49 protein-coding genes and 2 tRNA genes are annotated in these 54,792 nt (G+C 30.9%); 34 read left to right on the top strand and 17 right to left on the bottom strand.

Translation table 11 applies throughout. The annotated features are described in order from the left end of the window. The first annotated feature begins 567 nt into the window (after window positions 1-567). The 5 genes from thrS (at window position 568) to ACQY1Q_RS12520 (ending at window position 4,454) form a co-directional block, all read left to right on the top strand. A complete protein-coding gene (thrS, locus tag ACQY1Q_RS12500) occupies window positions 568-2,508 on the top strand; it encodes a threonine--tRNA ligase (protein ID WP_431005658.1) in 1,941 nt (646 codons plus the stop codon). Between the two features lie 73 nt (window positions 2,509-2,581). Further along, the gene (gene infC, locus ACQY1Q_RS12505; protein WP_431005705.1) at window positions 2,582-3,100 is read left to right on the top strand and encodes a translation initiation factor IF-3; all 519 of its coding nucleotides are present in this window, start codon (window positions 2,582-2,584) and stop codon (window positions 3,098-3,100) included. Window positions 3,101-3,135: 35 nt separating this feature from the next. Further along, window positions 3,136-3,333 (top strand): 50S ribosomal protein L35, encoded by a 198-nt coding sequence (gene rpmI / locus ACQY1Q_RS12510; RefSeq protein WP_028891165.1) that lies wholly within the window; start codon window positions 3,136-3,138, stop codon window positions 3,331-3,333. A 100-nt stretch (window positions 3,334-3,433) separates the two neighbouring features. Next, on the top strand, window positions 3,434-3,778 hold the full coding sequence (rplT, locus tag ACQY1Q_RS12515) for a 50S ribosomal protein L20 (protein ID WP_431005659.1): 345 nt from the start codon (window positions 3,434-3,436) through the stop codon (window positions 3,776-3,778). Between the two features lie 91 nt (window positions 3,779-3,869). Continuing rightward, window positions 3,870-4,454, top strand: coding sequence for a hypothetical protein (locus tag ACQY1Q_RS12520; protein ID WP_431005660.1), 585 nt, complete (start codon window positions 3,870-3,872; stop codon window positions 4,452-4,454). 106 nt (window positions 4,455-4,560) lie between these two features. On the opposite strand, the gene ACQY1Q_RS12525 is transcribed toward ACQY1Q_RS12520, so the two are convergent. Beyond that, window positions 4,561-5,682 (bottom strand): histidine decarboxylase, encoded by a 1,122-nt coding sequence (locus ACQY1Q_RS12525; protein WP_431005661.1) that lies wholly within the window; start codon window positions 5,680-5,682, stop codon window positions 4,561-4,563. A gap of 163 nt (window positions 5,683-5,845) precedes the next feature. On the opposite strand from ACQY1Q_RS12525, the gene ACQY1Q_RS12530 reads away from it, so the two are divergent. Next, window positions 5,846-6,310, top strand: coding sequence for an Lrp/AsnC family transcriptional regulator (locus ACQY1Q_RS12530; protein ID WP_431005662.1), 465 nt, complete (start codon window positions 5,846-5,848; stop codon window positions 6,308-6,310). Window positions 6,311-6,331: 21 nt separating this feature from the next. On the opposite strand, the gene ACQY1Q_RS12535 is transcribed toward ACQY1Q_RS12530, so the two are convergent. Continuing rightward, the gene (locus ACQY1Q_RS12535) at window positions 6,332-7,126 is read right to left on the bottom strand and encodes an energy transducer TonB (protein WP_431005663.1); all 795 of its coding nucleotides are present in this window, start codon (window positions 7,124-7,126) and stop codon (window positions 6,332-6,334) included. A gap of 235 nt (window positions 7,127-7,361) precedes the next feature. Here ACQY1Q_RS12535 and ACQY1Q_RS12540 point away from each other — a divergent pair, with 235 nt between their 5' ends. From ACQY1Q_RS12540 to ACQY1Q_RS12550, 3 genes are read left to right on the top strand one after another with little or no spacing between them, the layout of a single operon-like run. After that, the gene (locus ACQY1Q_RS12540; RefSeq protein ID WP_431005664.1) at window positions 7,362-8,618 is read left to right on the top strand and encodes a sensor histidine kinase; all 1,257 of its coding nucleotides are present in this window, start codon (window positions 7,362-7,364) and stop codon (window positions 8,616-8,618) included. A gap of 4 nt (window positions 8,619-8,622) precedes the next feature. Continuing rightward, entirely contained in the window at window positions 8,623-9,315 is a 693-nt protein-coding gene (locus ACQY1Q_RS12545; protein WP_431005665.1) for a response regulator transcription factor, read from the top strand. A gap of 41 nt (window positions 9,316-9,356) precedes the next feature. Next, window positions 9,357-11,381 carry a ComEC/Rec2 family competence protein gene (locus ACQY1Q_RS12550; RefSeq protein WP_431005666.1) on the top strand — a complete coding sequence of 675 codons (2,025 nt, stop codon included), beginning with the start codon at window positions 9,357-9,359 and terminating at the stop codon, window positions 11,379-11,381. 5 nt (window positions 11,382-11,386) lie between these two features. On the opposite strand, the gene ACQY1Q_RS12555 is transcribed toward ACQY1Q_RS12550, so the two are convergent. The 4 genes from ACQY1Q_RS12555 to ACQY1Q_RS12570 form a co-directional block, all read right to left on the bottom strand. Next, entirely contained in the window at window positions 11,387-11,902 is a 516-nt protein-coding gene (locus tag ACQY1Q_RS12555) for a thioredoxin family protein (RefSeq protein ID WP_431005667.1), read from the bottom strand. Window positions 11,903-12,001: 99 nt separating this feature from the next. Continuing rightward, window positions 12,002-13,585, bottom strand: a complete 1,584-nt coding sequence (locus tag ACQY1Q_RS12560) for a peptide MFS transporter (RefSeq protein ID WP_431005668.1) — start codon at window positions 13,583-13,585, stop codon at window positions 12,002-12,004. 65 nt (window positions 13,586-13,650) lie between these two features. Continuing rightward, window positions 13,651-15,183: a peptide MFS transporter gene (locus ACQY1Q_RS12565; RefSeq protein ID WP_431005669.1), complete on the bottom strand. Its 1,533-nt coding sequence runs from the start codon at window positions 15,181-15,183 to the stop codon at window positions 13,651-13,653. Between the two features lie 2 nt (window positions 15,184-15,185). Then, a complete protein-coding gene (locus ACQY1Q_RS12570; protein ID WP_431005670.1) occupies window positions 15,186-17,333 on the bottom strand; it encodes a S9 family peptidase in 2,148 nt (715 codons plus the stop codon). Window positions 17,334-17,479: 146 nt separating this feature from the next. Here ACQY1Q_RS12570 and ACQY1Q_RS12575 point away from each other — a divergent pair, with 146 nt between their 5' ends. From ACQY1Q_RS12575 to ACQY1Q_RS12585, 3 genes are read left to right on the top strand one after another with little or no spacing between them, the layout of a single operon-like run. Continuing rightward, window positions 17,480-19,216 carry a hydroxymethylglutaryl-CoA reductase, degradative gene (locus tag ACQY1Q_RS12575; RefSeq protein WP_431005671.1) on the top strand — a complete coding sequence of 579 codons (1,737 nt, stop codon included), beginning with the start codon at window positions 17,480-17,482 and terminating at the stop codon, window positions 19,214-19,216. After that, complete coding sequence (locus tag ACQY1Q_RS12580; protein WP_431005672.1) at window positions 19,216-20,142, top strand: GYDIA family GHMP kinase; 927 nt, start codon at window positions 19,216-19,218, stop codon at window positions 20,140-20,142. The genes ACQY1Q_RS12575 and ACQY1Q_RS12580 overlap by 1 nt, the downstream gene beginning before the upstream one ends. 34 nt (window positions 20,143-20,176) lie before the next feature. Next, complete coding sequence (locus ACQY1Q_RS12585; RefSeq protein WP_431005673.1) at window positions 20,177-21,385, top strand: NAD(P)/FAD-dependent oxidoreductase; 1,209 nt, start codon at window positions 20,177-20,179, stop codon at window positions 21,383-21,385. A 199-nt stretch (window positions 21,386-21,584) separates the two neighbouring features. On the opposite strand, the gene ACQY1Q_RS12590 is transcribed toward ACQY1Q_RS12585, so the two are convergent. The 3 genes from ACQY1Q_RS12590 to ACQY1Q_RS12600 form a co-directional block, all read right to left on the bottom strand. Continuing rightward, the gene (locus tag ACQY1Q_RS12590; RefSeq protein WP_431005674.1) at window positions 21,585-21,884 is read right to left on the bottom strand and encodes a hypothetical protein; all 300 of its coding nucleotides are present in this window, start codon (window positions 21,882-21,884) and stop codon (window positions 21,585-21,587) included. A 21-nt stretch (window positions 21,885-21,905) separates the two neighbouring features. Next, window positions 21,906-22,139: a hypothetical protein gene (locus ACQY1Q_RS12595; RefSeq protein ID WP_431005675.1), complete on the bottom strand. Its 234-nt coding sequence runs from the start codon at window positions 22,137-22,139 to the stop codon at window positions 21,906-21,908. Between the two features lie 111 nt (window positions 22,140-22,250). Next, window positions 22,251-22,589 (bottom strand): MotA/TolQ/ExbB proton channel family protein, encoded by a 339-nt coding sequence (locus tag ACQY1Q_RS12600; protein ID WP_431005676.1) that lies wholly within the window; start codon window positions 22,587-22,589, stop codon window positions 22,251-22,253. Between the two features lie 247 nt (window positions 22,590-22,836). Here ACQY1Q_RS12600 and ACQY1Q_RS12605 point away from each other — a divergent pair, with 247 nt between their 5' ends. Genes ACQY1Q_RS12605 through ACQY1Q_RS12630 form a run of 6 tightly spaced genes read left to right on the top strand, consistent with a single transcriptional unit; the run spans window position 22,837 to window position 28,123 of the window. After that, window positions 22,837-23,856, top strand: coding sequence for a sensor histidine kinase (locus ACQY1Q_RS12605; RefSeq protein ID WP_431005677.1), 1,020 nt, complete (start codon window positions 22,837-22,839; stop codon window positions 23,854-23,856). Beyond that, window positions 23,849-24,571, top strand: coding sequence for a LytR/AlgR family response regulator transcription factor (locus tag ACQY1Q_RS12610; RefSeq protein ID WP_431005678.1), 723 nt, complete (start codon window positions 23,849-23,851; stop codon window positions 24,569-24,571). The genes ACQY1Q_RS12605 and ACQY1Q_RS12610 overlap by 8 nt, the downstream gene beginning before the upstream one ends. 36 nt (window positions 24,572-24,607) lie before the next feature. Continuing rightward, window positions 24,608-25,690 carry a diphosphomevalonate/mevalonate 3,5-bisphosphate decarboxylase family protein gene (locus ACQY1Q_RS12615; protein ID WP_431005679.1) on the top strand — a complete coding sequence of 361 codons (1,083 nt, stop codon included), beginning with the start codon at window positions 24,608-24,610 and terminating at the stop codon, window positions 25,688-25,690. A gap of 19 nt (window positions 25,691-25,709) precedes the next feature. Beyond that, entirely contained in the window at window positions 25,710-26,207 is a 498-nt protein-coding gene (locus ACQY1Q_RS12620; RefSeq protein ID WP_431005680.1) for a toxin-antitoxin system YwqK family antitoxin, read from the top strand. A gap of 57 nt (window positions 26,208-26,264) precedes the next feature. Next, window positions 26,265-27,191: a mevalonate kinase family protein gene (locus ACQY1Q_RS12625; RefSeq protein ID WP_431005681.1), complete on the top strand. Its 927-nt coding sequence runs from the start codon at window positions 26,265-26,267 to the stop codon at window positions 27,189-27,191. Window positions 27,192-27,205: 14 nt separating this feature from the next. Then, window positions 27,206-28,123: a geranylgeranylglycerol-phosphate geranylgeranyltransferase gene (locus ACQY1Q_RS12630; protein WP_431005682.1), complete on the top strand. Its 918-nt coding sequence runs from the start codon at window positions 27,206-27,208 to the stop codon at window positions 28,121-28,123. Between the two features lie 88 nt (window positions 28,124-28,211). On the opposite strand, the gene ACQY1Q_RS12635 is transcribed toward ACQY1Q_RS12630, so the two are convergent. From ACQY1Q_RS12635 to ACQY1Q_RS12650, 4 genes are all read right to left on the bottom strand, one after another. Further along, complete coding sequence (locus ACQY1Q_RS12635; protein ID WP_431005683.1) at window positions 28,212-28,388, bottom strand: hypothetical protein; 177 nt, start codon at window positions 28,386-28,388, stop codon at window positions 28,212-28,214. A 4-nt stretch (window positions 28,389-28,392) separates the two neighbouring features. Further along, window positions 28,393-31,725 (bottom strand): leucine-rich repeat domain-containing protein, encoded by a 3,333-nt coding sequence (locus ACQY1Q_RS12640; RefSeq protein WP_431005684.1) that lies wholly within the window; start codon window positions 31,723-31,725, stop codon window positions 28,393-28,395. 76 nt (window positions 31,726-31,801) lie between these two features. After that, the gene (locus tag ACQY1Q_RS12645) at window positions 31,802-33,022 is read right to left on the bottom strand and encodes a hypothetical protein (RefSeq protein ID WP_431005685.1); all 1,221 of its coding nucleotides are present in this window, start codon (window positions 33,020-33,022) and stop codon (window positions 31,802-31,804) included. Window positions 33,023-33,189: 167 nt separating this feature from the next. After that, window positions 33,190-34,248, bottom strand: coding sequence for a hypothetical protein (locus ACQY1Q_RS12650; protein WP_431005686.1), 1,059 nt, complete (start codon window positions 34,246-34,248; stop codon window positions 33,190-33,192). A 130-nt stretch (window positions 34,249-34,378) separates the two neighbouring features. Between ACQY1Q_RS12650 and ACQY1Q_RS12655 the strand changes: the two genes are divergently transcribed. From ACQY1Q_RS12655 to rodA, 11 genes are all read left to right on the top strand, one after another. Further along, on the top strand, window positions 34,379-37,276 hold the full coding sequence (locus tag ACQY1Q_RS12655; protein WP_431005687.1) for a ligand-binding sensor domain-containing protein: 2,898 nt from the start codon (window positions 34,379-34,381) through the stop codon (window positions 37,274-37,276). Next, window positions 37,269-37,892 carry a response regulator transcription factor gene (locus ACQY1Q_RS12660; protein WP_431005688.1) on the top strand — a complete coding sequence of 208 codons (624 nt, stop codon included), beginning with the start codon at window positions 37,269-37,271 and terminating at the stop codon, window positions 37,890-37,892. The genes ACQY1Q_RS12655 and ACQY1Q_RS12660 overlap by 8 nt, the downstream gene beginning before the upstream one ends. A 147-nt stretch (window positions 37,893-38,039) precedes the next feature. Then, window positions 38,040-38,894 carry a pseudouridine synthase gene (locus ACQY1Q_RS12665; RefSeq protein WP_431005689.1) on the top strand — a complete coding sequence of 285 codons (855 nt, stop codon included), beginning with the start codon at window positions 38,040-38,042 and terminating at the stop codon, window positions 38,892-38,894. Window positions 38,895-39,150: 256 nt separating this feature from the next. Beyond that, on the top strand, window positions 39,151-39,606 hold the full coding sequence (locus ACQY1Q_RS12670; protein WP_431005690.1) for a GAF domain-containing protein: 456 nt from the start codon (window positions 39,151-39,153) through the stop codon (window positions 39,604-39,606). A gap of 95 nt (window positions 39,607-39,701) precedes the next feature. Then, window positions 39,702-39,824, top strand: a complete 123-nt coding sequence (locus ACQY1Q_RS12675; RefSeq protein ID WP_431005691.1) for a hypothetical protein — start codon at window positions 39,702-39,704, stop codon at window positions 39,822-39,824. Window positions 39,825-39,958: 134 nt separating this feature from the next. Then, window positions 39,959-41,485, top strand: coding sequence for a bifunctional phosphoribosylaminoimidazolecarboxamide formyltransferase/IMP cyclohydrolase (gene purH, locus ACQY1Q_RS12680; RefSeq protein WP_431005692.1), 1,527 nt, complete (start codon window positions 39,959-39,961; stop codon window positions 41,483-41,485). A gap of 82 nt (window positions 41,486-41,567) precedes the next feature. After that, window positions 41,568-42,596 carry a rod shape-determining protein gene (locus tag ACQY1Q_RS12685; protein ID WP_431005693.1) on the top strand — a complete coding sequence of 343 codons (1,029 nt, stop codon included), beginning with the start codon at window positions 41,568-41,570 and terminating at the stop codon, window positions 42,594-42,596. Between the two features lie 15 nt (window positions 42,597-42,611). After that, window positions 42,612-43,439, top strand: a complete 828-nt coding sequence (gene mreC / locus ACQY1Q_RS12690; protein WP_431005694.1) for a rod shape-determining protein MreC — start codon at window positions 42,612-42,614, stop codon at window positions 43,437-43,439. Further along, window positions 43,432-43,938 (top strand): rod shape-determining protein MreD, encoded by a 507-nt coding sequence (gene mreD, locus ACQY1Q_RS12695; RefSeq protein ID WP_431005695.1) that lies wholly within the window; start codon window positions 43,432-43,434, stop codon window positions 43,936-43,938. The genes mreC and mreD overlap by 8 nt, the downstream gene beginning before the upstream one ends. Next, a complete protein-coding gene (gene mrdA, locus ACQY1Q_RS12700; protein WP_431005696.1) occupies window positions 43,935-45,815 on the top strand; it encodes a penicillin-binding protein 2 in 1,881 nt (626 codons plus the stop codon). The genes mreD and mrdA overlap by 4 nt, the downstream gene beginning before the upstream one ends. Next, entirely contained in the window at window positions 45,796-47,073 is a 1,278-nt protein-coding gene (gene rodA / locus ACQY1Q_RS12705) for a rod shape-determining protein RodA (RefSeq protein ID WP_431005697.1), read from the top strand. The genes mrdA and rodA overlap by 20 nt, the downstream gene beginning before the upstream one ends. Before the next feature lie 235 nt (window positions 47,074-47,308). On the opposite strand, the gene rpsT is transcribed toward rodA, so the two are convergent. The 4 genes from rpsT to proS form a co-directional block, all read right to left on the bottom strand. Then, window positions 47,309-47,560, bottom strand: coding sequence for a 30S ribosomal protein S20 (gene rpsT, locus ACQY1Q_RS12710; RefSeq protein WP_431005698.1), 252 nt, complete (start codon window positions 47,558-47,560; stop codon window positions 47,309-47,311). Between the two features lie 35 nt (window positions 47,561-47,595). Next, window positions 47,596-47,667 (bottom strand) — tRNA-Glu (locus ACQY1Q_RS12715). A 128-nt stretch (window positions 47,668-47,795) separates the two neighbouring features. Further along, window positions 47,796-47,867, bottom strand: a tRNA-Glu gene (locus ACQY1Q_RS12720). A 76-nt stretch (window positions 47,868-47,943) separates the two neighbouring features. Continuing rightward, window positions 47,944-49,422: a proline--tRNA ligase gene (gene proS, locus ACQY1Q_RS12725; protein ID WP_431005699.1), complete on the bottom strand. Its 1,479-nt coding sequence runs from the start codon at window positions 49,420-49,422 to the stop codon at window positions 47,944-47,946. Window positions 49,423-49,542: 120 nt separating this feature from the next. On the opposite strand from proS, the gene ACQY1Q_RS12730 reads away from it, so the two are divergent. From ACQY1Q_RS12730 to ACQY1Q_RS12750, 5 genes are all read left to right on the top strand, one after another. Continuing rightward, complete coding sequence (locus ACQY1Q_RS12730) at window positions 49,543-50,712, top strand: hypothetical protein (RefSeq protein ID WP_431005700.1); 1,170 nt, start codon at window positions 49,543-49,545, stop codon at window positions 50,710-50,712. 30 nt (window positions 50,713-50,742) lie between these two features. Beyond that, complete coding sequence (locus tag ACQY1Q_RS12735; RefSeq protein WP_431005701.1) at window positions 50,743-52,101, top strand: OmpP1/FadL family transporter; 1,359 nt, start codon at window positions 50,743-50,745, stop codon at window positions 52,099-52,101. Window positions 52,102-52,209: 108 nt separating this feature from the next. Beyond that, window positions 52,210-53,103, top strand: coding sequence for a NifU family protein (locus ACQY1Q_RS12740; protein WP_431005702.1), 894 nt, complete (start codon window positions 52,210-52,212; stop codon window positions 53,101-53,103). Window positions 53,104-53,115: 12 nt separating this feature from the next. Continuing rightward, window positions 53,116-53,844, top strand: a complete 729-nt coding sequence (gene ubiE / locus ACQY1Q_RS12745) for a bifunctional demethylmenaquinone methyltransferase/2-methoxy-6-polyprenyl-1,4-benzoquinol methylase UbiE (RefSeq protein ID WP_431005703.1) — start codon at window positions 53,116-53,118, stop codon at window positions 53,842-53,844. Between the two features lie 2 nt (window positions 53,845-53,846). Continuing rightward, a complete protein-coding gene (locus tag ACQY1Q_RS12750) occupies window positions 53,847-54,551 on the top strand; it encodes a porin family protein (protein WP_431005704.1) in 705 nt (234 codons plus the stop codon). Window positions 54,552-54,792: the final 241 nt, after the last annotated feature.

Here is a 54,792-nt window from a genome sequence, read left to right on the forward strand (position 1 = left end):
AAAACTTTATTTGATTCTGACAAAACTTTTTTTAAGTTTTTTTCGTCTCTGTTTTTACAACCCTAACCTCAATGAACCCCCGTAAAATCGGACCGCAAAGATACTCACTTTTTTTCTTATCAAACAAACTTTTTTTAAAGTTTTTTTTACCCCTCTCACCGTATCTTATAACCCTATTTTAATGAACGTTGCTAACCTCTTTTCGCCGTTGCTATTTCCGTTAGCGGGTGCAAATATACAACCCTTTTTAAACCCCACAACTTTTTTTTAACCTTTTTTTTAAAGTATTTTTAAATATTAAATCAAACCAATGAATAACAATAACTTACAAATCAAAAAAAATATAACTAGTTTTTACATTAATCAGAAACTAAGGAAATACTTACTCTATATATAATATAGGTGCTCCTTTTATCTACCTCTACTACTCTACTTATTATCTATTATTAACTCAAGGTAATTTAAAATACATATAATACTATTGTACAAAAAATGCTTTTGCAATATCTTTGCCTCTTGAAAATTTCCACTTGTAGGGAAATTAAAGTATAATTTTATATAGATATAATGATTAAGATTACATTACCAGACGGAAACGTTAAAGAATTTGAAAGCAATAGTACTCCTATTGATGTAGCTAAAAGTATTAGCGAAGGATTAGCCAGAAATATTATTTCTGCCAGTTTTAATGGTCAAACCATTGAAACTACCACTCCTTTAACAACCGATGGTTCTTTAGTTTTATATACTTTTAATGATAAAGAAGGTAAAAAAGCGTTTTGGCATTCTTCTGCACACGTTTTAGCTCAAGCTATTTTAGAATTTTATCCTAATGCTAAATTAACCATTGGTCCAGCTATTGAAAATGGTTTTTATTATGATTTGGATTTAGGTGATGATATAATTTCAGAAAAAGACTTTCCTGAGATCGAGAAAAAATTCTTAGAGTTAGCTCGTGAAAAAGCTGAGTTTAAAATACGAGAAGTATCAAAAGTAGATGCTTTGAATTATTATAAGGAAAGAAACAACCAATATAAAGTTGAATTAATAGAAGGATTAGAAGACGGAGATATTACGTTTTGTGACCACAGTAATTTTACTGATTTGTGTCGTGGAGGTCACATTCCTAATACCGGACTTATAAAAGCGGTTAAAATTATGAATGTTGCCGGAGCTTACTGGCGCGGTGATGAAAAGAACAATCAATTAACTAGAGTTTATGGTATTTCTTTTCCTAAACAAAAAGAGCTAACGGAGTATCTTGATTTATTAGAAGAAGCTAAAAAACGTGATCATAGAAGACTAGGTAAAGAATTAGAATTATTTACTTTCTCACAAAAAGTTGGTCAAGGATTACCTTTATGGCTTCCTAAAGGGGCAGCTTTAAGAAATCGTTTAGAAGATTTTTTAAAGAAAGCCCAAAAGAAAGCAGGATATGAAATGGTAATGACTCCTCATATAGGGCAGAAAGAGCTTTACGTTACTTCTGGTCATTACGCTAAATATGGTGAAGATAGTTTTCAACCTATAACAACTCCAAAACAAGATGAGGAGTTTTTATTGAAACCTATGAACTGTCCACATCATTGTGAAATATATGGTCATAAACCTTATTCCTATAAAGATTTACCAAAACGCTTTGCTGAGTTTGGTACTGTTTATCGTTACGAACAAAGTGGAGAGCTTCATGGATTAACACGTGTAAGAGGATTTACTCAAGATGATGCACACATTTTCTGTACTCCGGAACAATTAGATTCTGAGTTTAAAAATGTAATTGATTTAGTTCTGTATGTATTCGGTTCTTTAGGTTTTGAAAACTTTACCGCTCAGGTTTCTATACGAGATATGCAAAACCTTGATAAATATATAGGTGATGCCGAAACTTGGGAAATAGCAGAAAATGCCATTATTAGTGCCGCTAAAGATAAAGGCTTAAATTTTGTAATTGAAGAAGGCGAAGCAGCATTTTACGGACCTAAATTAGATTTTATGGTTAAAGATGCTTTAGGTAGAAGTTGGCAATTAGGTACTATTCAAGTAGATTACAACTTACCTAAACGTTTTGATCTTACTTATAAAGGACCTGACAATCAGTTGCACAGACCGGTTATGATTCATAGAGCTCCTTTTGGTTCAATGGAACGTTTTATTGCAGTTTTATTAGAGCACACGGGTGGAAACTTTCCGTTATGGCTAACTCCTGATCAAGTTATTATACTGCCAATCAGTGAGAAATATCAAAATTATGCCGAAAAAGTTTTACATTTGTTAGAAAATTCCGAAATTCGCGCCCTCATTGACGACCGTAATGAAAAAACGGGTAGAAAAATTAGAGATGCGGAAGTAAGCAAAATACCTTTTATGGTGATTGTTGGTGAAAAAGAGCAAGAAGATGGTACTGTTTCTGTTAGGAAACATGGTGAAGGAGACATAGGAACTCTTAGTATTGAAGAGTTTGCTTCTTTAATTCAAAAGGAAGTAAATAAAACCTTAGTTTCTTTTTAAAAGTAATTAGATAGTAATTTTAAATTTATAAGTCATAGCAATTAGAAAAAGAGGTGATCGTAACACCAGAGTAATTAAAGAGGATCAACATAGAATTAATGAAAAAATTAGACATGTTGATGAAGTACGTCTTGTAGGCGATAACGTTGAAATTGGCGTTTATCCTTTAGCTAAAGCTAAAGAAATTGCTCAAGAACTGGAATTGGATTTAGTTGAAATCTCACCTAAAGCTGTTCCTCCTGTTTGTAAAATTATTGACTACAAAAAGTTCTTATATGAGCAAAAGAAACGTGACAAGGCTTTAAAAGCTAAAGCCACAAAAGTTGTAGTCAAAGAAATTCGTTTTGGTCCGCAAACAGACGATCACGACTATGAGTTTAAAAAGAAACATGCTGTTAAGTTTTTACAGGATGGAGCTAAATTAAAAGCTTTTGTTTTTTTCAAAGGTCGTTCTATTATATTTAAAGAACAAGGTCAGATTTTATTATTAAAATTGGCTCAAGATCTTGAAGATTACGGAAAAGTTGAACAAATGCCAAAACTTGAAGGTAAGCGTATGATAATGTTCATTGCTCCTAAAAAAACAAAATAGAAAAATATATAAGCAAGATAAAAACGTAAAACAAAATGCCTAAAATTAAAACTAAATCTAGTGCCAAGAAACGTTTCAAGTTAACTGGTTCTGGAAAAATCAAAAGAAAGCATGCGTTTAAGAGTCACATCTTAACAAAGAAGTCTAAAAAACGTAAGCTTGCCTTAACACACGCTACATTAGTACACAAGTCTGATGAAGCTAACATTAAGCAACAATTAGTATTAAAATAATTGTTAGCTAGGTAGTAAATTAATTATTAACCATGGAGTTAGGCCCACTAAGAATTATTTATAAAGTAAATAATCGCCTACTACAAAAACAATTTGAATTATGCCAAGATCAGTAAATTCAGTAGCTTCAAGAAATAGAAGAAAGAAAATCTTGAAGCAAGCAAAAGGTTACTTTGGACGTAGAAAGAACGTTTTCACTGTAGCAAAAAACGCGGTAGAAAAAGGAATGCTTTATGCATATCGTGACCGCAAAAACAATAAGAGAAACTTCCGTTCGTTATGGATTCAGCGTATTAACGCTGGGGTTCGTTTATACGGAATGTCTTATTCTCAGTTTATGGGTAAAATTAAAGCTAATGAAATTGAGTTAAACCGTAAGGTATTAGCTGATTTAGCTGTAAATAATCCAGAAGCTTTTAAGGCCATTGTAGAGAAAGTAAAATAAGTTTCATAACCTTGCTTATACTAAAAACCCAAACTTAAACGTTTGGGTTTTTTTAAACTAATACATTAAATTCTATATTAAAAAACTTTTTATGAAATTTTTAAAAGTCGCATTATTTTTTTTCCTCACCAATATAGCTGTTAGCCAAACTTCAACCCAAGAAACAGATGATACTTCTGTTAAAGGTCAGTTTGAAAGCCTTTATAAAAAATCAGGCTCCTATCAAAAATACAAAGTGATTGAAAAAAGTGCTTATAGCCTTTTACAAAAAAGTATTCTTGATTCTGTAAAAAATTTAAAACAGACTATTGATACTAAACAACACTTAATTAATGAGCATGAAAATAAATTAGCCTCTTTACAAAAAGAAATTAATACTCTTAATAATCAATTGGAAGAATCTTCTAAAATAGAAAATCAGATTTCTTTTTTAGGTATTGGTTTAACCAAAGCTAACTACAATATATTTGTTTGGGTAATTATATTTACACTTTTAAGTTTACTGATTTATTTTGTATACAGATTTAAAAACAGTAATTTGGTTACAAAAGAAACTCGAACTTTATACGAAGAAATTGAACAAGAGTTTGAACAACACAAAAAGAAGTCTCTAGAAAAAGAGCAACAACTTCGTAGAAGGCTGCAAGATGAAATAAACAGACAAAGAGGTATATAAATATATTCAAAAAAGAGCCTTTTACAAGAGGCTCTTTTAATCTATAACTTTTCGAATAACTCAGTTATTTCTGTCGATTTTTTACTTTGATAATTTAAAACAACAATTAAACTAAGGCTAAACTTTCTTCTTTAACCATACTCTCTATTTCAATTTCCTTTAACAGCAGATCTATTTGCTCTTTTTGTAATCCAGGTACACATATAATATGAGCAATGTTTTCTTCTGATGCTAATTGATATTTTTTACATATTTTTTCTGATGGTTTATTAAAAACTACCGTTAAGGCATCATTATTTCTCCAAGCATTCAACCCTAAATCATTTAGTTTTTCTTCAGTGTACTTAGCCAATTGTTGTGCTTCCACTACTCTTTGTTTTAAGCCTTCTTTTCCGTTTTTCTCTAAAAATGACCATAAGAACAATGGTGTTAAACCATTTCTTGATCCAGTAATGGTCGTATCTAAAGTACCTACATATGATATAGAATTAGCCACTCTGTTTCTGTGTGCTCTTTTACACATAACAATTCCACAAGGAATAGGACCGCCTATAAATTTATGCCCAGATATAGCTATACTATCTACTCCTTCAGAAAAATCAAATTTTGGTTTTGGTTCAACAAAAGGTGCTATAGCTCCTAAAAATGCTGCATCACAATGGATATAATAATTTTTAATAGCATATTTTTTTATAATACTTTTTATTTTACTTAAATCATCAACCGCTTCAGTCATTGTTGTTCCAATATTTAAAAAGAAAACAGCCGGTTTATCTCTATGAATAGTTAAAACCTGTTCTAAATCTTCATAATCAATCTCTCCATTTTCCTGGCTTCTTACTACTACATTACGCATATTAAGTAAGTGTAAGTTTTTCTTTACACTATAATGAGTAGACTCGCTGTAATACACAATTGCATTAGGGTAGCATTCTCTTGCTAAATAAAGTCCATATAAATTACCTTCTGTTCCTCCGTTAGTAACATATCCCCAAACATCATTTATTGATGCTGATAAAATATCTGCAAAAAATGAGATACATTTTCTTTCGATTTCTTTTGTATCAATTGTTAGGGTAGATTCAGCCTCCGGATCACCAACATTATTTATGCATATATCTAAAAACGGTGCAAACTCACTAAAAGAAAAGTCTTTTGCTAGTGGGTATCCTAAAAAATTATCAGAACTATTTTTTATTCTGGTATATATGTTTTGTAAATCCTTCATGACTCAATTTTATATTAATATTTTCTTACACAAAAGTATATATAAAGAATATATACACTCCACATAAACAATATATAAGTAAATTTTACTTTAAAAAACATATTTAAAAGAAAAATATTATATTTGACGTGAATTATAAAGCTTGGATACAAAAAATAATTCTATGATACTACTTGATTCAATTGATTTAAAAATTATAGAAGAGCTACAAAAAGATGGAAAACAGTCTATCAAACAGCTTTCTCAAAAGATAAATTTATCTATAACTCCAACTCATGAGCGTATAAAAAAGATTGAAGCTAGTGGTGTTATTGAAAAATATGTGGCTATTGTAAATCCGGAATTATTAGGAAAAAATTTAATTGTTTATTGCCAAGTTACCTTGATACAGCATGAAGACAATGCCTTTAAAAAGTTTGAAGATTACGTTAATTCTATTCCTAAAATAGTTGAAGTTTCATACATAGCGGGTAGTTTTGATATTCTTTTAAAAATTGTGTTGAAAGACATGAAAGAGTATCAGAATTTTGTTTTGAAAGAAATATCTCAACTAGAGATTATTTCTAATATTCAAAGTTCTTTTGTTATAAAACAAGTAAAAAGTGACACTTTAATTAGTGTTACTTAATACTTAATTTTAAAAAAGACATTAGCACATACCATTGCCTATTGCAAATTCAAATTCTTGCATTACATTTTCATTATTGCTTTTTGCAGGATTCCATACCGGCATATCTTTTATTAAACGTTCTAATTCTTTATCTACAGTTTCAACTCCGGATGTTTTCTTAATGATAACATTTACAACTTTCCCTTCTTTGTCTACCCAAAAATGTAGTATTGCTTGTTTATCTTTTTCTATAGCCCAATTAAGTACAGATATACCTGTGTTTCCTTTTAAGTGTTGTATCATTTTATAATATCCTCCTTTAAATTCTGCTTGATGCTCAGGAGATACTTTCAGTTCATAATTTAGCTCATTATCCTCCTTTTTTTCTGTTACAGGGTTTTTAGACTTATACTTAATATGTATAGTAATCATATCATTTAAGTTTACCGTGTTTATTAAACTAATCTGCTCAGGTGTTAGCACGTAATTTTTAGATGTTAATTTTGTTTCTACTCCGTTTTTTATAACACCTACTGTAACTGAATCATAGGTTTCAATCCAATTATGAGGGTAATATTCTATTAAATCCGGTAGTTGCTTTGCCTTTATAACTTTATCTTTCATTATGAACTTATTTCCTGTTCTTTTTATTGTATAATTTAGCTCATCTGCCGGTTTTATGGCTTCGTTAAAAGCATATCCCGCTACTCGTTTCTTGTTAACGATAGCTGTATCTTTCTTTTTACAAGTATTACTTTTATGATTTATAAAACCATACATTATGCTAATTGCAGTAACAAAAATAACTCCTATACTTATAATTCTTATTTTCATCTGTTAATGTGTTTTTCAATAATCAGGTGTAATTAGCCAATAATCATCTTTTTAAGTATTAAGACTTGTTATGACTTATTTCATTCTAATTATTCATTTTATCTACTTTCAAAAGTAGATTTATCTTCATAATTTACTTAAAACAAGATGTAAATACTTGTTATTGAAGTGTAAAAAAATGTTATTGAAATGTAAATACTCACTTACACAACAAGTTTTAATGTAATTTTGCTGTATGACTTCAAAAACAATACGTTTAATTTCTATTTTAATGTTAGTAACAATTATAGCTTTATTTGTTACTCAGATGTATTGGTTTAAAAAATCTTTTTCATTAGAAGAAAAACAGTTTGATAATAAAGTTAATATTGCTTTAAGAAGTGTAGCTCATACATTGTTAACGCTTACAAACAATACAAAAGCAACAATTCCACCAATAACCAAAACGGCCTCGAACGAATTTCTTGTAAAAACAAACACTCATTTTTCTATTACAACTTTAGACAGCGTACTTAAAAAAGAGTTTTTACAAAGAGAAATAACTGTTTCATATGATTATTCATTAGTTGAACCGGAAAGTCAACAAACAATATTAGGGAGTACCGTTCCTAATATTTTTGAATCTTATGAAATTATTTGTCAGGACAGAGATATGGATTCTATTCCTTTTGACTTCAAAGTTCGGATAAATAACAAAACCACTTACCTGGTTAATTCTATGGGAATATGGTTATACTCATCTGCAACGTTGCTTATTATTTTTGCCGTGTTTATATTCATAATACTTTCAATTATTAAAGAAAAAAAACTTTCGCTACTTAAGAAGGATTTTGTTAATAATATGACACATGAATTAAAAACTCCTATTACCAATATTTCAGTTGCTTCAGATGCTATTCGAAAAAGAGATGATATGGATTACGAGAAAATGAAGAAATATGCTGAAATTATTTATAAGGAAAACTTACGTTTGCACACACTGGTAGATACCGTTTTACAAATATCAACCATTGAAAAAAGAGGAGAATCCCTCACCTTTAAAGAAATTAACATTCATACAATTATAAAAGATATTATTGAGAGCTTTCAACCTATCATTCAACAAAAAAAAGGCTATTTACACTATAACTTAGACGCTTCTTCATTCTTATTAAAAGCAGATGAAACACATCTTACCAATGTAATTTATAATTTAATTGACAACGCTATTAAATATTCAAAAGTTCATCCTGAAATAACATTGACAACAAAAAATCATAAAAATGGTATTTTAATAGAAGTAAAAGATAATGGCATTGGTATGAGTAAAGAAACTCAACAACGCATTTTTGAAAAATTTTTTAGAGCAGAAACCGGTAACGTTCATAACACAAAAGGATATGGCTTAGGTTTAAGTTATGTTAAAATTATTATTGAAAAGCATTTAGGAAATATTACCTTTAACAGTACACAAAATATTGGCAGCTCATTTCAAATATATTTACCCTCATAATTAGATGATTTTACAAAAACATATTCTTTTAGTTGAAGATGATGAAAGTATGGGCTTTTTATTAAAAGACAGCTTAGAAAACTATCAGTATAAAGTGACGCATTACACTGATGGACATGCCGCTTTAGCCGGTTTTAAAAAAGAAGTTTTTGATATTTGTTTACTAGATGTAATGATGCCTAAAATGGATGGCTTTAGTCTTGCTGCTGAAATTAGACGTTTTAATATTGATATTCCTATTATTTTCTTAACTGCTAAAACAATGAAAGAAGATAAAATTAAAGGGTTTACCATTGGAGCAGATGATTATGTAACTAAACCTTTCAGTATTGAAGAACTTACTTTAAGAATTAAAGCTATTTTAAAACGAGGTAATGTTACTTCGCCAACTAAACAACAAATCCCTTTTAGTGTTTTTATTCTAGATTTAACCAATATTCAACTGGTAACACCTAAAGAAGAAATTCAGTTAACACAAAAAGAAGCCGACATTTTAGCTTTATTTATAAAAAACCCTAATACTTTACTAAGAAGAGAGTTTATTTTAAAATCCATTTGGGAAGATGATAGTTATTTTTTAGGAAGAAGTTTAGATGTTTTTATTTCAAAATTAAGAAAGCATTTTAAAGAATATCCTTTTATTAAAATTAACACCATTCACAGTACAGGTTATAAATTCATAATTAAAGAATCTTAACAAACTCATAATCAAACTTTTTTTCATAAGTTTACAGTGCTATGAAAAAATTGTTTGACTATATTCCTTTTTATTTTCTTATTGCTCTGGCTATTGGTATAAACTTACAATACCGTTTTACTATATGGCATTATGGTTTTAATATACTATTCATAACCATCGGAGTATTAATTACTCTATTATTTTTATTTAAAAGCTTTAAAAAACACTTTTGCTTTTTTACTACTTGTGCAAGTATTTTCATTTTTTTAGGAATTTCCTCTGTATACATTCAAAATCCAAAAAGTTATACTACTTACTTTGAAAAACAAGTAACACCTGATTCTTACAGCATCTTATCTATTCGTCAATCATTAAAACCTAATCAATTTTATTACAGATATATTGCAGAAATTCTTAAAATAAACGACTCTTCTGTTAAAGGCAAGGTATTACTCTATATAAAAAAAGACAGCACTTCTGAAATTTTAAAAGTTGACACCCAAATTTTAACGATTTCTCATTTTAAAGAAATCCCACCTCCGCTGAACCCTCATCAATTTAATTATAAAAGTTATTTAGAAAAACAGTTTATTTATCATCAGACGACTATAAATAGAAACCAATTTTTTATTTTGAAAGATGAGGATACTTCCGTTTTGGGAATTTCAGAAGCTATCAGAACTAACATACAAATATCGTTAAACAGCTATCCTTTTTCAAAAGATGTTTTAACAATTATGAATGCTCTTTTTTTGGGTCAACGTCAAGATATCTCAAAAGAAATAGTAACTCATTACACAAACGCCGGTGCTATACATATTTTAGCTATCTCTGGTTTACATATAGGACTTATTTTGTTGATTTTAAACTATCTTTTAACACCGTTACACTACATAAAAAATGGTAAAATCATCAAAACAGTTAGTATTGTTTGTTTTTTATGGTGCTTTGCTTTTATTGCCGGTTTATCAGCTTCTGTTATCAGAGCGATTACCATGTTTACTTTTATTGCTATCGGAATATCTTTTAAAAGAAAAAATATCATAGAACATTCATTAATCAGTTCTATGTTTTTACAGCTTTTAATGCATCCTCAATTCTTTTTTGATGTTGGCTTTCAATTAAGTTACGCTGCGGTTTTTGGTATTATTTGGATTCAACCTTTATTATTTTCTTTGTGGACTCCTAAGTGGAGATTTCTTATAAAGTTTTGGCAACTTTTTACGGTTTCCATAGCAGCACAAATAGCTATACTTCCTCTTAGCTTATATTATTTTCATCAATTTCCAAGTCTGTTTTTTATATCCAACTTAATTATTATTCCTTTTCTATTCGGAATCCTAGTTATCGGAATTGTTGTTATTGTACTTTCTTTACTCAACTCACTTCCTCCTCTATTGGTTACAATTTACAATGGTATTATTAGTTACATGAATAACTTTGTTGCTTGGATTTCAAATCAGGAAAGTTTTTTATTTACTGAAATTCCAATGACATTTTCTCAAGTTTTGATTTGGTATCTATTTATAAGTATTTGTTCTGCTCTTTTTCAAAAGTTTTCAGTAAAAAGCCTATTTCAAAGTATGATCGTAGTTATTTTAATCCAATTAGTTTATTTAACAGGCAAATACACTACTGAAAAAGAAAATAATTTACTTGTTTTTCATAAAAGCAACCATTCTATTATTGGCTTACGGTACGGAAAACAAACAACTATTTATCACACGTTAGACAGTTCTTTAATTTATAACGAAAAATTATTGGAAATGTACCGTATAGGAGAAAATGTACAAATGACTTATAACCGTAAAATACCTGATGTATTTTATATGAATAATCATCGTGTACTGGTTTTAAGTAATAACAACTCGGCAACTATAACTTGTGTGGATAATTGTATTATTTTATTGAGAGATTCTCCGAAAATAAATTTAGATCGTTTCTTAAAAAACTGCACGCCTACATTAATTATCGCAGACGGCAGCAATTACAAAAGTTATGTGAAACAGTGGGAGCTTACTTGCAAGAAACAAAAAACACCATTTTACAATACTATGCAAAATGGTGCTTATAAGTTATGGTAAGGTTCTTACATAGAACTTTTAAAGTCTTTTTCAAAATCTTGCCAACTAGATTTTTTATAGTTTTCATGATTGAAAAAAGCAATCACCTTTTCAAATTTACTTTCATGCATATATCCCGGTACATTTTGTAACAACTGCTTTTCTTTATTTAAAAAGGCCGTTGAAGGATAACTCAGTTTACCATTCATAATAGCGGCTGCTAACTCATGATATCCTCTTCTTCCATTAGGTTTGTAGGTAAACGTTCTTCCTTGAAATACAATATCTCTTTTTTCTTCTCCGTTTAATTTTACCGGATAATAATGTTCATTTATATACTTAACTATTACCTCATTTTTATAAGTAGTATTATCCATTTTTTTACACCAACCACACCAATCTGTATAGATATCTATTATAATAGGTTTAGGATTTTTAATACTCTTTTCTATAGCTTCTTCAAAAGTTAACCATTTAACTTTACCTTGGGCATTTACTCCCAAAGAAACTACCATTAAAATTGCTATAATTAAATTTTTCATACTCTCTTGGTCTCAATAACTATTCCAAATTTACAAAAAAACCTGTCAATTATTTAAAAATTAACAGGTTCTATTTTTTATTGACTTTTTATAAAAGTGTTATTTAACTCCGTGCATTAATCTTTTCATCAGAGGGTTAATTACCGTAATAATTAAACCTGCAATTACAGGAACAATAGTAAAAATTAAAAAGAAAGTAGAAATTGAATAAGCTTTCTCTATTTCTTCAATATAACTACCAATAGTTCCGGCTAATTTATTACCCATTGCAATAAACAAGTAATACACTCCAAACATAAATCCAATCCACTTAGCAGGAACTAACTTACTAATATATGAAAGACTCACAGGAGAAATACACAGCTCTCCCATTGTGTGAAACAAATAAGCTGCTATTAGCCAAAACATACTAACTTTAATTATTGGTTCTCCGGAAATAATATCCTGAGATCCTAATGCCAAGAAACCAAATCCAACTCCTAATAAAAGAAGTCCTAAACCAAATTTTAATGGTCCTGACATATTATATTTACTTTCCCACCATTTAGAAAAAGCCGGTGCAAGAGTAATAATAAACAGTGAATTTAAAATACCAAACCATGTTGCAGGAACCTCAACAGTTTCTTTAGAAAAATCTCTAAGAACTTTCCAACCAACAATTCCCCAAATAATTATAAAACTAATTGACAACATTATATTTCCAAGAGCATATTTTGAAAAAGTTTTTTTAAATAGTGAATATAACACATATGTAATTATTCCTAAAGGAATTATTGTCAACAACGCATCAATATATTTAAACAAGGTACCAAAGCCTCCCGTTAAATTTCTTTGAGTATATTCTTCTGCAAAAATTGTCATAGACCCTCCTGCTTGCTCAAAAGAAGCCCAGAAAAACACTGTAAATAAAGAGAATATTACTACAGCTATTAATCTATCTATAATTACTTTTTTAGATGTTCCTTCATCATTTGTAGCATTACTATTCTCCACAAAATCTTGATCTCCATCTCCTCCAATTTTTTCTAAATCAATTGCCTTTTCTTTTTGAGGAGGTATTCCAATATCACCAAAAATATTCTGAGTAAAATAAAATTGTAGCATACCAAAAAACATAAATACCCCAGCTAATCCAAAACCTAAAGACCAAGAGTAATTCTCTCCGATATATCCACATAGCATAATTCCTAAAAAAGCACCTGCATTCACTCCCATATAAAATATTGAATATGCTCCATCTTTTTTTTCTGAATGATTTTTATACATATTTGATATTATAGAAGTCATATTAGGTTTAAACAATCCATTACCTACCATTAAACAACCTAAACCCATGTAAAGCATCATTGGAGTTTCAAATGCCATAGCTGCATGTCCCATCGTCATAATCAAAGCCCCCAAAACAACAGCCCATCTATATCCTAAAAGTTTATCTGCAATTAATCCTCCAAAAACTGGTGTTAAATAAACCCCCATTGTATATGTTCCGTATAAAGATAGTGCCTCGGCTTTTTCCCAACCAAAACCACCATCAGTTACTGAACTAATTAAAAAAAGTACCAACAACGCACGCATTCCGTAATAAGAAAAACGCTCCCACATTTCTGTAAAGAACAGTACAAACAGTCCTGCCGGATGCCCTAATACCTTGTCTTTAAATAGATTTTCAATATCTGTATTCATATTTCTTGATTATATAGTTTTTAGTAAAAAAAAGCCTCACAGAAAAATCTGTGAGGTAAGTTATTTTAGTTATTTAATTCTTTATCAACCCCGTGCATTAATTTTTTAATTAATGGAGATATCATTAATAATAATACTCCAAATCCTAAACCTGTATAAAATAAGTATTCAAATAATTTTAAATAACTTTCTTTAGCCAAATTCAAATCAGGAGCCGTACCATTTGTTGTATCAACAGAAGCTATATTAGCTAAAACAGAAGCTATAAACTCTGAACTGGCAGTTGCTAAAAACCAAACTCCCATCATAAATCCTACAATTCTTGCCGGTGATAATTTTGTTACTGCTGAAAGCCCTACAGGTGATAAACACAACTCTCCACAAGTATGTAAAAAATAAGTAAGTACCAACCAAATAATAGCAACTTTTCCTAAACCGGAAAGGTTAATACCTAATACTAAAGAACCAAATCCTAATCCAACTAACATTAAAGCTATAGAAAACTTAACAGCTGTATTAGGGTTGTATTTTCCTAATTTAACCCATAACCAAGCAAATACAGGAGCTAATAAAATAATAAACAGTGCATTTAAACTTAAAAAAGTTCCTGCTTTAATACTTCCTCTATCTAATACTCTATCAGCAAATAAATTTAAAGAGGTATAGGCTTGTTCAAATAAAGCCCAAAATATTACTGTAAAAACAATTAGTATTGTTAATGCTATTAACTGCTCTCTTGCTTTTCCGTCTAACTTAGTAATTGCATAGTATACAATATAAATAAATGAAGCAGCTCCTGCTATCATTAAAGAAGCAGATACCACTTCATGTCTTTGTACCATTTGCCAAAAAATAACTGTTGACAGAACACTTACTATATAGATAAGCCATTCGTTTTTGATACCTATTGTTTTTTTATTTAAAAACTCCGGAACGATTGACTCTCCTTTACCCATTAATAATTTTTTGCCGGATATAAAAGTTAACAATCCAAACAACATTCCTACTCCTGCAGCACCAAAACCATAGCTCCAACCATAACTCTCTCCTAACCAAACACAAATAATAGTAGCTAAAAACGATCCTAAATTAATCCCCATATAAAATATAGTAAATCCAGAATCTCTTCGTTTATCTCCTACCTTGTATAATTCTCCTACCAATGAAGAAATATTAGCTTTTAAAAAGCCTACTCCTAATATGATTAGTGCTAAGGAAAAGTAAAAAACCTGTAATGCTACATTATCTCTAACTATTTCTCCTGTTACCGATTGCGTTGCAGCATTTCCTTCATAGGCCATTCCTAAATGACCTAATACTAGCATAATACCCCCAAAAATAATTGCCTTTCTAAATCCTAAATATTTATCAGCTATGAATCCTCCAATTACAGGAACAGCGTATACCAATGCTGCATAACTACCTACCAACAAGTTTCCAGCACTGTCAGTAAAAAGATGGTATTTAGTTAAATAGAATATTAAAAGTGCTTTCATTCCATAAAATGAAAAACGCTCCCACATTTCTGTAAAAAACAGGATAAATAAACCTCTTGGGTGCCCAAAAAATGTTTTTTCAGTAGTTATTGATTCAGTCATTTTTATAAGTTGTTTTTAATGAAGTTAGTCATTTTTGTATACAAATGCAGACGAGTGTTACCTCCGTAAATTCCGTGATTTTTATCAGGATACATTGCCCACTCAAACTGTTTGTTTGCCTGAACTAAAGCTTCAATCATTCTATACGAGTTTTGCACATGAACGTTATCATCGCCTGTTCCGTGAACTAATAAATAGTTACCTTGTAATAATTCAGGATAATTTAAAGGAGAGTTATCATCATATCCAGTAGGATTTTCCTCCGGAGTTCTCATATAACGTTCTGTATAAATCGTATCATAAAAACGCCAAGTAGTAACCGGTGCAACCGCAATAGCTGCAGCAAAAACATCATTCCCTTTTAATATACAATTAGTACTCATATGCCCTCCGAAAGACCATCCCCAAATACCAATTCTTTTTGCATCAACATAAGGTAACTGTGCTAATTCTTTTGCTACTGCTATTTGATCTTCAGTTTCATATTTTACTAAATTCATATACGTAACTTTTTTAAAGTCACGTCCTTTAAACCCTGTACCTCTACCATCAACGCAAACAATAATATATCCGTCTTGTGCTAACATTTGATGCCAATAATCATTAGCCCCGTTCCAACGATTAGCAACCTGTTGTGATCCCGGACCTGAATATTGATGCATTAAAACAGGATATTTCTTAGTTGCATCAAAATTAGACGGCTTAATCATATACATATTTAAGTCGTTTCCATTAATAGAAATTATTGAAAACTCTTTTTTACTTAAATTATAACCCGCAATAGTTTCTTTTAATGCAGCGTTATCTTTAATCGTTTTTAACACTTTACCATCACTATTTCTCAAGGTATATACAGGTGGTGTATTAACATCAGAGAATGTATTGATAAAATAGTTTAAGTTTTTACTAAATGCGGCATTGTTTGTTCCGGTAGTATTACTTAGTAATTTTTTGTTTCCTCCTGTTAATGAGATACTGTAAACACCTCTGTTGATAGAACCGTTTTCTACCGATTGATAATAGATCGTTTTCTTAGCAGCGTTATATCCATAATATGAAGTTACCTCCCAATTACCTTTAGTTACTTGATTGATTAACTTTCCACTTTTATCATAGTGATAAATATGATTAAATCCATCTTTTTCGCTAGTCCAAATAAAGCTATTATCCTCTAAAAACGTTAAATCGTCATTTACATCTACATACGCTTTATCGGTTTCATTTAAAATTAATGTACTGTCAAAAGTTGACGCGCTTACAAAATACAATTTCAAATCATTTTGATGACGGTTTAGTGTACGAACCGCTAATAAGTCAGCATTTTTTGTCCAATTAATTCTTGGAATATATTCGTATTCACCTACCATAATTTCTGCAGTTTTGTTAGTTACTAAAGAAAATATATGTAACGTAACTTTCGCATTATCTTCTCCGGCTTTCGGGTATTTAAATACCTCTTGAGTTGGGTATTTTCCTTTTCCATATACGTCCATTGAAAATGTTTTTACTTTACTTTCATCAAAACGTAAATAAGCTAAGTTTTTACTATCTGTACTCCATTCAAAAGCTTTTACAAAACCAAATTCCTCTTCATACACCCAATCTGTAATTCCATTAATAATCTCGTTTTTCTTTCCACTGTTTGTTATTTGAAAAACAGTTTCGTCATTTGAAAAATCTTTGATGTATAAATTGTTTTGTTTAGCATAGGCAATTTTTTTGCTATCAGGTGAAAAAGTAGGTTCCTGAATATCTTCTCCAATGAGTGATAACGTTTTCGTAGCAATATCATATACATAAAAAGTACCTAAAAATGAATGACGGAATATCGGTTTAAAATTCGTTCCTAAAATCAATTTAGTTTCATCATTATTAAAACTATAGGATTCTATATATTGTATTCCGTTTAAATCTTTACTGTCAACAATAGTTGCTACTTTTTCTAAAGTTTCGTAGCTATACTTGTCAACCGTAGAGCCTCCTTCATAATAATTCAACAGAGAATAAAAATCTCCGTTCATCGAATTTAAAGAATTCATGTAATCGGCTCTGAATGTGCCTTTTTTCCATATATCTTCTAAAGAAATATCTTTTTTTTGAGCTTGCACTAACGTGGCAAATCCAACAAAAAATATTAACAGTTTTTTCATATTTAGTTGTTGTTTACATAAAAAGTTTGCCAAGTTTACGGAAAATTCATTAAAATGTGGGTTAAAAAGCTTAGAAATATCTATAATAAAAGTGATTTTAACAGGATTCAATTATCTTTGACCCCATCTAAAAACAAGAACTGAGAATGTCTAAAGTTATCAAAGGATTTTCTAAACTTACTAAGAAAGAAAAGATTGACTGGTTAGCTAAAAATTTTTTTAACAACCAAAAAGAAATTAAAGATACGATTAAGCAATATTGGAATGAAGATGATGCTTTACAACAACTTCATGATGATTTTATAGAGAATACCATTACTAACTTTTATATGCCATACGGAGTGGCTCCAAACTTTATTATTAACGGTAAAGAGTTTGTTATTCCTATGGTAGTTGAAGAAAGTTCTGTAGTTGCAGCGGCTTCTTTAGTTGCTAAGTTTTGGAGTACTCGTGGCGGATTTAAAACCACAGTTATTTCAACCACTAAAATTGGACATGTTCATTTTATTTATCAAGGAAACAAAGAGGATTTATATACCTACTTTGAAGAACAAAAACCTAAATTACGTAAGGCTACTGCACCTATTACCAAAAACATGGAAAAAAGAGGGGGTGGTATTTTAGATATTCAATTGGTTGATAAAACCGATAAATTAGACAACTACTATCAACTACACGTAACTTTTGAAACTAAAGATTCTATGGGAGCTAATTTTATTAACTCTTGTTTAGAGGCTATGGCGCAACAGTTTAGACGTGATGATATAGAAATTATTATGAGTATTCTGTCTAATTACGTTCCTGAGTGTTTAGTAAAAGCCGAAGTTTCTTGTAAGGTTACCGATTTAGATGACGAAAACCCTGAAAAGTTTGCCAAAAAATTTGAACAAGCTGTTAAGATTGCTGAAATTGAACCTTACCGAGCTGTTACTCATAACAAAGGTATTATGAATGGTATTGATGCTGTGGTATTAGCTACCGGTAACGATTTTAGAGCTGTTGAAGCAGGAGTTCATGCGTATGCCTCAAAAGAGGGTGTTTATAAAAGTTTAACTCATTGTGAGGTTAAAGAGGGTGTTTTTAAGTTTTGGATTGAGATTCCTTTAGCCTTGGGTACTGTTGGCGGATTAACAGCTTTACATCCTATGGCTAAATTATCGTTAGATATGATGGGCAGACCATCTGCTCCTCAACTTATGGAAATTATGGCTACTGCCGGTTTAGCGCAAAATTTTGCAGCCCTAAGAGCTTTAATAACAAAAGGGATTCAACATGGGCACATGAAAATGCATTTAATGAATATTTTAAATCAATTAGGTGCTTCTGAAAGTGAAAAAAACAGCATTGTTAAACTATTTGAAACTAAAACTGTTTCTCATAGTGCTGTGGTTGATGAATTAACATCACTCAGACAGGCATCAAACATTGCTTGGGTTGATTTTTTAGATGAAGAAAAAATCAGAACCACTCTTTTAAAATTACCTGCCAATGCTAAACCTTTATTTGGTAAAATGAACGGACAACAAATGGTAGAGCATTTAAGTAAAGTTACTCAAATAGCTAACGGAAACTGGAAAGTAAACATTTATGTTTCTGATGAAAAAGCTGCCAGAAGAAAGCCTTTTTTAGACACCAACCAAGAAATACAAGAAGGTTTTAAAGCTCCTTTTTTATCAGAAGAAACTTATCCTCTTACTTTCGATTCTATGGAAGAAGCTATTGATGACTTAATTGCTCAAATTAAACATTTTGTTACGGTTTTCACACATCAAAAAAATCATACAGAAGTACATCCTTTCTTTGGTGAATTGGATTTTGATTACTGGAAAAAGTTTCAGGTAAAACATTTTACACATCACTTTAAACAATTTGGTTTAATTTAATGAGGCATTACAGTAACGGTAAATTATTATTAACAGGAGAATATCTTGTTCTAGATGGCGCTGAAGCTTTAGCTATTCCTACAAAATTTGGTCAGGATTTAGTAGTAAAAACTATTAACGAACCTGAACTTATTTGGGGTAGCTTTACCCATGAAAATACATGTTGGTTTGAAGCTTCATTTAGCCTGCCTAAACTTAGGCTAACATCTGCAACGTTTACTTCTGACAAAGAAGGAAGCTCTGAGTTTATTGCGGAAACATTGCAAACTATTTTACAAGAAGCCAGAAAATTAAATCCTGACTTCTTAAACACAAATAATGGATATGTAGTTAAAACGCAATTAACTTTTCCTCAGGATTGGGGATTAGGAAGTTCTTCAACCTTAATTAACAATATTGCTTCTTGGGCACAAGTTAATCCGTACACCCTGCTATGGAATGCTTTTTCCGGTAGCGGATATGATATTGCCTGTGCTAAACATACCACTCCTATTATTTATCATTTAGAAAATAACCAACCTAGTATTACCCCTGTTAATTACAAACCTATATTTTCTAATCAAATATACTTTGTGCATTTAAATCAAAAGCAAAATAGTAGAGATGGAATTGCTCAGTATAAGAAATACAGAAACGATGCACTTAGCCTTATTCCAGAAATAAATCAATTAACTCAAGAATTTTTATCAGCTAACACTATTGAGTCACTCAATAACGTAATTATTGAGCATGAACAAATTATAGGAACCATCATTAAACAGCAAACAGTTAAAGAGCAATTATTTTCTGATTATTTTGGTGAAATTAAAAGCTTAGGAGCTTGGGGTGGGGATTTTATTTTAGCAACAGGGAATGAAAACACCCCTGATTATTTCAGAAAAAAAGGGTTTACAACCTTATTGCCTTTTAATGAAATGGTCTTGTAAAACAATTTAGAATTGATAATCAAAATTTATTGATGTGAAAAAAGTAGTTATTATAGGAGGCGGAGCTGCCGGTTTTTTTACCGCTATTAATGCAAAAGAACTGAATGCTGATTTAGATATTACTATTTTAGAAAAAGGTAAGGATATTTTACAAAAAGTTAAGATTTCCGGAGGAGGGCGTTGTAACGTAACGAATGCCTGTTTTGAGCCCAAAGAACTTACTAAGTTTTACCCTAGAGGTGAACGGGAATTACTAGGGCCATTTCATCAATTTATGACAGGTGATACTTTTGAATGGTTTGAAAATCATGGGGTTCCTTTAAAAATTGAAGAAGACAATCGCGTTTTTCCTGAAGCAAATACTTCACAGGCAATTATAGATTGTTTTACCACTGCTGTACACAAATTAGGTATTAAAGTACTAACAAACCATGGTGTTACAGCTATTACCAAAGAAAAAGACTCTTGGCTAATACATACTAAAGAGCTACAGTTTACGGCTGATTATTTAGTAATAGCGGCAGGGAGCAGTAAAAAAATATGGGAGTTGTTTACTGAATTAGATCATTCCATCATTCCGCCCGTGCCATCTTTATTTACGTTTAACATAAAAGATTCCAGAATTATTGATTTAGGGGGAATTTCTGTTCCTAATGCAAACGTTAGTATTGTAAAAACAAAACTGGAAAACTCAGGACCTTTATTAATAACACACTGGGGACTTAGTGGCCCTGCTATATTAAAACTATCTGCCTATGGCGCCAGAATTTTGGCAGATAAGAACTACCAATACAATATACTTGTTAATTGGTTAGGAGAAGACACCAATAGTGTATTGGAAAAACTACAACAAATAAAAAAGCAACAATCTAAAAAACAAGTAAGTTTAAAGTCTCCTTTTAATGACATTCCTCGTCGATTATGGGAACGATTGGTTATTGCTTCCGAAATAAAAAACGATCAAAATTGGGCAGATCTAAGCAACAAACAACTTGAAAACTTAGCCAACCAACTAACAAAAGGCCTATTCAATGCTAACGGGCGTACTACTTTTAAAGAAGAATTTGTAACTGCCGGTGGTATTGATTTAAAAGAAATTGATTTTAAGCGCTTTGAAAGTAAGCTCCATAAAAATTTATTTTTTGTTGGGGAAGTATTAAATATTGATGCTGTTACCGGTGGTTTTAACTTTCAAAATGCTTGGACGGGTGGTTATATTTGTGCTAAAGCTATTGCAGAATAAATAGCAAAACAACACCAACGTATTTAAAATAATTAAAACTGACTCTAGTAGGAGTAACACTCAGTACCTAATAGGAGTGTCACTCCCTGCCTAATAGTGATAACACTATACAGCTAATGAAAGTGACACTCAGTGCCTAATGGTAGCAACACCACACAGGCTATACACTATATTAATAACAGCGTACTAGGTTCTCATTCTAATCTTCGTCTTCTTCCTCTTCGTAGCAATTGAAAATAATAGAATACCCATATTCTAAAGCTTCCTCATACAATTCTTTCTGCTCATCTCCTTCTACATCATCAATAGAATCTAATGTAAAATACTCGTCTTCTATTTCTACTACTTTCCAATCTTCATCTTTAATATAGAATTTAGCTAATTCTAAAGCTCCTTCAATATCTTTATAGTTGATATATAAACTCACATAAGCACCTACAACTTCATCATAGTGTTCAGATGTTTTTTTTGGTTTTGCTAAGGCATTGATTAAAAACATAGGTTTATTTTTTTTAGTTAATTACGCTAGTTCACCTCTATGAGGCTTTAAGGCATCTCTAAATGTTTTCATATACTTTTCTTCTACCGTTATATAGGCGATCGTATGAAAATCATTTATCTGATGATAATTTACTTCAATATACGGTAAATTATCTATTTGAGTAAATTCTTTTAGATGAATACAATGATGTTTTGCTGTTTCCAAGCCATCAGGGCCCTTGAAATCCCAAATTAATTTTATTTTTCTATCCACTCTCTTAACTTTACAGATACAAAAATACCTATTTCAAAAATAAGAAATAGGTATTTGACGAATCAAATAAATCGAATACTACTCATTAAAAAAACATAACAACGTATCTTTTTAATTTCTTTTCCATCTAAGAATAATATCTGCTAATCTTCCCACAACAAAAATCACCAATCCAAATGTGGGCGAAAACATTGCAACTTTAATCCCTGATGCCAATATTTGAGGAGAAACTCCTTGACTACTCATTGAAATAAAATCTAAGGCAACTAACATACCTAAAATAAAACCTAACACACCAAAAGCCAGTGAGAACAAACTTATAGACTTTAGCAAGTCTGCATTCTTTTCTGTATTTGATTTTAATCCTTTCACAAATAAAGCCAACACTAATACCAGTAAAACTAATAACGGAACCATAAAAAAAACGCCTCCTTCAATAATAAAGTTCATAATAAAAAAGTTTTTAAATTAATTTCACTGCTAAAGTAATCTCCTTGCTTTCAGTTTTATTTTAATTTGAGACCAACAACCATTTTCACCCTCCTTTCTTCAGTTTTTCTTAAAAAACCACCGGTAAAATATCCTGTTGGTTAAATCGCCTCTTAAAGTTGTATTTCGTCTATATTTACTGTGTAAAATAAAAATATTTTCTCTTTTTTGTGGTATGCATAGGTTACTACTTCCATATTTTAAAAAAATGCCCTTACATCTTTTATTTTGGGGATGTGTTTGGTTCTTTTTTTATTTATTCTTTAGCGCAGGTAGTCAAAACAATACTTTTTTACTTTGGTTTTCGTCAATTATATCAGTAATTACCATTACCACTTCTTATGTTTTCATATCCAATTTAGTTCCTAACTATCTGTTAACACAAAAATACTGGTTATTCTTACTTTACACTGTTTACGCTTGTATTTTTACTTTATTCGGAGTACTCCTTACTATTCTTTTAGGATATGTTTTCTTTTTCAATTTAGAGTTTCAAAACATTCCTACGCTCATTAAAAGTCCTTCGGTTATTTCAATATGTGTATTATTTATTATAACCCTAGTAAGCGGTTTAAAAATACTGATATACAATTACCGGGCATTAGATGAAAAACAAAACCTTAAAAATAAGTTCTTAGAAACTCAATTGCAGTTAAAAGAACAAGAGTTAAAGTTTTTAAAAATGCAAATTCACCCTCATTTTCTGTTTAACACACTAAATACATTGTATGGTTTTACGCTGAAAAAAGCAGATGAGGCTCCGGATATGATTTTACGTCTCTCTAATTTATTAGACTATATTTTATATCAGGTAGAAAAACCTCTAGTTTTATTATCGGATGAAATTCAGCATATAGAAGATTATATTGCTCTAGAAAAAATGCGTTTTCAACAAGGGTTAGTTGTTCATTTTAAAAAGGATTTGTACCAAGAAAACCTACAAATTGCTCCTATGTTATTACTTCCGTTTGTTGAAAATGCCTTTAAGCATGGAAATCCAATACAAGGCGTTTTAAAAATAGATTTGCATTTAACCACCACAGAAACCGAGCTTGTTTTTACCATACACAATTCTACCAAAAAACAAAAAGAAAGTCAAAAAGGCATTGGGTTAGATAATATTCAAAAGAGACTAACAATGCTTTACCATCAAAACTTTCAGTTACAAACACAGTTACGCCAAAATACATTTACGGCAGCCCTTATAATTCCTTTAAAAAATGACTAAGAAAATAAATTGCCTTATTATTGATGATGAGCCCATGGCCCGAGAAATTTTAGCAACTTATGTAGCCAAAGTTCCTAACTTGGCTCTCATCAAAAGTTGCACGAATGCTATTGAGGCCATTCCTCTTTTAAATAATGAGCACATTGATTTAATTTTTTTAGATATAAATATGCCGGAAATATCGGGGCTCACTTTTGCCAAGTCTATTCAACAAAAAACAAAAGTTATTTTCACTACTGCTTATCGTGAATATGCTATTGACGGATTTGATTTACACGCTGTTGATTATTTATTAAAGCCTATTGCTTTTGAACGTTTTTTACAAGCAATCAACAAGTTTTTTGAAACAAGTGTTCTAAAAAAACCTATTGCCTTAACCATTAAACCTGCCTCAGAAACTACTCCCCATTTTATTTTTGTAAGAGCAGACCGAAAGATGTTAAAAATAGACTTTAAAGATATTTTATACATTGAAAGCTTAAGTGATTATATTAAAATTTACACTCCGCAAAAAACAATAGTTACCAGAGAAACCATTAGCAATATCGAAAACAAACTACCTCTTCACCTTTTTATTCGTACTCATCGATCATTTATTGTTGCCATTCCACAGATTTGTTCCTATACTAATGAATACATTGAAATTCCCAAAAAAACAATTCCCATTAGCCGAAGTTATAAGGAAGAAGTGTTACGTAAACTAAACGCAATTTAGAAGTAAATCATTTATATTTGCTGAAAATTTTTTACGTTGAATACAGCCGATTTCATTTTTCAGAAAACCACAAAAACAGTAGAAAAAGCTACATATACATGGCAAACTCCCAGTAATATTGCCTTAGTGAAATATTGGGGAAAAAGTGAACCTCAACTTCCAAAAAACGCCTCTATTAGCTTTACTCTTAACAACTGTCATACGACAACGACTATTGAGTTTGAAAGAAAAGTCAATCAAGAAAAGTCAATCAGTTTTGAATTGTTTTTTGAAGGAAAAAAGAAAGATGAATTTAAACCTAAAATAGCTAAGTTTTTTGAGCGAATTTTAGAATACTGCCCTTATATTTCAGAATATAACATGACCATTCATTCTGAAAATTCTTTTCCTCATAGTAGCGGAATTGCTTCATCTGCCAGTGGTATGGCTGCCATTGCCATGTGTCTGATCAGTTTAGAAAAAGAGTTAACCCCTAATTTACCTGAAGATTTCTACACTCAAAAAGCTTCATTTTTGGCTCGTTTAGGTTCTGGAAGTGCCAGCAGAAGTATTGAAGGTCCTTTGGTTGTTTGGGGAAAGCATCCTGATATAGAAGGCAGCTCAGATTTATTTGGTGTTAAATTCCCTTATAAAGTACACCCTGTTTTTGAAGACTATCAAGATAGTATTCTTTTGGTAGACAAAGGTGAAAAACAAGTATCAAGTACTGTTGGGCATAATTTAATGTACAATCATCCGTATGCCGAGCAACGCTTTAAACAGGCAAATGAAAACTTACAAAAGCTTTCTGTTATCCTTCAAGAGGGTAGCATAAAAGACTTTATTAATTTGGTAGAAAGTGAAGCTTTAACCTTGCATGCAATGATGCTAACCAGTAATCCGTATTTTATTTTAATGAAACCTAACACGCTTGAGATTATTAATAAAATATGGGAATTCAGAGCTCAGACCAACAGTAATATTTGTTTTACTTTAGATGCGGGGGCTAATGTACATGTGTTATACCCTAAAGCTGAAAAACAACGAGTTGACGATTTTATAAATACAGAATTGTTAAAATTTTGCCAAAAAAATCATTATATTTGTGATAATACAGGTGTAGGCGCTCAAGCTCTATAACTTTTTAATTCCCTTAATTATGATAAAAACTTCAACATTACTCATGGCAATGTTTGTTGGGTTTTTAACGTTATCAGTAACGGCTCAAGAAACAATTTGGTTTGATGCTAACTGGCATGAAACAAGCAAGGACAAAAGCGAGTACTATCGCCCAATTCCAAAAAAAATCAAAAACGGTTATTGGATTATAGATTACTACGGAAGCGGACAAGTGCAAATGGAAGGATTTAGCACTGTAAACAAACCTGGTGAAGAAGAGTTTGACGGATTAGTTACCTATTATTACGAAAATGGGAAACCTTCACATAAAGCTACTTATAAAAACGGCAAACTTCACGGTCTTCGCAAAGTATTTTATGAAACCGGAGAACTAAAAGAACAAGGAAAATACGTAAATGGTAAACGAGAAGGTGTTTGGAAAACTTTCTATAAAAACGGAAAGATAAAAGAAAGAGGCAAATACAAAGACAATGAAAAAACAGGTATTTGGAAAACTTTTCATAAAAACACGCAGTAATAAATTGTAAACTAGAAGTTTTACTGTATTTTTGTATCGTTATAAATAAAAACATCTATGAAGGGACCTTTATTTTATGCTAAGATTTTACTCTTTGGAGAGTATGGAATTATTAAAGACTCTAAAGGGTTGGCAATTCCTTTTAATTCTTACAAAGGAGCTTTAAAATCAGCTAAAAACCTAACTGGTGAAGCTAAAAAGTCTAATGATAATTTAATTAGATTTTATAATTATTTATCTACTTTAGACACTAGCATTGTATCGTTTGACTTAAAAAGTTTAAAAAACGATATAGATAACGGTATGTATTTTGACTCATCAATACCTCAAGGGTACGGAGTTGGAAGTTCAGGTGCCTTAGTAGCTTCTGTTTATGATAAATATGCGAATGATAAGATTACCGTTTTAGAAAACTTAACAAGAGATAAATTGTTAACTTTAAAACAGATTTTCTCATTGATGGAATCTTTTTTTCACGGGAAAAGTTCCGGTTTAGATCCATTAAATTCTTACTTAAGTTTACCTATTTTAATTAATTCTAAAGAAAACATTGAAGCTACCGGTATTCCCTCTCAAAAAGAAGGTAAAGGAGCTGTCTTTTTATTAGATTCTGAGCAAATTGGTGAAACGGAACCTATGGTTTCTATTTTTATGAATAAAATGAAAAACGAAGGTTTCAGAAAAATGTTAAGTGAAGAGTTCTCTATTCATACTGATGCTTGTATTGAAGATTTCTTACAAGGAAATATTAAATCATTATTTGGCAACGTAAAAAAATTATCTAAAGTGGTGTTAACCAACTTTAAGCCTATGATTCCTTCTGCTTTTCATAAAGTTTGGGAAAAAGGGTTGCAAACTAATGATTATTACCTAAAGCTTTGTGGTTCTGGTGGCGGAGGTTACATTTTAGGATTTACTGAAGATTTTGAAAAAGCTAAAAATAGTTTAAAAGGATATAAATTAGAATTAGTGTATCGTTTTTAATTACGTTTTTTGCTATGAGTAGTACGTCAAAAGCAAATACACTATTTTTAAAACTCTTTAGCCTTTTATCTGTTATTAGAGGATATAATATTTTAATATTAATAGCAGCCCAATACCTAGCTGCTATTTTTATTTTTTCTGAAGAAAAATCTTTACGTGTTATCTTCGATCTTCATTTACTTTATTTGGTTTTAGCTACTATCTGTGTTGTAGCAGCCGGTTATATCATTAATAATTTTTACGATGTTAAAGCGGACAGGATTAACCGACCTATTAAAGCCGGGTTAGATTCTTACGTAAAACAAGAAACGAAACTTTCTCTCTACTTTATTTTAAATTTTATTGGCTTTGGTTTTGGCTGGTTAGTTTCTTGGAGAGCAGCTTTATTTTTTGCTGCTTATATTTTTGGTATTTGGTTTTATTCCCATAAACTAAAAAAGCACCCTATTTTTGGGTTAATTTCTGCTACCATTTTAACCATCCTTCCGTTTTTTGCCATTTTTGTGCATTATAAAAACTTTTCAAAAGTAATTTTTGTACATGCTTGTTTTTTATTTCTCGTTATTATGGTTCGTGAAATCATTAAAGATCTAGAAAACATAAAAGGTGCTATTGCTAATAATTACACTACTTTTCCGGTAAAATTTGGTGAGGAAAAATCTAAAAAAATAATTGTTTTACTACTGATTTTAACATTGGTTCCTGTAGCTATTCTTTTTAATTATCCGGCAATAGCCTACATGAAGTATTACTTTTATTTCGCCGCTTTTATTTTAGTTTTTGTTGGTTTTTATACATTTAAAGCAACTAATAAAAATCAATACAGATTGTTACACAACGTATTAAAACTATTATTATTAATAGGTGTTTTTAGTCTTCTTTTTATAGACAAAACTTTAATTTTAGACAAGGTGGTACATGTTTTAGATTAGCAAATACACATTAACTTCATATAAAAAATCCTGAGCAAATGCCCAGGATTTCATTCAACTAAATTTACCCCCTTCTAAATAAACATAGCTAAAAACCTTCTCCGGGTGTTTCCGGACTTTGTGCTTGTGCTTTTTTTGGATTTAACAACATATAGGTTCCTAAAGCTGTTAAAGCAGTGTACTTACCATAGTTACCTATTTTTTTTAAAGCTTCTTTTCTTGTTATTTCCGTTATGGTATTTGAACTTTTAATTTGTTTTTTCATCTGTTTATAAGATTATTTTTTGGGTAATTTGTTTATCGTTGGTCTTAAGATTAACTATATACACACCTTTTGCTAACGTTGGTATATTTACCTTGTTTTTATGTTGGTTTACTTTACTTTGTTGAACTAGTTTTCCTTGCATGTTATAGATATAAACTTCTCCTTCATTTTTCAATCCTTTTAGTTGAATTAAATTCTCTTCTGTTTTAAGTATTGTTACATCTGTTTGAAAAACCTCATCATTAGATAATGATTCTGCTCGCGTATGTAAGTAAAAACGGTTTTTATTATTTTCCTTCTCTTTAAGTGTTATTGTGTATGCTGCCGTTTCATCTGTTAAATCAGTAAACGTGTTCGTTTTTTTATCTTCCAGTAAAACCTTAACGCCAATAGGTAACTGATTTGCTTCCACTTTAATAGTAAGTTCTTCTCCTACTATAGCCTCAATTCCAATAGGAATTATACTATTTTCTATTTTATCTTTAGGCAAGCATTGTATTGCAAAATGAGTTCCGTTACCTTCTGCAACCAAATTTGTGTAAATTGATACTTCCGTTTTATCAGCATTAAATACACCTGCATCATAACCAATATCTAAGCCATCGGTTGCATCATCTAAATATTTAATAATTGTTTTTTGTTTCTTTTCTTTTAATTCAAGTCTTAATGCTATTTCCGTTAAAGAATCCAACTTTCTTCCTGCATAATTATTAGGAAGATGTACTAACGAAACACTTTTATAATCTACATTTGAAACATCTGTACTTGTTTTTACAAAAAAACCTTCCATAGGAGTGATATATTTTTCACTGGTGGTATTATTAACCACATCGTAAGAATTGGTATCTGGATTCCAGAAATATAAGGCAGCATAAGCCGGATCTAATTTAGCACCATTAATTGCTAAAAAGTTATCTGCTTTATTGGTAGCGCTATTAACCGGAATAGAGGCTAAATAAGGATTCCCCATTAAATTCCAACCATTTTTAGTTCCTTTATTTGTTCCGATTGTATAATTAGACAACAACAAAGCGGCATCTACGTTTTCTTGAATTTTTCTTAAATACATTGAAGAAGAAGCCATCATTTTTACAGCTACTCCTTGTCCCTGACTTAACAAATCTTGAGACAAGCTATTAAAATAGCTCCACCCTGTACTTCCTGTATACGAATTGTTATAAGTTGCTAACCCTTTGTTGGTACCGGTACCTGTGGCCAAGGTTGAATTGGCAATTACTTCTTGTGCTATAATACCAGAAGACGGTAACGAGAACAAATACCATTTAGTAGGATCTAACGCATTTCCTTTATAACTATTTTTAGTAAATACAAAAGCCCCTACTCCACTTGTTTTAGAAGCTAACAAAGAACCTACAGCGTTATACATAAGCCTTCCTGTATTAATAAACTCATCTGTAACGGTAAGTTTCCCATAAAGATGTAATACGCCTTGGTTGGTTATCTTTTTAACCTCATAAAAAGTATTTTGCGGTACTATTATAGTTGACGTGTTAGGTATTTCTACTACTTCATCTTGGGTTGGGACATGTCCTAAACTCCAATTAGCAGCCTCATTCCAGTTTCCTGATGCATTTGTTGTAAAAGTATTTTTAACTCCCCCACAGTTTTCACTATAAGTGGTAGCAGCATCTTTATTGGTCCAATTGGTAGTACTATAAGCTGCATCGTCAACTTGTACACAAGTAAGGTTAGGGTTACGAATAATATTGAAAGAAGTTATAGCTGTGTTCGCTCCACTTTTAAGATTTAAATTAGTCAATTGGTTATCGTTGACTATACAATTTTTCAATACTGCTGCCATACTCAAATCAAGTTCTACTAACCGATTACTATCTCCATAGAAAGATTCGAGCAAAGTGCTGTTTCTTATGTCTAAATTTGTCAACTGATTTCCCGAGATATAAAGATTTTTTAAAGCTGAAGCAGTACTTAGATTTACACTGGACAATTTATTATTTTTAGCAAGAAGACTAATTAATGCTCGATTGTTACTTAAATCTAAACTGGTTAGTTGATTGTTTTCAAGATCAATATGTATTAAATCTTTATTATTACTTAAATCTATGCTAGATAACTTATTTCTCGCCCCGGCTAAAACAAGTAGATTTACGTTATTTTTTAAATCAATATTTGTTAACTGATTAAACTCGAAATTAAGGGTAGTAATAGCAATATTAGCACTCAAATCTAAACTTGTTATTTGGTTATATGAAACTACAAGTTCTGTTAATAAATGATTATTGCTTAGGTTTAAACTCGTTAGCTGATTATTATAAACATAAAGTTTTTCTAGATTGGTAATGGTACTTACCTCAATACTCGTTAATTGATTATTATAAACATAAAGCTTTTTTAAATTGGTAATAGTACTTACCTCTATACTCGTTAATTGATTTTTATAGGCGCGAAGCTCTGTTAAAGTTATAAAATCTTGAATCCCTGTTAAATCTACGATACCTTTGTTGGAAACATCCAAATAGTTTATTGAATTAATATTTTCAGTTTTTACATAATCGTCTAATACATCATCGTATCCTAAATCAATCAAAGCCTGTTCAAAATTATCATCAGGAACATAGGTTTTTGGGGTACAATCAACATTATAACTAGCTGTATAATCTTTAGCCCACCCCCAAGGTCTGCTAGCTGTTGTATTGTCAACCTGAATACATTTTAAATCCGGATTCTGTGTTGTACTAAAATTAGTAATCAAGTTATTAGCTCCGTTTTTTGCATTCAACCACGTTAATTTGTTATTTTCTAAATAAATAGCTATTAGAGCGGTATTTTTTGATAGGTCTAACGAAGTAAGTTGGTTACCTGCAGCATAAAAGTACTGTAAACCTGTATTTTGTGAAACATCTAAGCTTGACAACTGATTGTTGTTAACTTTAAAACTGTAAATTTTTTTATTTTTTGAAATATCAATACTTGTTAACTGGTTTTTATACAGAAAAAGTACTTCTAAATTTGTGTTGTTTGATACATCTATTGCAGTTAACTTATTCTCATAAGCATCCAAACGTGTTAAGGCTGGGTTAGATGATATGTTTATAGATGTAAGTACATTATTGTTTACAAAGAGTTCTTTTAGTGAAGTAAACCCTTCTATCCCTGTTAAATCGGAAATGTTTTTTGAAGGAATCACTAATTTTGTTATTGTATTAATATTAGCTGTAGACACATAATTATCTAAAACAGTATCGTACCCTAAGTCAATTAAGGCTTGTTCAAAATTATCGTCAGGAACATAGGTATTTTGAGCAAAAAAAGTGATGCTTGAAAGGCAACACAAGAAAAGTAGTATTTTTTTCATGATTTAATATTTTATGGCAAAAGTATTTTGACTCACAATTTTTTACTTCACCCTAAATGGGTGATTTTTCTATTACCTAGTATATTTTTTTGGAAAACAAATAGGCCTGTTTTTTATTAACAACTACCACCTCATAACTCCCTTTGGGTAGAGCCATAAAACATTCTTTTTCATCATTTTCTACCTCAACAATATCAACCGGGACTGCTTTATTAATAGGCTCTTCCTTTTCATAAGCCAAAATCATTACCGGATATTCTATTTCTAATTCCTCAAATTTTATACTTACTTTTTTCGTTTCTTCTGTAAACAACCAATTAGGTCTGTTATTTATATAGGTTGTGTTGGGATGAAAAACAGCAATATCTGTAAAACTTTCCCTCTTGGTATACGGATATGGTTTTGCCTCTTTATCAATAAGGACTATAGAGTTTGTTGCCTGCACTGCTTTTAATAAGGGCAAGTTGTAAATGGAATTACTTCTTTCTGAAAATGTTGTTTGATTAATTGTGAGTGGATTAATTCCTGTAAATTCTGCAAGCCTGCCTGCCATAGCTTTTTCCCATGAGCGATGCTTACCTTCTAATGCATGATCAAAACCACAATGAATTAGCACTTTATCATTAGGATGCTCATCTAGTATTTTTTGGATATTTCTTGCCTGTGTTATTTCTCTTTCCTTACCATTTTCATCAAAAGTTTGTTCATAAGCAAAAACGTGATATCCTATTTTTAATGCTTCACGAATCAAATTACCGAATTGCGGATCTCTGGTATAGTAACCTGAGGTTTGAATTGGATATTTTCTTTTATTTAGTTCTAAATCTTTTTCTTCACCATTTGCCAACGCCTCTAATCCTATGTGTCTGTAGCCATAATTAAATAATTTTTGTAAAAGTGATGCTGTAAATTTTCTATGAAAGGAATTGTGATGAGCTTCATTTATAATGGTTACTCTTGTTTTTTGAGCTTCTTTAACAATATAATCAACTGCACTTTTTTTACTGTATATGTTGTTTATAGAATCTATTTTAAAAGATGGGTATTGCTTTTCTTTAAGAGGAAAAACAGAATCCCACACTCTTAAAGCATCTTTATAATTTCCTTTTAAAGCATATTCGGAAGCTGCTATTTGAAATCTCCAAGGCAATGAATCACTTGCTAATTTAGCTTCTATTTCATCATTAAATTTATACGGTAACTCATACTCTATTTTTTGAAACTCTAGGTTGTTTTTACAGGAAAAGCATAAGGTTAGTATTAGGTAAAATAAGATGATGTTTTTTATTGCTTTCATAATTCTTGCGTATTTGTTTACACAAAAGTAAAAAGCAACCGAAGTATAGTTTTCACCTTAAACGGGTGATTTTAAACACATAAACCTTCTTAAAAAAGAAGGTTTATGTTTACAATACTTTCTATTATGACACAAAAAGTATTGCTATGTATATTGAGAAAAAAGAATTACTCTACAAAAACTCCTTGTGCATAAAAATCTTCTTTCCCACTAGACAAATTAGTCACAACACCATCTATCCATAGTTTAGAAATATAATTACGCTCACTATTTCTTTCTTGAAAACTTACATATACTTTGCCATCTTTCACAAATACATTACTTGCATACGAATAAAAAACACCTTGTCCTAAATCTGTCGTTTGTCCGTTTTTCCATAGTTGAGCCACATAAACATTATTCGCAATTTTTGTATGACCGGTAACATATACATCTTCACCATCTACAAAAATACTAACAGGCACAAAATTCACGTCAGCTATAAATTTTTCAACTCTCCTTCCATTTTTCCAAAGTTTAGGTATGTAGTTAGTCCCGTCATATTCTCTTGCTATAGCATAGGTATCATTATTTGTAGTAACAAATAAATCAGCAGGATACGCGTTAAAATTACCATCTGTTAAACTTATAGGCTCTCCGTTTTTCCAAATTTTTGCAACCCCAGAAGTTCCATTACTTTCACTTCCTAAAACATACACATCTTTTCCTAAAACACGAACTCTAACCGCCGGTGAATAACGTCCAAACATTTTTGCTTTTGTTTCTTCTTCATATTTACTGGCACTGAGGGTTATATAAGTAACTTCTCCGTTCTTATATAACACTATATTTTCTTTTACATAATCGTATCCTAACAAATAAGTATCTGCACCGGAAACAAAAATATCTGTAAACTCTACGTTCTCAGGAACTATTAATTCTGCTCCGTTTTTCCAAATTTTATATTCATTTTTATTTTTAACCGGATTGTATCTTGTTCCTAATATATATACATCAGAATTCGAAACATATAATCTTTGCGCAGACGCCTCTTCACTTTTATCAGTTATGTTAACTGACTCCTCATTTTTCCATAATTGTATATAATTGTTGTTTGTAGTAGTATCATACCCTGTATTTAAAACATATACATTTGTTGTTTCATTTATATCTGTTGCACTGTCTTTACTGCATGAGTTTAAAAACACAAAAAGACATAAACTCAGAATTCTTACTATATTTTTCATTTTTTATTATTTTAATACATAATTACTTTTGCAAAACTAGCTTGAACAACATGTTGAGACTTCACCCAAAAAGGGTGATTTTGTCCATTTATTTTTATAGATATTTACATTCCGATTTTGTGTGTTTAAAATGAAGTGTATTCATACCAACAATTTTCTGTTCTTTTTTATGGTTTTACTTACTTTTTCCAGTAAAGCTCAAAAACCTGTGTATAATCATTATACCACAGAAAACGGACTACCTCACGATATTACTTACCAAATAATACAGGACACAAAAGGATTCATTTGGATTGGTACAGATGATGGTTTTACTATGTTTAACGGTACTGCTTTTTCTAATTACTCCAGTGGCGGATTAAAATCTAACTACGTTATTGACATTCTTGAAGATGTTAAAAATGATCAATTTTTACTGGCTACCTGGGGAGGTGGGCTTCATTCTTTAAAAAATGATAGTATTTATAAGTTTGAAGATAAAAATGATAGTTATACTAAAATCAACAAACTTTATCCGTTAAACGATTCTATTATTTATGGAGCCTCCAATACTTCCAGGCATTATTTTTATAATTTAAAAAGTAAAAAAGTAACTTCTCTCCAACTTCAGTACAATATCAAAAAAGGAAAATTATATTGGACAGATTCTGTTACCGGAAATGATCCTTATATAAAAGATATTAACCTGTCTTATATTGATAATAAGGTATACGCACATGCTTCCGAATTAAACACTACCGAAAAAAACACCATTATAGGTGCATACATCCTTAACAACAATACGGTAAAGAAGGTTAACATTCCCAAGCTTAATTCCAAACCAATTCATGCCATTATTAAAAGTAACGGCTATCTGATAACTTCTTCTTTTAATGAACTGTTTTTTTATGACGGCAACCAATTTTTAGAACAACGAAAATTACCATTAAATCCGGGAAAAATTATTCAACTTAAAGTTTTTGGCAACAATATTTACTTCGTTTTTATTGATAAAAGTGATGGTTTACGTAAGCTTTATCGTTATAACATTCAAAACAACTATCTAACCAATATTTCTAAAAAACTACATTTAAAAAGCTCTGTTTCCGACTTCTTTTTTGACACCAATCATAGTTTATGGGTTACTACATACGGTCAGGGAGTTTACCAATTATTAGATACCAAAAATGTTTTTTTTGATGCTTCCTTTTTTGAAAACCCTGATTTAAGAGATCTTATTAGCAATCATGGAACGATCATTACCATTGCTCCCAATATTATATATCATATAAATGAAGAACAAAAAGTAACTTCGAAAAAAATTCCATTCCACACAGAATATTTTCAATTAAAAGGAAACGATAGCATTCAGCTAATTATGCATAATAAAAAAGAAGATAGCTATCAATCATCTTTTCTAAACTATACACTTCTTAACAAAACTTCAAAATCTTTTGTTTTTTCTTTTGATTCCTTACATATTGAAGTAAAACAGAACATATATACCATTTATAAAAACCGTCAAGTTGTAGCACAACATAAATTCCATACCGATGAAGGCTCTTTTATTAGAAAAGCTGTATTTCATCAAGGAAAAATATATGCAGTATTTGGAAGACTCGGAATTTATTGCCTTGATATAAAGACAGGCAAGGTTGAAAAATGGGATCAATTAAAAAACATCTATGCTAATAATTTTACAGACATCGCAATTCAAGATACTACAATTTGGGTAGGCACTAACGTAGGCGTATTTAAAATAACTCCTTCTAAAACCACACACCATACTATTAATGAAGGACTCTCTAGCAATCATATAAATAGCTTTTATATTGATTCTCATAATGTTTTATGGGTAGCTACCCAAAAAGGATTAAATGTACTGTATAAAAACACATACTATGGTGTTGATAAAAGTCTTGGACAAGAATCTACTTCTATAAAAAAAATAACGGAAGAAAGTAATTATATTTACGCAACCGGAAATAAAGGACTTTTCAAATTAGACAATCTCTACCCGTTTCATCCCACAACAAACACTAAACTTATTGTTAAACAAAACCATTATAACTTTACCCTCAATACCATAAACTACGTAAATCCGAAATCTATTGCTGTAGAATACCAACTAAACAACAACCCTTGGATAACAACTACAAGCAATGAAGTAACCTTTAAAAACCTTTCTCAAGGCAATTATGAAATAGTATTCAGATATAAAGACAACTTATCTGAATGGAAATACTCAAAACCCTATACTTTTAAAATAACACTCCCTTGGTATCAGCAAACATGGTTTTATATTACCGTTACTATATTTATTTTAGGTTGGATTGTGCTTTTTCTGTTTTGGGGACTTCAAAAAAGTATTAGAAAAAATAAAGAGTTAAAGAAAACCATTGATGAAAAAGAAAAGCTACAAAAAGCATTAAAAGAAGTGCGTAAAAATGTTGCCAGAGATTTCCATGATGAGCTTGGAAACAAACTTGCCAGCATTTCTATAACCTCCAATATGCTTATTGATACCACCTACGCTACCAATACAGAAAACAAAGAGAAAAAATTAAAACAAATAAAAAAAGATGCCGACTATTTATACCATGGCATGAAAGACTTTATTTGGTCATTAGATCATAAAAACGATGACCTACAACAATTACAGGTATATTTAAACGATTTTGGTGAAAGTTTATTTGAAAATACTACTATTGCTTTTTACTCAACTCATAATTTTTCTACTCAAAAAATTATACTTCCTTTTTATTGGAGTAAACAGCTCGTTTTAATTTTTAAAGAAGCCATGACTAATGTCCTAAAACATAGTAAGGCCACTAAAGTTTACTTAAACTTTGAACTAGAAAATAATGTCTTAAAAATTATTTTAAAAGATAATGGTATAGGATTTAAAATACATGAATTAAACCGCTTAAACGGAATTAAAAACATGCAGCACAGAGCCAATTCTTTACATCAACAAATTACAATTGAAGCAAACAATGGAGTTGTTATAACTTTTACCGGTACCCTTAAAGAAGAACAAAATGAGTAAATTAAATGTTATTATAATTGAAGATCACGAAAGTATTTTAGAATCATTTAAAGAAATTATTAACTCTTCTGATAAATTTCAGGTAAGTGGTGCATTTTTATCAGGCGAAGAGGCTTTGAACTTCATTAAAAAAAACAACATTCCTCAAATTATGTTAGTAGACATTCAACTTGGAGGTATAAATGGTATAGAAACCATTAAAGAAGTAAAAAAAATAGCTCCCTCAATTTTACCTATTATTATTTCCGTGCATGAAAATTCAAAATATATTTTTGAGGCCTTATGTGCCGGGGCTGTTGGGTATTTAAATAAAAATACTACTCCAAAAGAATTAATAACTGCTCTTGAACAAACTCACAACGGAGGTGCCCCCATGAGCAGTAACATAGCCCGAAAAGTAGTAGAATCATTTCAATCACCTCATGAAAAAGAACTCTCTGAACGAGAAAATGAAGTGCTTACCTTACTTGCTAAAGGAAAAAGCTACGCTTCTATTGCTGATGAACTTTACCTATCAATAAACACCATAAAAACACACACCCGTAATATTTACGAAAAACTTCAGGTAAACAGCAAAAAAGAAATCATGGAAAAATATGGCGATAAAAACAATTAAACTTTACAATCTGTCAATTATTCCTACTTTTTTAACTACCTCATTATCTTTCTTTTAAAAAAGAACACACAAGTGTAAAATTCAACACCTTTATTATTAATTTTCAAATAATTAGTGTACTTTTGCACGCATTTTTAAAACATAAATATGAACTCAAAAAACTCGTCGAGAGGACGACAAGCTGGACGCAACAGCAATCCTCACAATAATAGCAATAACAACAAACCACAGTTCAAAAAAAACTTTAGAAAGGATAAACCTTCAAATAAGCCAACACAAGCTAAATCAGAAGAATCAGGAGTTCGTTTAAACAAATACATTGCTAACTCCGGAATTTGTTCAAGAAGAGAAGCTGATACTTACATTCAACATGGTAGCGTTACTGTTAACGGGAAATTAATTACCGAAATGGGATATAAAGTGCAGCCAATTGATGAAGTTCGTTTTGATGGCACGTTAATTTCAATGGAGAAAAAGCGTTACATCTTATTAAACAAACCAAAGAATTACATTACTACCATGGAAGATGATCGTGGAAGAAAAACAGTAATGGATTTAATTCATAATGCATCTGCTGAACGTATTTATCCTGTAGGTAGATTAGACAGAAACACTACCGGTTTATTATTATTTACTAACGATGGTGAATTAGCAAAAAAGCTTACGCATCCTAAACATAATGTTAGAAAATTATACCATGCTACATTAGATAGAAAACTTTCTTTGGCCGATTTAGAAAAACTAAGAGGTGATGTGGTTATTGATGGTAAAAAAGTTTTTATTGATGCTATTTCTTATATAGAAGGTGAAAAGAAAAACGAAATCGGTATTGAAATTCACTCAGGAAGAAACAGAATTGTTCGTAAAATATTTGAACATGTTGGTTATGAAGTAACCAAATTAGACCGAGTTATTTTTGCCGGTTTAACTAAAAAGAATTTACCTAGAGGTAGATGGCGTGAGTTAACGCAATTAGAACTCAACAACTTACACATGATATAACAATAATAAACTCCCATTTTAATTTTGGGAGTTTATTTATTATCGTTTTCATTTCAGAAATTTTAACATTCATTTATTAAACCGTTTAACCAATAAAACTGAGTACTAATCGTTTTTATTTACAAATTTGACAGTATTCAACTCAGTAATGAAAAAGTTATTTTTTAAAGACATACATTAAAAGCGTTAAATATTTCTATAAAAAATATCATACCGTTACTTTTGTGTATTTTTTGCACGATTTATTAAAATAAACATGAACAACATACAAGAAATAAAAGATTACGTTGTTGAAATAACCGAAGGAAATTCAACTAAAGAAGAAAAATTACAACAAATATGTGATTATTTAGCTTCAAAAATTTCATATTACGACTGGGTTGGCTTCTACTTTAGAAACGGAGATAAAGAAGAACTTAAACTAGCACAGTTTAATGGTGAACCAACTGAGCATACCATCATCCCTTTTGGTAAAGGAATTTGTGGTCAGGTAGCTGTTAGCAATAAAAACTTTGTTGTACAAGATGTAAGCGAACAAGACAATTATATTTCATGTGGATGGAAAGTTAAATCAGAAATAGTAATTCCTATTTTTGTTGACGGTAAAAACATTGGACAAATTGATATTGATTCTCATACGGTTAATCCATTTACAGAGGCTGATGAAGAATTATTAGAGTTCGTTTGCAAAAAAGTTAGTGCTTTTGTGTAAAAAAAAGCGTAAACACTTGATTTTTAAAGTTTTTTTTATTTTATTTGAAAAATAATTATCAACAACTTTATTAACATTTTTAATTCCCTTAAATTATGAGTAGTAAAGACTTCCCCACTTATGCTGCTTTGAGTGACAACACTCAAACAAAATCACAACAATCGTTAGTAGAGAAATTCACCACTTGGTTTAGAAATTTTCTTGAAAACGCAGAATGAAAATTAAGAATTTTCATCTTTGTTGAACAAAACGCTATCTAAAACGTAACTTTTAGATAGCGTTTTTTACTTTAAAAAATATTGTGAAACCCTCAAGGTTTTAGTAATTTTGCTCGCTTAACAACACAACAAAAATGAACAGCACAAAAACTATTAAATCTGCATTGATTTCTGTTTTTCATAAAGACGGATTAGAGCCAATTGTAAGAAAACTGAACGATTTAAATGTTACCATTTATTCTACCGGTGGTACTGAAAAATTCATTAAAGATTTAGGAATTACTGTGATTCCTGTTGAAGACGTTACTTCTTACCCTTCAATTTTAGGCGGCAGAGTTAAAACGTTACATCCAAAAGTTTTTGGAGGAATATTAAACAGACAAGATCATGAAGGTGATATTGCTGAAATGGAAGAGTTTCAAATTCCTCAATTAGATTTAGTTATTGTAGATTTATATCCGTTTGAAAAAACAGTTGCTTCAGGAGCATCTGAACAAGATATTATCGAAAAAATTGATATTGGTGGAATTTCACTAATAAGAGCTGCTGCAAAAAACTTTAAAGACACCGTAATTGTTTCTTCTATGGAACAATACGATGAGTTTTTATCAATCATTACAAACAATAACGGACAAACTTCTATTACAGAAAGAAAAAAGTTTGCTGCAAAAGCATTTAATGTTTCTTCACACTACGATACTGCTATTTTTAATTATTTCAATGAAGATGAAGTAGTATATAAAGCAAGTGAAACTATTTCTAAAACATTACGTTATGGGGAAAACCCACATCAAAAAGGTTTTTTCTTTGGAGATTTAGACGCTATGTTTGATAAATTACACGGTAAAGAATTAAGTTACAACAATTTACTAGATGTAGATGCAGCTGTAAACTTAATGAACGAATTTAAAGGTGAAGATCCTACTTTTGCTATCTTAAAACACAATAATGCTTGCGGTTTTGCTCAAAGAGCAACAATGCACCAAGCCTATGTAGATGCATTAGCAGGTGACCCTGTATCTGCTTTCGGAGGTATTTTAATTGCAAATGCAACTATTGACAAAGCAACTGCAGAAGAAATTCATCAATTATTCTGTGAAGTAGTAATTGCTCCTGCTTATGATGACGATGCTTTAGCCATTCTTAAAGAAAAGAAAAACAGAGTTATTTTAGTACAAAAAGATATAGAGTTACCAACTCAAACCGTAAGAACAGCTTTAAATGGAGTATTAATTCAGGATAAAGACAACAAAACTGATAAATTAGAAGATTTAACGTACGCTACAAACAATAAACCTTCGGAAAAAGAGTTAGATGACTTATTATTTGCTTCTAAGATTTGTAAGCACACAAAATCAAACACCATTGTTTTAGCAAAAAACAAACAATTATGTGCAAGCGGAACCGGGCAAACAAGTAGAGTTGATGCATTAAGACAAGCTATTGAAAAAGCTAAAAGCTTCAATTTTAATTTAGAAGGAGCTGTAATGGCAAGTGACGCTTTCTTCCCGTTTCCGGACTGTGTTGAAATAGCAGATAATGCGGGGATAAAAAGTGTAATACAACCCGGGGGGTCTATTAAAGATCAATTAAGCATTGATTATTGTAACGATAATGATGTAGCTATGGTTTTTACAGGAACAAGACATTTTAAACATTAATGAGTTTTGATGTAAAAACAATGTATATTTTTTATAGATTTGTGAAAATACATCAATAATTTAGATAAAACATAAAGATTTTATGGGGTTTTTCGACTTTATGACCGAAGATATTGCAGTTGATTTAGGAACTGCTAACACGTTAATAATTCACAATGGCAAAGTGGTTATTGATAGCCCTTCTATTGTTGCCAGGAATAGATTAACGGGTAAAATTATTGCTACGGGTCATGAAGCCAATAGAATGCAAGGAAAAACTCATGAAAATATAAAAACGATTCGCCCTTTAAAAGATGGGGTTATTGCAGATTTTCAGGCTTCAGAAGAAATGATAAAGGAATTTGTAAAAAAAATTCCTGCCATTAAAAAGAAGCTTTTTCCGCCTTCTTTACGTATGGTAATCTGTATTCCTTCCGGCATAACAGAAGTAGAAAAACGAGCAGTAATTGACTCTGCACGTCATATGAATGCTAAAGAAATTTATCTTATTTACGAACCAATGGCCGCGGCAATTGGAGTGGGTATAGATATTATGGAGCCTAAAGGAAATATGATTATTGATATAGGTGGGGGTACTACTGAAATAGCTGTAATAGCCTTAGCAGGTATTGTATGTGATCAATCAGTAAAAGTAGCCGGAGATTTATTTACTAATGACATCATGTATTACATGAGAACTCAACACAACCTATATGTTGGTGAAACTACTGCTGAAAAAATAAAAATCCAAATTGGTTCTGCTACCGAAGATTTAGATACTCCTCCTGAAGATATGATGGTTCAGGGTAGAGATTTATTAAGTGGGAAGCCTAAACAAGTACAAGTTTCTTACAGAGAAATTGCAAAAGCACTCGATAAATCTATTCTTCGTATTGAAGATGCCGTTATGGAAACATTATCTAAAACACCACCCGAATTAGCTGCTGACATTTATAATACAGGAATTTATTTAGCCGGAGGTGGTTCTATGCTAAGAGGATTAGATAAACGTTTATCTCGTAAGACTGATTTACCGGTGTATGTAGCTGAAGACCCGCTAAGAGCCGTAGTTAGAGGTACTGGAATCGCATTAAAAAACCTTGAAAAATACAAATCAGTATTAATCAAATAAAAGTTATGATTATTTATGCAACAGCTTGTCTATTTCTTACAGAAGTATAAATATTTCTTGTATTTTCTATTTTTAGAAATTATAGCTGTTGCATTAATCATTAACAACCATTCTTTTCATAAAAGTAAATTTATCAATTCAGCTAATGCTGTTTCCGGAGGACTCCTTAATAAAGCAAGCAATATTAGAACCTACCTAAATTTAAAAACAGAAAACGAATTACTTTTAGAAGAAAACACCGCTTTAAAAAACAAGCTTGATTTTTTTTACACTGTTACAGATACTGTTGGAGTACATTATGCAATAGATACATTAAATTTTAATCAGCAATATAAATATATCAGCGGTAAAATTATAGACAATAATTACAACACTCCTTACAACTTTTTAACAATTAACAGAGGTAAAAAAAACAACGTTTTGCCTGAAATGGCTGTTATAAATAGCAAGGGAGTTATTGGTATTACAGAAAATGTTTCAAACGGATATGCCAGAGTGCAATCTATTTTAAATAAAAACAGTAAAATTAACGCTCGTTTTAAAAACAGTAAGCATTTTGGTACACTAGAGTGGAACGGTGAAGATTATACCATAGTTCAACTGACAGACATTCCAAGACAAGCTGTAATGCAAATTGGAGATACAATTATTACCGGAGGAAAATCTTCAATATTTCCAGAAGGAATTCCTATTGGAACTATTGAAAGTATTCCTGAAAAAATATCAGCATTAAATACCATAAATGTTAAACTGTTTAATGATATGACTAATCTTGGCAGTATATACATAATAACAAATTTTCATAAAAACGAAATAAAAGCTTTAAACAATCAAAATGAATAAAACTCTTTATCTTATATTTTTATTTTTCTTTTTTGTTTTATTACAGGTTTTGATTCTTAATAATATTCTTTTATTTGGTTACTTAAATCCGTATTTATACATAGCCTATATTTTTATTTTTCCCTTAAAACAAAAACGAGTTCCATTTTTAACCATTAGCTTTTTGTTGGGTTTATGTATTGATTTTTTTTCAAATTCGGGAGGAATCCATGCTTTTGCCACACTTTTCATAGCTTACATACGCTTATTTCTTGTAAGAACTATTTTCAAAAAAACAGAATCCGATTATTTATTATTTAGTTTACGAATGGAAACTTTTGATAAAGTATTCAATTATGTAACAATTTTAACAGTAATTCATCACTTTATCTTATACAGCTTCATTAACTTTAGTTTCCATAATTTTTCAAATATTATAATCAATACACTATTATCAAGTGTATTTACGTTAGTACTATATTTTTTAGGAAGTTTTATCTTTAGAAAAAAACTATCATGAAGCGAAGTTTTTTATTAATATTTCTAATTACCCTTGTAGGTTTCATATATATAGGCAGGCTTTTTCAGTTACAAATTCTTCAACAAAAAAAACAGAATACAACTGTAAGTTCTACTGTTAAAATTGAATATGACTATCCAGAACGAGGGTATGTTTATGACAGAAATGGAAAATTACTGGTTGCAAACCAACTTTCATATGATGTTATGATTGTTCCTAAAGAAGTAAAACCTTTAGACACCTTACAATTTTGTTCACTTTTAAACATAACTAAAGACGATTTTTTAAAACGCTTTGATAAAGCTGAAAGTTATGCCAGATGGCTTCCTTCAGTTTTTCTAAAACAACTTTCTAAAGAAGACTTTGCTTTTTTACAGGAAAAACTCCAAAAATTTAAAGGCTTCTACATTCAAAAACGTATTATTAGAAACTACCCTATTAAGTCGGCAGCTAATGTTTTAGGATTTATTGGTGAAGTTAATGAACAAAAAGCCAAAACAAGCAACTATTATGAACAAGGTGAATTAATCGGTAAATTGGGTATTGAAAAACAATACGAAGAAGTCTTAAGAGGTATCAAAGGAAAAAAATACTTTACCAGAAACAATCTTAATGAAATAACCGGACCTTATAAAAATGGTTTATTAGATACTCTTGCTGTTCCCGGTAAAGATTTAACCTTAACTATAGATAGTGAATTACAACAGTATGGAGAATCACTAATGAAAGGAAAAAGAGGTGGTATTGTTGCTATTGAGCCTAAAACAGGTGAAATTTTAGCTCTGATTACTGCTCCTTCATACGATCCTAATTTATTAGTAGGTAGAGAACGCTCAAAAAATTCAGGAAAGTTATTTTACGACTCTATAAATAAACCTACGTTTGATAGAGGACTTCAAGCTATGTATGCCCCGGGATCTCCTTTTAAAATTATAAATGGATTAATTGGGTTGCAAGAAGGTGTTATTGATGAAAACTTTTCTGTTCGTTGTTATCATGGCTATAGATATGGAAAAAGGAAAAATGAATTTATGGGATGCCACTGTGGTATTGTTGGTTATCCTATCCGACTAAAAACAGCCATCGCAAAATCTTGTAATAGTTACTTTGCTACTACTTACAGAAAAATTGTAGACAATGCTGAAAACCCAAAAATAGGACTAAACAACTGGAGTAAACATGCTAAAAGTTTTGGTTTAGGCAACTATTTAGGCTATGATTTGCCAACAGGTCAAAAAGGTAGAATTCCAGACTCTACATACTATAACAAATGGTACAAATATCGATGGGGAGCTACCACAACTATCTCAAACGCTATTGGTCAGGGAGAAGTAGAATCAACTCCTATTCAATTAGCAAATATGACTGCCGCCATAGCTAATAAGGGTTTTTATTTTAGACCTCATGTTGTAAAACAAATAAACAAACAAGCTATAACCGATACTCTTTATACTAAAAAAGTAAATACAACTATTGATTCTAAACATTTTAATGTAGCTATTGAAGCCATGCATGAAGTATTTACAAAAGGAACCGCCAAAGGAAGTAGAGTAAAAGGTATCGAAATTTGTGGAAAAACCGGTACCGCTGAAAATTTCACTAGAGTTGACGGACAGAAAATACAGCTTCCGGATCACTCTATCTTAGTTGCTTTTGCACCTAAAGATGATCCTAAAATAGCCTTAGCGGTTTATATTGAAAACGGTGGATATGGTTCTACTATTGCTGCACCTATAACCAGTTTATTAATTGAAAAATATTTAACCGGTAAAGTTGAACGAACATATGTAGAGGAGCGAATGTTAGACTTAAGCCTGCAACACGTATATAATAAACTTATTCCTAAAATAGATACCATTGCGCAAGGAACGAAATAATATATTTGCTGATATAGACTGGATTTTGATTATCCTGTATGTGCTATTAGTCATTTTTGGATGGATTAATATTTATGCTGCATCATCAAATGAAAATAGTCGAGAGATATTTAATTTTTCAACCCGTTACGGGAAACAACTTATATGGATAGGACTTAGTGTTCCAATTATAATTTTTGTTCTCTTTTTTAATTCTAAATTTTACGAAAAGTTCTCAAGTTTACTCTACCTTATCTCTCTTGTAATTCTTGCAGGAGTTTTAGTATTTGGAAAAAAAATTAACGGAGCAACTTCTTGGTATAGCTTTGGGGGTATAGGGTTACAACCTTCTGAGTTTGCTAAAGCTTTTACCGCCCTTGCCTTAGCTAAATTAATGAGTGACAGGCAATACAACTTAAAGCTTTTAAAAAACCAAATAAAGGCTTTTATTATAATTTTTACACCGGCTTTTCTTATTGCCTTACAGCCCGATATGGGATCTGTTCTAATTTATTTTTCTTTCTTTTTTGTGCTTAATAGAGAAGGATTAACTCTTGCTTATTTTATATTAGGAGCTGTGTCCATTATCTTATTCTTACTTACCATATCCTTTGGAATAAAATGGGTGTTAATTTCTAGTCTATTAATTATAACACTCTATATAATATATGCTGTCTATAGAAATAAACGTTTTTTACGATTCAATCTTTTCAAAATTATTAGCCTCTACATTATTACCACCATTTTCATAACTGTTATTGGTTATACATATAATAATGTATTAGGACAACATCAAAAAGATCGTTTTGACATATTATTAGGTAAAATAAAAGATAATAGAGGTATTGGGTATAATACTTATCAAGCTCAGCTTACTATTAGCTCCGGAGGTTTTTCAGGTAAAGGATTTCTTAAAGGAGACAGAACACAAGGAAATTTCGTTCCGGAACAAGATACCGATTATATTTTTAGTACCGTAAGTGAAGAATGGGGTTTTATAGGAAGTACATTAGTAATTATACTCTTTATGCTCCTTTTATACAGAATTATCTACTTAGCAGAGACACACAATAATAAATTTGGAAGAATTTACGGTTACGGTGTGGCTTCAATAATCTTTTTTCACGTAATTGTAAATGTAGGAATGGTAATAGGACTGCTCCCTACTATAGGAATTCCTTTACCTTTTTTTAGTTATGGAGGTTCTTCTCTTTGGGGTTTTACATTGCTCCTTTTTATCTTTATACGTTTAGACGCTCATAAAAAATACGATTGGTAAGCTAAAAATTCATTTACTAATACTACCTAGTTTTATTTTTAGATCTAGAACATCCAAGAAACTAAAGTCTAATTAAGCTGAACAAAACTAAATAACAATAGAACTTCTTGTAAAGGATAATACTTGATAACTTTTTTCTACAAAAGTACAGTACTAATATTAAACTTATTTAAAAAAAACAAAAAAGGTACCTCAAAAGAGATACCTTTTTAACTATTAACTAACCTTAAAACTTTTATAAAGCAGCAACGTGCTTAGCCAATTTTGACTTTAAATTAGCTGCTTTATTTTTATGAATAATGTTGTTCTTTGCTAATTTATCTAACATTGAAACAACTGACGAAAACATACCTTCTGCTTCCTTCTTATCTGTAGCTGCTCTTAATTTTCTTACAGCATTACGAGTTGTTTTATGCTGATATTTATTTCTTAAGCGCTTTGCTTCGTTACTTCTTATTCTCTTTAATGCTGACTTATGATTTGCCATTTTACTTAAAACGTTAAATGTTTATAAAAAACTTGTAGTCCGTACGGGAATCGAACCCGTGTTACCAGGATGAAAACCTGGCGTCCTAACCCCTAGACGAACGGACCATTAGTTACAATCTGATTTCTGATTGCGGGTGCAAATATACTATTTTTTTTTATACTTACAACCTTTATCATTTTTATTTCTTGATAAAAAAAGCTCCGACTATTACATCTGAGCTACTAAGAACTTGTAGTCCGTACGGGAATCGAACCCGTGTTACCAGGATGAAAACCTGGCGTCCTAACCCCTAGACGAACGGACCTCAATAATCTAATTTCCGATTGCGGGTGCAAATATAGAAACTATTTTAAATTACACCAAAACTTTTTTTATTTTTTTTAGTACGCTTTTGCGAACAATACTTTTCTTGAAGAAAGCTTACCAGAAAACACACATACGCCCTCTTCTTCTTTAACATCGTTAGGTATACAACGTATAGTTGCTTTGGTTAATTCTTTTATTTTTTCTTCTGTTTCAGCAGTACCATCCCAATGAGCTGATACAAAACCTCCTTTTTTCTCAATTACCTCTTTAAACTCATCAAATGAATTAACATCTGTAATATGAGTATTCCTGTAATTTAATGCTTTATTGTATAATTCTTCTTGAATATTATGTAGCATGTCTTTTACATAATCTACAATAGTACTTTGTTCAACAGTTTGTTTCTCAAAAGTATCTCTTCTTGCTACTTCAGCAGTTCCATTCTCTAAATCACGGTTTCCTATTGCAATTCGAACAGGCACTCCTTTCAATTCATATTCTGCAAACTTTGCCCCAGGTCTTAAAGTATCTCTATCATCAAATTTAACAGATATGCCCTGAGCCTTAAACTCTTTTACTAATACCTCTACCTTCTCTGAAATCGCATTCAACTGCTCTTCACCTTTATATATAGGAACAATAACAACTTGAATTGGCGCTAACTTTGGCGGCAATACTAATCCGGCATCATCTGAATGCGTCATAATTAAACCACCTATTAAACGAGTAGAAACTCCCCATGAGGTTGCCCATACATACTCTTGTTTGCCTTCTTTAGACGTATATTTAACATCAAATGCTTTAGCAAAATTTTGTCCTAAAAAATGTGATGTTCCTGCCTGCAAAGCTTTACCGTCTTGCATTAAAGCTTCAATAGTATAAGTAGCATCAGCTCCGGCAAAACGCTCGGTTTCTGACTTTTCTCCTCTTACAACTGGCATTGCCATAAAGTTTTCAGCAAAAGTTGCATACACTTCTTGCATTTGTTTAGCTTCAAATACCGCTTCATTTTTTGTAGCATGAGCTGTATGTCCTTCTTGCCATAAAAACTCAGCCGTACGTAAAAATAAACGTGTACGCATTTCCCAACGCACTACATTTGCCCATTGATTTATTAATAAAGGTAAATCTCTATGTGATTGAATCCATCCTTTGTATGTATTCCATATAATAGCTTCAGATGTTGGTCTTACCACTAATTCTTCTTCTAATTTAGCCTCAGGATCAACACGTAATTTCCCTTCTCTGTCCGGATCAGCTTGCAAACGATAATGAGTAACTACTGCACATTCTTTAGCAAATCCTTCAGCATTTTTCTCTTCAGCTTCAAACAAACTTTTGGGAACAAAAAGCGGGAAATAAGCATTTTGATGTCCTGTTTCTTTAAACATTCTATCTAATTCTGCTTGCATTTTTTCCCAAATTGCAAAACCGTAAGGCTTAATTACCATACATCCTCTAACAGCCGATGTTTCAGCCAAATCTGCCTTAACAATCAACTCATTATACCATTTAGAATAATCTTCTGCTCTTTTTGTTAAATGTTTACTCATAATCAAAAGTTTGGCATAAAAATTGTTATTTTTTATGCGTAAATTGTACCTGCAAAACTACACTAAAAAGGCAACAAGCCCAACAAAAAATAGTTTTTTGCGTTAAAAGGTTAAAAGAAAATGAATCGTTCTAACTTAAATCTGTCAGACATGAAACTAAAATACACCAAAATCAACATTTACCCATACTTAGTCCTACTAGTAGTGGCGGCTACCCTTACTTCGTGCGGAACAATGCAAACCGTTGCCAGTAGCGATGATGGTGTTTACAATGATGAACCCATTGAAACAGAACAAAGAAGAGTAATTGTTGCAGATCAAGAGACCTATGACGATTATGAAGAAAATTATTTCACCAAAGAAGTTGAACGCTTAGGTGTTTTAAATGGTACAGATATTTTTACTGACATTGAAAATTATAAGTCTGAAGATTCTGAATTTGAGGTTGAGGATGATATTACAGAGGAGGAACCTGACACTAGAATTGCTTACAATTCAAATGCACCTTGGGGCTATAATTCTAATAGTAATGATGTAGTTATTAATATTAACACTTCACCTTATTGGGGCTACTACAATAACTGGGGATGGAATGGTTATTATGGTTACAATTATCCTTGGTGGCGTTATAATTATGGATGGTGGAGAAATCGTTATTGGTATGGTGGCTTTTATGGAAATAATTGGGGTTGGGGTTGGAATAATTACAACAACTTCTACTACTCTCCGTATTACAGATATGGTTATAGCTATCACAGACCTTATTCTTATTATGGATATTATAATAATTCATATTACAGACGAGGCGCTAACCCATATAGAGCAGTAGCTTCCCGAAGAAATTATAATTCTACAAGAAACTATACGCCAAGAGCTACATCTTCAAGACGTTCTTCAAATGTATACAGAAACTCTAGAGATAATGACCGATATATTAGAAGTAACAGTAGAACAAGAACTACCCGAGACTATCAAACCGGCGGGCATAAACCTACCAGATCTATAAGAGGTACAAAAACCCGAACCAGAAACTACTCTACCGGAGGAGTTAAGCCTTCAAGAGATTCAAAAAGCTATAACAGAAGAAACAATAGCAATTCTTCCAGAAGCTATAATCCATCAAGATCAAGAAGCTCTGATAGAAATTATAACAGAAGTTCCTCTAATAGATCAAACAGAAGTTACACTCCATCCAGATCAAGTAGTTCTTCAAGAAGCTATACACCTAGCAGAAGTTCTTCATCTAGCTCAAGAAGTAGTGGAACAACAAGTAGTAGAAGCAGAAGGTAACTTTATATCAAAAAAGTATAATAATAGATTATGAAAAAAAATTTAATACTAGCAATATCAATCACCTCAACTTTTGGTGCCTTTTCTCAATCATTAGATTATAATGATTTAGGTATTTTATTTTCTAAAGATGATAATTACGGAACTGCTAGATTTGAAGCTATGAGTGGAGCTTTTGGTGCCTTAGGTGGAGATATTTCATCTTCTGGCATTAACCCTGCAGGTAGTGCCGTTGCTATAGTAAGTAGTGCATCTGCCACTTTAAGCAACAGAAATACAGATTATTCCGCTTTTTATTACGGTAATACTTCTGGTTCTCAAAACGATTATTTTAATCTTTCTCAAGCCGGTGGTATTTTAATTTTTGATACAAATGATACTGATTGGAATAAATTTGCACTTTCTTTCAACTATAGAATTAAAAGTGACTATAACTCGTTTTATAGTGTTCAAGGAAATAGCGGATACTTATTTAACACAGAACATTTTAACGATCCTCGGACACCAAAAAATCAATTTGATGGTTCTGTAGAACAAAAGTTTTCAGTTGAAAAACTAGGAAGTTCAAGCGTATTTAACATTGGATTTTCATCGGTTCATCAAAACAAACTTTTTTTGGGAGGAGCTCTTAATTTCCATAATATTGATTTTAACAGGATTGCCGTTTTAAAAGAAGTGAATGACGATGCTAACGGTAATATATTAACAGCTAACAACCTTATTGATTCTTATATTCAAGGAAATGGTTTCTCCTTTAGCTTAGGGTTTATTTATAAATTAAATCAAAATGTACGATTAGGTTTAGCTTACGAAACCCCAACATGGTATACTGAAATTGTTGAAGATTATAAAAATGAACTGACTCTTTCAGATGTTCCGGCTCTTAATATCGCTGGAGATACAGATATTATTCGTGAAGGGTACTTATACAGATTTAGATCTAATAGCAGAATTACTGCCAGTGGAGCTTATATTTTTGGAAAACAAGGGTTGATAAGCTTTGATTATACTTACAAAGATTATCCAAACATGAAATACAGAGAAAACAATACAACCTTCATCAGTGCCAATCAAAACTTTGCTTCTCAATACAGAAGTACTCATACTTTTAATCTTGGTACTGAATGGCGTTTTGACAGGATGAGTATAAGAGGTGGATATCACTATGAAAAGAATCCTAATTTATTAAGCGCCTTAGGAGGTAATACAAATAAAGATAATGTACGAGGTTTTTCTGCTGGTTTAGGATATAATTTTGGTAATATAAAAATAGATTTATCTTATAGAAAAACTGAAAACCAAGAATTTGAAACCTTATACAATCTTGGTGATATCAATCTAAACAATAGTACTTCCAGAATTTCCGGTACTGTTACCATTAGCTTATAATTGATTATAATAGATAAAACATATAAATAGCCTTGTTAGTTAACAAGGCTATTTGTTATATATATTTCTCAGTTTTTTAATGTAATTTTGCTTTTCATTTATAAGGACATGGATTCAATAAAAATAAATATACAAGAAACTAGCAATGAAACCATTATTAAATTTGTTAGTAATACCATTTTAATTAACGGAGGTAGTTATGAGTTTGACAATATCGACCAAGCAAAAAACTCACCTCTTGCTCAACAACTTTTTTACCTTCCTTTTGTAAAAAAAGTATTTGTTACTGCAAACTTTATCGCTGTACAACGATATGATATTGTACAATGGGATGACGTTGCCGAAGAAGTTAAAGAACAAATCGAAAACTATCTTCAACAAGGTAACACAATAATTAAAGAAGAGACTACAAAAAAAGATGCAATTGAAGTATATGCTGAAGTTACACCAAATCCAAGTGTAATGAAATTTGGCACTAATAAAGCATTAACACAAACCGATGTTGAGTTTAAAAATATTGAAGAAGCCAGCAAGTCATCACCACTAGCTCAGGCTTTATTTACTTTTCCGTTTGTTAAAGAAGTTTTCCTTTCTGAAAACTACATTTCTATCATGAAATATGATATGATTGAATGGAATGAAGTTTATCAAGAAATAAGAACATTCATCCGAAACTATTTACAGGAAGGTAAAACAATTATTTCTGAACTTCCTAAGCAGCAAACAAAACAAAATGTAGAAGTTCCTAAAGAAAACTTATCTGAAACCGAAGCTAAAATAGTTGATATTTTAGACGAATACATAAAGCCGGCTGTTGCTTCAGATGGTGGAAATATTGCATTTCAATCATATGATGAAACTACCAAAAGAGTAAATGTTATCTTACAAGGTGCATGTAGTGGATGCCCTTCATCAACCATTACTCTAAAAAATGGTATTGAAACCATGTTAAAAGAAATGTTACCTAACCAAGTAAACGAAGTAGTAGCTATTAACGGATAACAATATCAATTTATGTCTGAACAAATTAAGCCTTATAAAAACTCAGAATTAGGTAAAAAAGAACAAGTAGCTCAAATGTTTAACAATATTTCTGAAGATTATGACGGATTAAACCGTGTTATCTCTTTAGGAATTGATGTTAGCTGGAGAAAAAAAGTGGTAAAATTAGTAGGAAAAAACAACCCTAAACAAATATTAGATATAGCCACAGGAACAGGTGATTTAGCTTTAATGATGGCTTCTTTACAACCGGATCGCATTGTAGGATTAGATATTTCAGAAGGTATGTTAGCTGTTGGTAAACAAAAAGTTTCAAAAGCTAACTTGACCGATAAAATAGAAATGGTAGTGGGTGATAGTGAAAACATTCCTTTTCCTGATAATACTTTTGATGCCATAACCGTTTCTTTTGGAGTTAGAAATTTTGAAGATTTAGATAAAGGATTAACAGAAATACTTAGAGTTTTAAAACCCGGAGGTAAATTTGTAGTTTTAGAAACCTCAAATCCAACTAAATTTCCTTTTAAACAAGGTTATAAATTTTACACAAACTTCATACTCCCTGTTATAGGTAAAATCTTTTCAAAAGATAAGGTTGCCTACTCCTATTTATCAGAAAGTGCAAATTCTTTTCCTTTTGGAGAAGCTTTCAACAATATTTTGCAAAAAAACGGGTTTAAGAATGCAAAGAATTTACCCGTAACTTTTGGAGTTGCCTCAATTTACACAGCTTTTAAATAATTATGTTAAGAAAATTTTTAGTACTCTCGTTACTTTTAGGTTGCTTTGCCGTTACTTTCGGACAAAGAGAAAAAGTATTAAAACTTCCTAATTTTGATAAACCTCTATTTCATTATGGTTTTTATTTAGGAATGAATAATAATGGATATAAAGTTTCTTATAAGCCTAGTTTTGTTGATAAACCTGATATTGAAGTTACATCTTCTATTGGTTTTAATGTAGGATTGATTGCCGATTTAAGATTACACAATAATCTTAACTTGCGTTTTGAGCCAGGACTCATGTCTAATACCAAAACTTTAGTTTTTAATCATATTTCCGGTTCAAATGAAACTATAAAAACTAGAGAGGTTGGGGCTACTTTTCTACACTTACCAATTATCTTAAAAGCTAGTACAAACAGAATTAATAATGTTAGGCCTTATATTTTAGGAGGTGTTTCATATGATTACAACTTTTCAAGTAACGAAAGTAGTAGTGACGATAATTTTGCCGGAAAGTTCAGAACAAAAACCAGTAACTTTATGTATGAGATAGGAATTGGTGTAGACTTATATTTAAATTACTTCAAACTTTCTCCTTCAATACGTGGTGTATTTGCCATTAATAATGAATTAAAATATGATAATTCCAGTCCTAGTCAATGGACCGACCCTATTGATTTTTTAGGTACAAGAGGAGTTTTTCTTCATTTAGCATTTGAATAAAAACATAAAAACTAATAAAAACAAAAGGCTACCATAATATGGTAGCCTTTTTAATTTTAAAGGATTTTACCTTTAACCTTATTAGATAGAAGTCCCCCGAAATCTATCTTTTTATACCTATAGGACACACGTTTTTTGTAACGGTCACCTTTTTTAAATAATAATTGAGTCGTCCTAAAATAGGTTGACAGATTTAAAAAATATTATTTAAACCAGAGAGGCTAGCTTCTCTGGTTTTTTG

The sequence above is a fragment of the Tenacibaculum sp. TC6 genome, assembly GCF_050606265.1.
Lineage (GTDB): Bacteria > Bacteroidota > Bacteroidia > Flavobacteriales > Flavobacteriaceae > Polaribacter.

What these genes read in the sequence shown, in the direction of transcription:
- ACQY1Q_RS12570 (WP_431005670.1), bottom strand. Translation starts at nt 17,333, where the DNA reads ATGAAAAAACTGTTAATATTTTTTGTTGGATTTGCCACGTTAGTGCAA.
- mrdA (WP_431005696.1), top strand. Translation starts at nt 43,935, where the DNA reads ATGAAGCGAAGTTTTTTATTAATATTTCTAATTACCCTTGTAGGTTTC.
- ACQY1Q_RS12630 (WP_431005682.1), top strand. Translation starts at nt 27,206, where the DNA reads ATGAGTAGTACGTCAAAAGCAAATACACTATTTTTAAAACTCTTTAGC.
- ACQY1Q_RS12520 (WP_431005660.1), top strand. Translation starts at nt 3,870, where the DNA reads ATGAAATTTTTAAAAGTCGCATTATTTTTTTTCCTCACCAATATAGCT.
- rpsT (WP_431005698.1), bottom strand. Translation starts at nt 47,560, where the DNA reads ATGGCAAATCATAAGTCAGCATTAAAGAGAATAAGAAGTAACGAAGCA.
- ACQY1Q_RS12620 (WP_431005680.1), top strand. Translation starts at nt 25,710, where the DNA reads ATGATAAAAACTTCAACATTACTCATGGCAATGTTTGTTGGGTTTTTA.
- ACQY1Q_RS12685 (WP_431005693.1), top strand. Translation starts at nt 41,568, where the DNA reads ATGGGGTTTTTCGACTTTATGACCGAAGATATTGCAGTTGATTTAGGA.
- ACQY1Q_RS12590 (WP_431005674.1), bottom strand. Translation starts at nt 21,884, where the DNA reads ATGTTTTTAATCAATGCCTTAGCAAAACCAAAAAAAACATCTGAACAC.
- ACQY1Q_RS12740 (WP_431005702.1), top strand. Translation starts at nt 52,210, where the DNA reads ATGGATTCAATAAAAATAAATATACAAGAAACTAGCAATGAAACCATT.
- ACQY1Q_RS12625 (WP_431005681.1), top strand. Translation starts at nt 26,265, where the DNA reads ATGAAGGGACCTTTATTTTATGCTAAGATTTTACTCTTTGGAGAGTAT.
- ACQY1Q_RS12610 (WP_431005678.1), top strand. Translation starts at nt 23,849, where the DNA reads ATGACTAAGAAAATAAATTGCCTTATTATTGATGATGAGCCCATGGCC.
- ACQY1Q_RS12580 (WP_431005672.1), top strand. Translation starts at nt 19,216, where the DNA reads ATGAGGCATTACAGTAACGGTAAATTATTATTAACAGGAGAATATCTT.
- ACQY1Q_RS12750 (WP_431005704.1), top strand. Translation starts at nt 53,847, where the DNA reads ATGTTAAGAAAATTTTTAGTACTCTCGTTACTTTTAGGTTGCTTTGCC.
- ACQY1Q_RS12565 (WP_431005669.1), bottom strand. Translation starts at nt 15,183, where the DNA reads ATGACTGAATCAATAACTACTGAAAAAACATTTTTTGGGCACCCAAGA.
- thrS (WP_431005658.1), top strand. Translation starts at nt 568, where the DNA reads ATGATTAAGATTACATTACCAGACGGAAACGTTAAAGAATTTGAAAGC.
- ACQY1Q_RS12665 (WP_431005689.1), top strand. Translation starts at nt 38,040, where the DNA reads ATGAACTCAAAAAACTCGTCGAGAGGACGACAAGCTGGACGCAACAGC.
- ubiE (WP_431005703.1), top strand. Translation starts at nt 53,116, where the DNA reads ATGTCTGAACAAATTAAGCCTTATAAAAACTCAGAATTAGGTAAAAAA.
- ACQY1Q_RS12560 (WP_431005668.1), bottom strand. Translation starts at nt 13,585, where the DNA reads ATGAATACAGATATTGAAAATCTATTTAAAGACAAGGTATTAGGGCAT.
- ACQY1Q_RS12545 (WP_431005665.1), top strand. Translation starts at nt 8,623, where the DNA reads ATGATTTTACAAAAACATATTCTTTTAGTTGAAGATGATGAAAGTATG.
- ACQY1Q_RS12640 (WP_431005684.1), bottom strand. Translation starts at nt 31,725, where the DNA reads ATGAAAAAAATACTACTTTTCTTGTGTTGCCTTTCAAGCATCACTTTT.
- purH (WP_431005692.1), top strand. Translation starts at nt 39,959, where the DNA reads ATGAACAGCACAAAAACTATTAAATCTGCATTGATTTCTGTTTTTCAT.
- ACQY1Q_RS12600 (WP_431005676.1), bottom strand. Translation starts at nt 22,589, where the DNA reads ATGAACTTTATTATTGAAGGAGGCGTTTTTTTTATGGTTCCGTTATTA.
- ACQY1Q_RS12540 (WP_431005664.1), top strand. Translation starts at nt 7,362, where the DNA reads ATGACTTCAAAAACAATACGTTTAATTTCTATTTTAATGTTAGTAACA.
- mreD (WP_431005695.1), top strand. Translation starts at nt 43,432, where the DNA reads ATGAATAAAACTCTTTATCTTATATTTTTATTTTTCTTTTTTGTTTTA.
- ACQY1Q_RS12660 (WP_431005688.1), top strand. Translation starts at nt 37,269, where the DNA reads ATGAGTAAATTAAATGTTATTATAATTGAAGATCACGAAAGTATTTTA.
- ACQY1Q_RS12730 (WP_431005700.1), top strand. Translation starts at nt 49,543, where the DNA reads ATGAATCGTTCTAACTTAAATCTGTCAGACATGAAACTAAAATACACC.
- ACQY1Q_RS12555 (WP_431005667.1), bottom strand. Translation starts at nt 11,902, where the DNA reads ATGAAAAATTTAATTATAGCAATTTTAATGGTAGTTTCTTTGGGAGTA.
- ACQY1Q_RS12650 (WP_431005686.1), bottom strand. Translation starts at nt 34,248, where the DNA reads ATGAAAAATATAGTAAGAATTCTGAGTTTATGTCTTTTTGTGTTTTTA.
- ACQY1Q_RS12675 (WP_431005691.1), top strand. Translation starts at nt 39,702, where the DNA reads ATGAGTAGTAAAGACTTCCCCACTTATGCTGCTTTGAGTGACAACACT.
- ACQY1Q_RS12635 (WP_431005683.1), bottom strand. Translation starts at nt 28,388, where the DNA reads ATGAAAAAACAAATTAAAAGTTCAAATACCATAACGGAAATAACAAGA.
- ACQY1Q_RS12645 (WP_431005685.1), bottom strand. Translation starts at nt 33,022, where the DNA reads ATGAAAGCAATAAAAAACATCATCTTATTTTACCTAATACTAACCTTA.
- rpmI (WP_028891165.1), top strand. Translation starts at nt 3,136, where the DNA reads ATGCCTAAAATTAAAACTAAATCTAGTGCCAAGAAACGTTTCAAGTTA.
- ACQY1Q_RS12575 (WP_431005671.1), top strand. Translation starts at nt 17,480, where the DNA reads ATGTCTAAAGTTATCAAAGGATTTTCTAAACTTACTAAGAAAGAAAAG.
- proS (WP_431005699.1), bottom strand. Translation starts at nt 49,422, where the DNA reads ATGAGTAAACATTTAACAAAAAGAGCAGAAGATTATTCTAAATGGTAT.
- mreC (WP_431005694.1), top strand. Translation starts at nt 42,612, where the DNA reads ATGCAACAGCTTGTCTATTTCTTACAGAAGTATAAATATTTCTTGTAT.
- ACQY1Q_RS12605 (WP_431005677.1), top strand. Translation starts at nt 22,837, where the DNA reads ATGCCCTTACATCTTTTATTTTGGGGATGTGTTTGGTTCTTTTTTTAT.
- rplT (WP_431005659.1), top strand. Translation starts at nt 3,434, where the DNA reads ATGCCAAGATCAGTAAATTCAGTAGCTTCAAGAAATAGAAGAAAGAAA.
- ACQY1Q_RS12535 (WP_431005663.1), bottom strand. Translation starts at nt 7,126, where the DNA reads ATGAAAATAAGAATTATAAGTATAGGAGTTATTTTTGTTACTGCAATT.
- ACQY1Q_RS12670 (WP_431005690.1), top strand. Translation starts at nt 39,151, where the DNA reads ATGAACAACATACAAGAAATAAAAGATTACGTTGTTGAAATAACCGAA.
- ACQY1Q_RS12530 (WP_431005662.1), top strand. Translation starts at nt 5,846, where the DNA reads ATGATACTACTTGATTCAATTGATTTAAAAATTATAGAAGAGCTACAA.
- ACQY1Q_RS12525 (WP_431005661.1), bottom strand. Translation starts at nt 5,682, where the DNA reads ATGAAGGATTTACAAAACATATATACCAGAATAAAAAATAGTTCTGAT.
- ACQY1Q_RS12550 (WP_431005666.1), top strand. Translation starts at nt 9,357, where the DNA reads ATGAAAAAATTGTTTGACTATATTCCTTTTTATTTTCTTATTGCTCTG.
- ACQY1Q_RS12735 (WP_431005701.1), top strand. Translation starts at nt 50,743, where the DNA reads ATGAAAAAAAATTTAATACTAGCAATATCAATCACCTCAACTTTTGGT.
- ACQY1Q_RS12655 (WP_431005687.1), top strand. Translation starts at nt 34,379, where the DNA reads ATGAAGTGTATTCATACCAACAATTTTCTGTTCTTTTTTATGGTTTTA.